The following is a 57,671-nucleotide window of genomic DNA, read 5'->3' as shown; positions in this document are numbered from 1 at the left end:
AGGCGTGAGTTCAGTCAAGTTCCTGATGGACCTGGCCGAGCGCACCGGCTGCCTGGTGGATGTGCACTGCGACGAAACCGACGACCCGCATTCACGCTTCCTCGAAGTACTCGCCGAAGAAGCCCGCAGCCGCGACATGGGCGCCCGCGTCACCGCCAGCCACACGACGGCCATGGGCTCCTACGACAATGCCTACTGCGCCAAACTCTTCCGCCTGCTGGGGCACTCCGGGATCAGCTTCGTCTCTTGCCCCACCGAAAGCATCCACCTGCAGGGCCGCTTCGACAGCTTCCCGAAACGCCGCGGCGTCACCCGGGTCAACGAGCTGCTGGAGGCCGGCATGAACGTATGCTTTGGCCAGGACTCCATCGTCGATCCCTGGTACCCGCTGGGCAACGGCAACATCCTGCGCGTGCTGGAAGCCGGTTTGCACATCTGCCATATGCTCGGCTACCGCAACCTGCAAAGCGCCCTCGACCTGGTGACCGACAACAGCGCCAAGGCCATGGCCCTGGGTGACCGTTACGGTCTTGAGGCCGGGCGCCCGGCCAACCTGTTGATCCTCTCGGCCGACAGCGACTACGAGGTGATTCGCAGCCAAGGGCTACCGCTGTACTCGATTCGCCACGGCAAGGTGCTGATGAAACGCCAGCCGGCGCAGGTGGAGTTTGTATAAGCACGCCGATCACACGATTGAGTCGAGATCCAGCGGTTGTGCCCTCCCCAGCTCACTCTGCGCAGCGGGAGGGATGCTGGCGACCTGAGGCAACTCCTGGTTTTCACGATGGCGAAGCCAGCGCTTGAGACTGGATTGCACGTTGGAGGAGTGGCTATGGCTGCCATACACATCACGCGCTTCAAGACGACGCCAGCGCAGGGTTTGCAGGCGCTCGCGACTGGTGTGCAGGCGGTCGATCTCGGCGTTCAGCGGCTCATGGTATTCATAGGCACGGTCGTTGGCCGGGCGCTGTCGAGTCAGTTCACGCCGCTTGTCTCGCAGTTGTTTGCGCATGGTCGCAAGGGCATGGTCGAGCAGTTCAAACTCCCTTTGGGTAACCAGAGGACCGTTGCTATCCACAGCTTGTTGCCAGCGACGCAACGTCGCCCAGGCGGCCGGGATGTAGCTGGCAGTCATGAAATGCTGTTTGTATTGCACCAACTGCTTGATCAGGCCATCGCGATCGGGCATGTCACCGCGCGTTTGCCATGCTCGGTTGCGGCCGGCTTCTTCAATGGACTCGCAGCCCGGCTTCCACAGCACGGACGAATGCGTACCGTCCGGGAGCACGATCGGCATGAAGTGCTGTTGATCGCCGTGGTGTTGGTAGGGGTTACCGCCAATACGCACCAGGCCGGCGGCGAATAACAGGCCCCCGGCCGTGGGGGCGCTGAACAGCGTGACGGCACCGGGGATCCAGAGTTTGGCGGTGGTGTTCATCCAAGGGGCCGGGACGCTGGGGACCGGGTCGTTGTGGTTGACGATGCGGTGGTGAACCAACGTGGAGGCGCCGGTGTTGAACTCAGAGTCGGCGGCGCGGGGGGCGCCGTAGGTGTAGAGGAGGATGTTGTAGTTACGCCCTGGAATCCGACGTAACGCTTCGGCCAGTAACAACGCAATTGCGCCGCCCAAGCTATGACCACAAATGACTATTCGTTGGCCTATGTGAAATTGACTGAGGTAACGCAGCACGAAGTCACGCATAGCTCGATAAGCCTGATAGAAACCTTCGTGCACCTTGCCGATACCATCGGCGAATACAACTTGATGGGCGTTTGCATCCCGTAGTGCGTCGGCCGTGCTGAACGTGCCGCGCACTGAAATCAGGATCACCTCATCGTGATGGGTGATGAACGCCTGGGTGTCAGTGCCGTCCTTTTCATCATCAAAGAAGTGCAAGCTTGCGGGGTGTTCCTGTTTCGCCCCCAGCTCCGGGCGATTTTGCAGGTACAACTCAGGGTCGAAGGGCAGGACTTCGAAGCGCCTGGAATAAGGGACATCTTCATAAAGAGGGTAAAAGCGCTGAGTTTGCTCGGGATCAACTCGCCAGGCTTCGCGGTATCCAGACAGTTGTTTGGCAAACAGATTTCCAACGCTGGGGTCCAGCGGAAAATGGACTTTATCAACGGGTTTCTCAGACGGCTCCTGCCCAAAATCGCAGTAACTCAACGCTGCAAACAAGGCCAACTGATACAGGTTCAACGCACAGAACTTATCTTCAGTGCAGAGCATCGGGCGCAGGGCCCGCAGCGGTCGAACTTCGAGAACGGTATGGTTACTGGGGAACAGCACGATACCCGACAAGGTTGGCTGGGGCGGGCCAAATCCCAAATCAGCCATCATTTTCAATGCATGCCGTGGGGGGCGCAGGGGCGTTTCTTCCACAGAGGGAAGATGCGCGATATGGCGAACCAAGTCGCTCACTTCAACCTGGTAAAACCGATCTGCGTTCTGTCGTCCAGGATTGCTTTCGGTTCGTCGACCATTGGTATTTGAAAAGCGGGTTTGTTCAGCTCGGACTTGAAGATCGGTGATGGGTAATGGATAGCTGTCTCGCTGCCGCAATGTTGAATAATAGTCCCTCTCCACCTCATATGGAGCATCTAAAACCAGCACGACAGGACCTCGACACTGCCCCTCCAGCCGGGCAAACCCTTCCCCATTCAAATGCCCTTTGTACCGCTGCCCTGAGCTGTCAAAAATCTCATATCTAAGCCCTCCATAGGCTTTTCCATCACCTGATTCGTCCACTAGACAAAAACTCAGCCAACCTCCATGCAATGTGCAAGCGGGCATACTTTCCTTAAAAAAAGGGTGCTTCCATTGTTCCATCGTCATGCCTGGATATCCTTATTCAGTACAAGTTGGATATATGTCGCATATACGCCCATCGGGCATTTTAATGGGCTTGAAGTCGGTAGTATTCCCGTTACAGAACGCATACAGATCATCAAAATCCTTCCCTAGACAGCGCTTCCACCCACTAGGAACCCGAATCCAGTTATCGCCCATGTAAGGTCGCTCTTCGGGATTAAGCCCTACTTTTATCAGTACCTTTTGCCCTCCCAGTTCATCTCGCAGCAAACCACCTCTCGCACTAGCTTTAGGTGGCGCCCCACCGTCGCGCAAATATCTGCATTTAAGGACCTTTATGATTACGTGCTCCGGCCCCGCAGTCCGAAACAACCACTGACATTGCCAAGACAGTTCCTGAACTCCCGACTCAGGCATTCCTGGCCTATCACCTTCCAGACGATCCCGAATGGAAATCCCCCCAATATCCCCCCCAACATCCGAATCCCGCTCGCCCCACTTCGCATAAAGATCAAAGTCCACACTGCGCAATGCCAGCGGACACCCCTGTACCATTTCACTCAGCGGCAATTCATAACTCGCCCGACTTGCCACCGGCTTGTACTCGGTAAAAAAGACCTTCCGCTCCGGCCTCTTGCCTCTGCGCCTTGGCAAGGTGCAGGTCTCGCCCGTTGCGGGCCCGTAGTTAGCGGCAGTTTTAAGCTTAAATTCCGCAGGTAAATCCACCTCCAACGTAAAGCGATCAACCGGCTTCATCGCACACCCCGAAAGTCCCGCCATTGCCAGCGCAAGCAACACGCCCCATACACGCTTACTCATCCTTGTTCTCCAACATGTGCCACTGCTGCTTAACTCGTTCAAAGTGATCCTGCGGTGTTTCTCCAACCATCGGCTGCCACCGAATCACGCTGCTGCGAGTGGCCTCTTCCAACCGTCGCACGACCAGGAACTCCAGCTGTTCCGGGTTACTCCATTGCCAGGCGCGAGCCTGCTCAAGGACCTGGGTCAGCCAGACTCTTGGATCATGAAATTCAACCAATGCCGCCAGGTCTTCACTGTGCTCAGCCAGCAGGTAACGCAGGATATTGGCGTGCAGGATGGCGCAGGCATTCGGGTTGGGCGTGTTCAACCAAGGGGCTGGCTCGGGCACCGGATAGTCACCGGGAGCAGGGTTGTCGCCACAGTGCCAACTGCCTTCATGCCAGTAGCACACACTGATCAGTGGGCCGAGGAATGCTGGCCATTGCTCAAGACCCAGATGGCTGAGTGCACGCGCCAACGTACGATTGTCGTGAAGGCGGTACAGCGTCCGGTTATTCTCCGGTCCGACCAGCAGCCGGTCGCGCCAATGCCGGGACATGTGCGTCAGGTCCGCGTTTGGCAAACTGCCCAACCACCCCCAATTCATCTCAGGTTCCTGCAGAAGATCGAGCAATGCGGGCTCCCCTACCTGATCCAGCAACAGGATCACGGGGCCGGCCGTGGCCATTTCCGCCAGTGGGGTTTGTGCGTAGAGGCGGCAGTACGCTGGAAAACCACGTGCCGCCAACAGTGGCTGGCAAGCTGCGTTACTACCCTCAAGCATCAGGCACAGCCTGTACCCCGCCTGCTGCTGTTGGTTCATCCATCGGTGTGGAAGGTTTTCCATCAGGCTGCCCTCCCGCCGACAGTGCAGAGGCCTTCGCGGCAGCACTCGCATACAGGGCAGAAGTCCGCATCCAGTTGTCTGGCCAAGTGCATGATGGCGCCCTGTGTGGCAGAGATTTTCGGGTTCTCGGCAACCAACAGGGAGTTCGCCGACCCGGTCGCGGACGGGGTGCCACCGAGGGTGATGGGCCGACTGCTGAAAATGCCGCCTGCCTGGATCACCAAGTGCTCCCCGCCGGCCTTGAAGCTCAGTTGTACGCCCGCGTCGATCACCAGGCCGGCACCCGCTTTGAGATGCACCTGTTGCCCGGCTTCAATCACCAGGGTCTGCCCGACATAGGTCTGGCTATCGCCTTGCACGTCCAGATGGTCGCTGGCTTTGAGCACAACCTTGCGGTCACCGGTGACGTGACGATGCTCCTCGCTTTCCAGGCGAACCGCGCTTAACCCTCGGATGATTTCATGCCGCTCACCGGCCACTTCCAGGCGACTGTCATGCCCCACCTGTTGCTCCAGGTCCCGCTGAGCCCGAAGGTAGATGAGTTCCTTGCCACGGTGGTCTTCCAGGTGCAATTCGTTGCCGCCGCCTCCGCCCGGGGTGCTGCGACTGCGCAAGATGCTGCGGGTCTTGTGTTGCGGCAAGGAATAGGTCGGCATGTGCAGCGCATTGGGCAGGCAACCGTTGATCAACGGCTGGTCCGGGTCGCCCTCAAGGAACGTCACCAGCACTTCCATGCCCACCCGCGGGATCATCGTTGCGCCAAACCCGTCTCCGGCCCAACCAGATGCCACCCGCACCCAACAACTGCTTTTGTCATCGCTCTTGTCCAGTCGATCCCAGTGAAACCGTACCTTCACCCGGCCGTATGCATCGCAATGCACCTCCTCACCGGCAGGCCCGGTCACCGTTGCGGTCTGGGTGCCGTGGATGGTCGCCTTGGGGTGCTTGAGAGGGGGTCGATACGGTGCACTCCAGGGTGTCGCAGTGAAACGGTTGCGATACCCCTGGAATCCATCCACCTCACCTGCCGCGTCCTCCAGCACCTGCGGTTGATAACCCTCGTGACGGACCGAAGTGATCAACCATAAATCATTGCAGGCCGGATCCGGATGGTCGTGCAGCTCAAGAAAATACCCACTGCGCAGCACCGCCTGGTCGCTCTTGCCCAACGCTCGATATCGGCCGATCTGAAGGCGCTCCAACCCCCTGCGAGCCAGGCGCGCGCCCCGTGCATGGCCGGTAAACCCAGCCGGGTAGTGGTAGTCCTCAAGAGGTTGCGCTGAGGCAGAACCCGCGGTGTCTTGCAGGCATAAGGACGGATGCTCGAAGTCATGATCACGACGCACCGTTTGCTGGCTGCGGGTAGCCAGGCGTACGTCGAAACGCTGGATAACTCGCGTTTCGGCCAGCGGCCCGCCGGCAGGCGAATAACGCTGCGCAGGCAGGCGGCGAAATACGGTCTGGTCGTCGCCAAACACCAGCACATGCTGGTTCTCGCTGTGACGGAAGTGGTAATGAATGCCCTCCTCTTCACACAGCCGCTGGATGAAATGCAGGTCGGTTTCCGCGTATTGCACGCAGAACGTACGCGGTGGGTAGACCACCGGCCCCAGTTCAAAGGCATAGCGGTCGGCCAGGATGCCGTGGTGTTCGAGGACTGCCGCGATGATCTGCGGAACGCTGCGCTGCTGGAAAATCCGCTGGTCGCGTCGATGGGCAAGGTAGGCGAGATGCGGCGCCAACGTCAGGTGATAACGGGTGAGCCGCCGCCCAGGGTCATCGCGGCCAATTGCGTAAATCTGCCCGTTCAGGCCTTCATTGGCGTCGCCAAAAGCCAGGTAGGCGGGCTGGTGGAGCAGTGACTCCAGATCCAGTGAAGGGTTTTCGCTGACCACCTGCACCTGGATGAAAAACGGCTGATCAAGCACCTCCTGGCCTTTGAACGCCAGTACTTGAAAGTCAGTCTTTATGCCTGGAAGGATTAATTTGAAACGTGACGAAACAAACGCGTTAACCATCCGTTGTTACCCGCCAATATCGATATTTATTACCGGACTGAAATACTTCCCCCGCCAAACATTGAATAAGTTGCCGAGAAAAAGCGCCTGAACACCTTGAAGCTTAGCGATCTCAGAAAAAAATCGGCCCCCAAAAAAATAAAAAAGAAGTTTCGTACAACTGAGATTGAAGTGTCTTTTACAAAACAACAAACCGAGCCAATGTGCCACCTCTTAAAGTATAAGAAATGCCCTACACCAACTTTTATCTAATCAATTAATTAATAGCGAAACAGCTGACTCCCACTCAGGGCGTCAACTGTTCAAAAGACTTCATGTCTGAGGCCGTGCAGTCCCGAACAGACTGACGCTCAGCAGCGTATCAACCTGGGTATGCAAGCGTACTGGCGCAGTGCCGCCCGGCATCACCACCGCGACATCATCGCCCTCAACCCAACCCGCTCGCCACGCCGCACATGCCACGGCACTGGCGCTGGTGCCGGAGGACGCCGTGGGGCCCTCTCCCCGCTCGAACACCCGGGCAACAACACGGTTGCCGGATTGCCTGGCGACCCATTGCAAATTGACTCCGGCCAAACATGGCTCGCCGCTTCCTGCCGGGGGGGCGAAGGCAATCGCCTGCAACGGTTCGAACAGCGCCGGCTGTTGCATCAGCAGATTGTTCGGCAAGGCTGACACGTGTTCGACCAAGGTCACACAATGAGGATTGCCCACACGCACAAACTGACTGTATGCCCACTGTGGGTTGATCACCGCCAACGCCTTCACATGGCTCAGTTCAATGCCGCCCAGGAACACCTGCTCCACCCCTTGCGCACCCACGGCAGATGGCCCGAATCCGGGCAAACCCAATGCCAGCCAGAATCCAGAGCGGTGTTCATAGACAGCAGGCTCGACCCAAGTCACCACCGGCGACACCACGTCAGGCTTGTCATGGTGCACGCGCAAATCACAGGCCTCGGTCATCAAGCCCTGGTCAGTAAGCGCCTGGGCGAAAATCGTCAACCCATTGCCACTGCGCTCGGCCAGGGAGCCGTCGGTGTTCACGATCAACAGGTCAAACGGCGGCTCGGCCTGGAACGGGCCAACCAGCAAGCCATCACAGCGGTGGGCCTTGGCATTGGCCGGGCGCGGCGTCGAACCCCACTCGCATTCGGAGCTTACGGCCGACGCAGTCCAAGCCTCGCGAGTCCTCGCGGCATGCGCCGCGCTGTTGGGCACCTCGATGCCCTGCTGTCGTAAAAACGCCGGGCTGGCGACCCCGTAAATGTTGCCCCGTGCGTCATAGAACTGGGTCATGGCGCCACTTGCCTTGCAATCTTCATCGATGCGTCCGCTCGGTTGTCTACAGGATTGGGCGAGCAGCGTATTACACAACGCAGGGTGTGTGGGAGGCGGTCCGGAAGGTGGTAATCCACCGTGAGAAACCCGGGGTTCACCAGTTCCCACAGGAATTACACACCTTCCGGAACGCCAACCCATGCGTGGTTGCCAACGCCTATAACGTTCCCGAATTGTAAAAAAAATCATCGGCGCTTATCTCGAGGGGAACCCGGCTCGCCCCCCAAGGCCTGATGTGCAAGGATGTCGCGCCGGACATCGTTCGTTGAACGCTAAACCAAGGATTTTTCATGACTGCCATCCCCACCTCTGCGCCCGTGGTTCCCGGGCGTCTGGAGCAAATGTCGACCCGCATCGCTTTCTTCATCGCCGGCTTCGGTATCGCCGCCTGGGCTCCCTTGGTGCCCTATGCCAAGGCGCGCGCAGACCTGAGTGAAGGCACGCTGGGTCTGTTGCTGTTGTGCCTGGGGGTGGGCTCGATCATCGCCATGCCGGCGGCGGGCGCATTAGCGTCGCGCTTTGGCTGCCGACGGGTGCTGACGGCCGGTACGATCATGATCTGCCTGGCCTTGCCGATGCTGGCCACGGTCAGTTCGATTCCGTTGCTGATGGCCGGTTTGTTCCTGTTCGGTGCCGGCCTGGGCACAGTGGATTCCACGGTCAACTTGCAGGCGGTGATTGTCGAACGAGCCAGCGGAAAAACCATGATGTCGGGGTTTCACGGATTGTTCAGCCTGGGGGGGATTGTCGGCGCGGCGGGTGTCGCCGGGCTCCTGGGGCTGGGCCTGTCGCCACTGCAGGCGACCTTGGTGGTGATCGCTGTCATGGTGGTGGCGCTGCTCAAGGCCGGCCCACACCTGTTGCCTTATGGCAGTGAAAGCTCAGGGCCTGCCTTTGCGGTTCCCCATGGCGTGGTGCTGTTTATCGGCTGCCTGTGTTTTATTGTGTTTTTGGCCGAAGGCGCGGTGCTCGATTGGAGCGCGGTGTTCCTCAGCGCCGAGCGCGACCTGGATGAAGCCTACGCCGGGCTGGGCTACGCGGCGTTCGCCTTGACCATGACGGCGGGGCGATTGACCGGTGATGCCATCGTACGGCGCCTGGGCGCTACCTGGGTAATCGTGGCCGGTGGCTCGCTGGCTGCGGCCGGTATCTTCCTCGCCACGCTATCACCCGCCTGGGAAATGGCGCTGTTGGGCTACGCCCTCGTAGGGGCCGGCTGCTCAAATATTGTTCCGGTGCTTTACACTGCCGTCGGCAAGCAAAACGTCATGCCGGAACACATTGCCGTCCCGGCCATTACTACCCTCGGGTATGCCGGCATTCTGACCGGGCCTGCCGTAATCGGGTTCATTGCCCATGGCAGCAGCCTGGCAACCGCCTTCCTGTTGATCGGGGTACTGCTGGTAGCGGTGGCGGTCAGCGGAAAAATACTGCGGGTATGAACGAAGAAAAACATGAGCCTCTTGAGTCTTTCAAGAAGCTCATGCACGCCTGAGCGATTTATCTCCCCTTCTCTTCCTTATCGTTTTTCAACCAGCGATCAATGCTGTAGTTCTTCAACCAGCCATCATCGTTGTGGCTGCCGAAAATGTTGGTTCCGTTAGCCTTGGTGCTGTCCAGCGAAGCCAACAGCCCGGGTCGTTCGACCAGATTCTTGGCCATGTATACCTGCTGCTCGCTGTATTTCTTCTTGGGGAACCCAGTGGCCATATCCCGCACAACCTGACCATTTTTGTCTGTTTCGTCAGGATCCTTGCTCATCTCGATAATCGTCTCTTTCTTCACATACCGGTGCTTTTCGAAAAAAAAGGTGCGGTCTTCCGACGTGTCCCGCAAGTCATCAAACATGCCCCTGAACGCCTGGACGACCTGTGCGTCGGTTTTCGCATGGTAGGGGTCGGCGCTCTGAGTGTTGGGATTGGTATTGCCAATCATCAAACTGGCGGCTTTTTCGAGGCTGTCCGGGGTGATTTCATTGCCCTTGCCAACAATCGACTCGCCCAGTCGTGGGCGATTGAGTATCTCCCGGGCAAGCATGATCGTACGTTCGGGGACCTTGCTCTCGCCAGGTTTCGCGTTGGCTATGTTCGTCAATGATTTCAGGGTCAGGCGGCCACCTTCCTTGAAATCACCCAGCATAGGAAAGACGTTGTTCAGTTGAGTCGCCAGCAGGTGGTCGTCCGAACTGACATAGGGGTTCCCCACATTCGACATGCCCCCGTAGAGGTTTTGACCGTCGAAATGCCGCTGGGCACCGTTCGCGAACTTACTATCGAATGAAGGCTGCTGCGTGGGGAGCGATTTGCCAAGCGCGCGTGCATCTACCCCGTATCGGGCATGGCCGTTCCCCGTCGCTGTATTCAACCCAGGCGGGACACCCCCTGGATTATTGATCATGAAAGACATAGTTCATCTCCAGCATAGTTAGATTCCGTGGACCGGCCCCTGGTTGTTCGATCGTCAAAAACGCCTCGAAATCAACAACCAGCGATTAAGTGGTTCTCGGAAAACAGTGGTTCCGGAGAGAGGCCAAATGGACTCCAGTAAAATTTGAGTGTTTGTAACCGCACGGCAGCATCAACCTAGTTTCTGCTTGCGCCACCAAGCGGTCAGGCCATTGAGCAGGCCGGCGTTTTTCGGCGCAGTAGTATCGTCATGGGCGCTTTTTTCCTCCACCCGCATGCCCCGGAAAAAGTCACCCGCAACAGGTGCCTGGAATTTGTGCTGGCCGACAAAAGCCTTCATCCGCTGGGCTTCGGCCGCATGTACATTCGAAGGGGCAAAGGTATCGCGCGATGCGGCATCCCTCTCCAACAGCGTGGTGTCCTCTGCATGGGGGTTGCGAAAAAGCTCTTGGCAGCTGGGCTGGGATGAACGAAACGAGGTTGAAGTCATTGGTTAGCCCTCACTCAGAATCTGAAAACCGCCGGAGTTGATTGGTGCCGGTGGATAAAGTCTGTGTGGCGAATTGGCGTAAACAGTTCCTGAAAGGATGGATGCAGGCGCCGCATCCGATTCGCGGCGCCTGGGTGTCGCTCAGCGAGCCAGAAAGTAAAGCCCAGCCCAACTGATCTTATGGTCACCCGGCCTGCTGAGCAGGTCATCCATCTGCCTCAGCACATCACTGCGCTTTAGAATTTCCTGGGACAACTGGATCAGGTGATCCCTGGGAGAGTCACCCGTCAGGTTTTCGGCAGCCAGCTTTCTCAGATCGTTGACGTTCAGTTCTCGGTTCCAGGGGCTGCCTTTCAACTCGTTGAAATGCTCGAGCATCTCACCCGCCAGTTCCTTGTCAGTCTTGTATTTGAAGTAGTTTTGTCCGTAGATAACTGCGTTCACATTATTCCGGTCGATCAGACCATCGAGCGCACCGGTAGAGGTGTGCCGGTCAAGCGCACTCATCAGTTCCGGACGTCGCAGCAGTTCTTTGGCCAGGCGAATGTTCTCGTTGACGCTGGGAAACGGAGACCAACCTTTATTCGCCATCGCTCGAATGCTGTCGGCACTGATATACCCAGGGTTCCTGGGGTCCCTGAAGGCATTGAAGTTGTCACGCAGCTGCATTGCCAAGTCTTCATTGTTCTTGAGGGAGTACTGCGGGTCAGGCCTGCCTGGCAAGGTAGGGAATGGGCGTGGCGGTGGGTTGCTGATGACAGGCATGGGGCGGGGTGGAGGATTGCTCCAACCTGGATGGTGCGGTGGTCGCCCCCAACCCAACCATGGGTTCACCCAATGCCTGATCTGATCCAGTAAACCCGACTGCGCAGAAGCGCTTTTTTGATGGGCCGCGGGATCTGCAACACTATTACGCGCTGTCGCCTGCGATTGACCGCCGAACACTGGCCCGGCCGCGCTTTCCCGGGACTGGAAGCTGACGTTTGCAGCGTTTTGACCGCTGAAGGATGGTGCGACCGGTGCCGCACGGCCGTTGTTTGCCGCAGGGCTGGATTTGACCTGCGAAGAATCAGGGTTTGATGAGGTGGGTACGGGTGTATCGAGCATCGATACCGACATAAGTTTCTCCAATACGGTGAGCGCAATCTTCAGCCGGGCGCTCCAACCATGAAGTCGAAGCTTGTCAGCTAGCCCATGTGTGGCTTTTTGTCGGAATCGGTTCCTGATCAAGCAGCAAGATGCATCGAAACAGTGTAGGAAATGAGCAGAAGAATCGCAGCCCGGCCAAGGACTGCGATATTTCCAAACCGGGACGGATCAGAACCCGACGCTGGCCTGAACGAAGAACGTACGCGGTTCGCCCAGGTACAAGCCGGCATTGTTATCACTGGAACGGGTGTAGTGCTGCTGGTCGAAGATGTTTTTCACGCCGACGCCCAACTTCAGGTTCGACAACTGTTCGCCGAAGTCATAACCGCTGCGCACATTGACTGAAACATAACCTGGGATATCGCCGAACCGCCCGTCCGCCGTGCCTTGGGTGATGTAAGTGCTGGTGGTACCCGGTGCGCGTTGGCCGGACTGGGCGTACACATCCAGGTTGTGGGTCCAGTGATTGATGTCGTAACGCAGGCCCAGGGTGGCCACCTCACGGGAGTAAAGCGGCAGGTCACGGCCCTTGAACGGTACGTCGCCTTCGGAGGTGGCTTTGGTGTAGGTGAAGCCGGCATTCGCCGTGAGGCCGTCGAGGCGCGAGTCCAGGTTCGACAGGTCGTAGTGGGCCGAGGCTTCCATACCCGTGTGTTGGGTAGCGCCGAGGTTGGTCCAGCCCACATCGTTGCTGACGTATTGCAGCTCATCCGAGAAGTCGATGTAGAAGAATGTCAGCTCGCCCCCCCACACGCTGTCGTTGTAGCGTGTCCCCACCTCGTAGGTCTTGGCTTTTTCCGGGTTCAGGCCGTTGGCGGTCTGGTCGCCGGTGCCGCCCTGCCCGAGTTGGAAGTATTGCAGGCTGCCAAACGAAGTCTCGTAGTTGGCGAACAGTTTCCAGGCATCGGACACGTGGTACATCACGCTCAGTGCCGGCAGCGGTTCGGTGTTGTGGATTTCGCGGCGTTTTTCCTGAGTGCGAGTGCCGTTCAGCGCAACCACCGGGCGGTCGTGCCATTCGGTACGGATGTCTTCGAAGCGAATACCCGGGGTGATGGTCCACTTGCCGATATCGACTTTGTTATCGATATAAAAGGCGCTGGCCTCGGTGCCACCGGTGCGGTCCTGGTAGACATGACCATCACTCTGCCCGCCCGGTGTCGGTACGTTATTGACCAGGTTGAGGCTGGTGGCCTGCTCGTGCATGCCTTCTTTGAGGTAGCGATAGCCGACGCTGACTTCCTGGGTGCTGGGGCCCACGTCGAACACATGGGACACCCGTGGTTCGATGCCGAAGGTGTAGTAGGTGCGCGGGTAGGAGCCAAGGGTTTTCAGGTCGCGGTTGGCGATGTTGCTGCCACGGAAGCTGTCGGAATAGTAGGTCAGCACTTCAGCCTGGGTGCGGTCGTCGATCTGCCGGATGTACTTGAAGGACACGTCCTTGCGGCGGCCGCTGAAGTTGTCCCAGTCACGCACCGATTGGTAGGGGTTGGCGTCGAACTGCTTCTGGGTCAGGCCACCGGGCATGTCGGCGCTGGCGTCGTAATAATGGAAGTTCAGCGAGAAGTCGTCTTGGTCGGTCGGCGCCCAATGGGTCTTGAAGATCACGTCGTCGATATCGTTGCCGTTGTTGCTGTTGCGATAGCCGTTGCCATTGACCCCGGAGTACAGCAAAGCCGCGCCGATGCCGTTATCGGCCGTGCCGCCGATAAAGGCGTTGTCGATATGCTTCCAGCCGCCGTGGGCCGAGGTTTGCAGGGTGCTGCCGACTTCGCCGGAGAACTTCTCGGGAATCGCACGGGTCACAAAGTTGATCACGCCACCGACGTTCTGTGGCCCATAACGCACGGAACCGGCGCCGCGCACCACGTCGATGCTGTCCAGGTTACCGGCGGAAATCGGTGCCATCGACAATTGTGGCTGGCCATACGGGGCGAACGCCGCCGGTACGCCGTCGATCAGCACGGTGGAGCGTGGCGACAGCCTCGACGTCAGGCCGCGTACGCCAACGTTGAGGGAAATATCACTGCCGCCAGTGCCGTTGGATTCCTGCACCTGCACGCCGGGCACGCGGCGCAGTACGTCGCCGACGTTCATTGCGCCCTGCTCGACCATCGCTTCGCGACGGATCACCGTGCGCGCGCCGGGGTGGTTCTGCACCACGTCGGCGTCGGCATCGCCGAGCCAGTCACCGACCACCTTGATATCGGTGGTACCCAGTTCCAGAGGCGAGCCGGCTTCTCCGGTGCCTTTGCTCAGCGGGCGCAGGGTCACGGAGCCCGCGTCGATCTGGTAATCCAGGCCGCTACCTTGCAAGAGCTGGCGCAGGGCCTGCTCAGGGGAAAGGTTGCCGTCTACCGCCGGCGCCTGCTTGCCGGCGACCAAATCGGGGCTGAAGAACACTTGCAGGGAAGTCTGCTGGCCCAACTGGCTCAGCGCCGCGCCCAAGGGTTGGGCCTGGATATGAATACCCTCGGCAGCGTAGGCCATAGGCAGGGAGGCACTGACAGCGAGCACCAGCGCCAGAGGTACCCAGCGGGAGATTTTATTGTGATAGGCGGCAAGTTTTTTCACGTCGAACCTAGTCCTGTGATCGCAAGAGTACACGGCTGTTAATGCAAACCAGTTGCAGTTGCAGGAGAAGACGAAGAACTCGAAAAAAACCTGAATGTCAGCGTGAAATAATTTCCTGGCTGCCGTCCGGCAAGGTGCGCAGTGCGACCGGAAGGATGTGTGGCAGGGCCTTGAGCAAGGCATCGGTGTCGTCGGATTTGAACACGCTGGTCAGGCGCAGGCGACCCACAGCCGGCGTGCCGACCCGCAGCGGTTGCTCGCGGTAGCGGGACACTTCCCGGACGACTTCACTCAGCGAGGCGTTATTGAAGACCAGCTTGCCGTTACGCCAGGCAGTCAGTTCCTCGGTGTTCACGTCATAGGCCGCTGCTACCCGCCCTTTGCTGTCGACCTGGGTACCCAGGCCTGCCGTCAGCGTCACCACGTTGTCCACAGAGTGCCCCTGCACCTTTACGGTACCTGCCTCGACCATCACGCGGGTCTGGTCATCATCGCGGCGGACATCGAAACGGGTGCCGGTGACCGTCACCTGCCCGGCCCCGGCATCGACCACGAAGGGCCGGCGGGTATCGTGCGCGACGCTGAACATCGCCTCGCCCTGCTTGAGTTCCACGCCGCGCAGGTCCTTTTCATAGTGCACCGCGACCACGCTGCGGCTGTTGAGGTCCAGCACTGAACCGTCGGGCAACGCGACCTGGCGATGCTCACCCACACGCGTACTGAACTCGGCGCTGCAGGGTTCTGGATGATCAAGCCCGCTGAATAATCCCAGGCCCAAGGCAGCAGCGACGACACTTGCGGCCACCGCATAACGCAACACGGCTTGGCGCTTGGGGCGTTCGGCCGGCCCATCACAGAGCGCCTGCAAGCGGGCCTTGGGCAGCAGGTCAGTGGCGCTCCACATTCCCTGCAAGACATCGAATTCGTATGGGTGATCGGGATGCTCATTGCGCCAGGCCTCGAACCGTTGACGCTCAGAGGCACTCAGTTCGCCGTCTTGCAGGCGTACAAACCATTGCGCGGCTTCGTCGCGGGCACGGTTATCCATCATGGAAGGTCCTGTTTCAGAGCGAGCGTGTGTCATGGGGCCATCGCGTCCAGGCGGTCACGCAAATGCCGCAGGGTGCGGATCATATACTTTTCCACCATATTTTTAGACAAGCCCAGGCGCTCGGCGATTTCCTGCTGGGTCAGGCCCTCGATCTTCTGCCAGATGAAAATCCTGCGGCAGTTGAGCGGCAACTCGGCCAAGGCCCGTTCGATAGAGTCCGCCAACTGGATCGCGTGCATGAAATGCTCCGGGTCGCCGCCATGGGGCTGGCGCTGATCAAAGGCTTCCAACGCCATGGCTTCCCGCCGATCTTCGCGTCGGTAGGCGTCCACGGCGATATTTCGCGCAGTTTGATGCAGGTAAGCGCGCGGTTGCTCTACCTGGGAGGCGGTTGTCTCCAGCACTCTCACAAAGGTGTCATGGGCCAGGTCCTCGGCCTGCTGACGATTTCTCAGGCGGCGCGTCCAGGTTCCGATCAACTCTTCGTAGTGCTCGAAAAAGCCTGTTCTGCGGGGCGGCTGAGGGATCATCGCGGGAGCACTGGGGAGGCGGGGCATGAATAGTAATGCTTCCTATTAAGCGGAGCAATTGCTACCCGTCGACCGCGACACTGCCTGGAGACTAAAGCGCCTGTTTAAGGCGACTCAATTTCTCCCGGCTGCCGCACACGCTCATCTGGCACCATTTGCGCAGTTTGTTCTTGGAGATATCCAGGAATAGCCAATCACAGTCGGTGGCCGTGCAGCACTTCAAGGCGCGAAGATCACCGGACACCAGCAATTGCGTGGCCTCGATTGCCAGCCGTCCGATCAACATTGCACTCAGTTCCTGGGCAGAGGTGCAGGTTTTCCACGCCCAGGCCGGCGTTCCGTCAACCGTGCGCAGTACACGCCAGGCGGTGCCTTGCTGGAAATTCAGGTTGATCTGCTGCAAGGCGTCATCAGGCGCAGCCTGACGCAAGGACAACGGATAAAACACGGCATACAGGCATTCGCGGAACGCAATGATGGCGTCCAGATCCGGTTGGTAGGAAATAGGCGACTCAAACACCATGGCCTTGTATTCAGCGAACTCCTGGGCGGAGATCAACGAGGCGTGCAGCGCCCATTCAAAGAAGAACTGAAAACTGGTGAGCCGCTCTTCCATTACCTTGAGCGGCGACCCAGGGCGGCGGCCGTTGGTTGTATTGATGAAGTCCAATACCTGAACCCCGCCAATCAGACGGATGGATTTTGCAGTGCCGGTGAAATGCGTCATGCCTGCTCCTGAAAAAACGCGGTATGGCTGCGATGGCGCAGATTACCTTGTTTTCTGAACGTGCAGGCACCGCCACCTCGGCGCGAAGACCAGCGGCTATGTGCGCTCGTTGTTGCGGGCCATCCAATCGAGAATAGTCGCGACAGACTGTTCGACAGACAGCGCCTGGGTGTCCACGTGCACTTCTGGAAAGATCGGCACGTCGTAGTTCGAATCAATACCGGTGAAGTGTTGGATCAGCCCCAGGCGGGCTTTTTTATACAAGCCTTTAGGGTCACGTTGTTCCGCTGTTTCCAGCGGCGCGTCCACATACACCTCGACAAAATGCTCATTGCCGACAATGGCGCGCGCGTAATGCCGGCTGGCCGCCGACGGAGAGATCAGCGCCACGATCACCACCAGCCCAGCGTCCAGCATCAAGCGCGCCACTTCGGCGACCCGCCGGATATTCTCAGTGCGGTCGCTGTCGGTAAAACCCAGGTCCCGGCACAAGCCGCCGCGCACCGAGTCGCCGTCAATGATGCAGGTCAAGCGCCCCTGTGCCTGCAAGGCCCTGTCCAACGCATCGGCAATCGTCGACTTGCCGGCAGCCGAGATGCCCGTCATCCAGATGACCAAAGGCTTTTGCGGTATACGCGAGCGTTCGGCGCCGAGATGGCTGAACGCAAACGCATGCAGATTCCGGTCTGGACGTTCCGCAAAATGACTCATGGCCGCTCACCCTCCGTCACCGCCACAGGCGGTTTACCCAACAGGAATACCATCACGCATTGCACGAACAGCAACAGCGCAACCACCCAGTAGACGGTGGAGAACGAGCCGGTCAGGTCCTTGGAAAAACCGCCCAGGAAGTTGCCGCACACACCACCCAGGCCGATCAGCACATTGGCAATACCAAATGCCTGGGTCAGTCGGCTGACCGGCACGATTTGCCCGATGTAGCTGGGGACAAGCCCGAAGATGGGGTAGAACGCCAGCGCAAACAAAAATGCCGCCAGGTAAAACAGCGGGAGGCTGTTGAAGCTGAACACCAGGGTGGCGGCCAGCCCCGCACTCAGAAAGCACATGGCCAGCGACGCCCTGACGCCCACCTTGTCGGCAATCCATCCCACCAGAAAGCCCGAGGCCATGCCCACCGCGCCGATGGTGGTCCAGACAAACCCGGCGTCCTGCACCGACACCCCCAACTCATCCCGCAGGAACGGAGCCAGGTAAGTCTGGAACGGCAATAGCGCCATCCCATTCAAAAAGGCAATGGCCCAGGTCAGGTACAGCGAGCGACTCAACCAAGGTGCGTGGCTGTCGAAGGCCGTCGAACGCTGCCCGGAAAAGCCGGCGTCCTTGTCCGCCTCCATGTTGCGCAGCAGAAACCAGGCCACCACGCACAGGGCCACCGAGATCAGGCCCGCAGTGAGCCAGATCGAGCGCCAACCACCCTGCAGGGTGAGGAACGACACCAGCAAGCCATTGATGAACACGCCGTAGCTGGTGCCACTGGAAATCAGCCCCATGACCCGCGAGCGATTACCCGGGCTGAAGCCCTTAGTGACAATCTCCGCCAGCGGGATGTACACCGAGGCCGAGCAGCCGCCGAGCAAAATCAACAGCGCCCCGGATAACCAGACACTGTTGCTGACACTCAGCCCCAACAACGCCAGGGATGTCATCACCGTCGACACCAGGCTGATTTTCCAGCCTTCGAAAAAACGGCTGATATAACTGGTGACCGATGAAAACAGCAGGAAGCCGATCTGCGCGCCGCCGGTGATCAGGCCCACCGTGGTGTAGTCGAAACCGATGTCGCGGCGCATGTCCACCACCAGGTTGGCGAACAGGTAAACGCCAAACCCGTAGGTACTGGCCACGAACCCGGTCAACACCACTGCCAGCACGACGCTGTCCAACGGGCGCGCGCTACTTTGTACCCATGTGCTCATCAGGCTCTCCTTAAACGGCGCGCGCCGTGTGGATGACAAAATCACAATTCATCATGTCGTAGTCACGCTGGAAATCCCCGTAACTCTCATGGGCGGAAAATCCGGACTTGAGCACCTCCCCCTTCAACTCGCCCGGCAACAGCGGATAGACCTGCAACCGGTACTGCTCGGCGTTATCGAACGAGTAGATGAACTCACACACGTGTTCATCGACCTGCCCCAAGCCAACGGATGCGTGTGTACCGCAGTAATAGTAATTACCACTGGATTTGAACTTGCCTGCGCGAATGGCAAAGAAATTACGTTGATCCACAATCAGCAAGCCGCCCGGATTGAGCAATGCCCTGAACTTCTCCAGCACCTCCAACCGTTCATGGGCTGCAAACACATGGCACAGCGAACTGCCCAGGCACACCACGGCATCGAAGCGCCCGAGCTCAGCAGGATCGAGGGACTGCCAGTCCCGGTAGTGCGATTCGATCGCCAACCCGCGTTGCCGAAAATTCTCCCGGGCCTTGGTCAACATCGTGCTGCTGCCATCCGTAGCGACGACATCAAACCCCGCCTGTTTAAGCTGTACCGCATGAAAACCACTGCCCGTGGACACGTCGATCACCGACTTCACACCGTGCTGCCTCAGCAGGTTTTCAAAGAACCCGTTCTCCCCCGCCTTTCTTTTCTCCCAATCGATCAAATCATCCCAGCGTTCGACGAATTTTTTCGAGTATTGCGTTGCGTAACTGGCGACTTCGCTGCGCTTGTGCACCGACATCTGATTCATCACACACCTACCAGGTTGAATGTTTGAAAGACAGGTATTTGCTCGACAATTCGTGGGCAAACTCGGCGGACTGTTCGATGGACATGGTTTTCTTCGAGTACCCCAGCATCGCCTGCATCACCGCCATGCATTGCGGGTTATAGGTGACAGAGCCATCGCAATGAATTTCATCGATGCCATCCTGGCTCTGGCAGATGGTATTGATGCGCACCGCTTCGTCCTGGGGGCATTCGGCGCTGAACTGCACGTTGATCTGCCCCTCCTGCAACCACACCGGATAGCCGCCCGGCAACCCCAGCGGGCCGGGCGCGTGCACACGCACCGGCGTGGGCGAAAACAGCCCTTCGATCACGGTGACGGCCGAGCACGCCGTGAGGAACTGCCCATCGATACCGCCCAGGCGGCGGAACTCGGATTTAACCGTGGAAAAAATCGCTTCGGCCGGCAGGTGGGTCACGGCCGGGCGGTCGCGAACCTCATACAGCAAGCGGTAACTGGCACGCGGGGGCAAGCCGCCGCGCGGCACGTAGTGGCTGAAATAGTGCTGGGCATACAGGCACACCTGCACATCGGCAGGCTCACACTCGAGCAGCCGCGCGATGGAAAATCGCACTGCCGGGATCAGGTTGGCCACGTTGCCCACCCCGATATCCGGCGCCAGACCGACCCTGGCCAGGATCGGGTTGACCGCATCGGGAAAGGCCGCGTTGACTGTCCTGGTCACGATGCCGGAGGCTTTTACCGCCTGCATCAAGTGATGCATCAGCGTCAGGTGCATGGGAAGCCAGGGGCCGAACTGCGCCTGGTCGAGTTGCTCGAACGAGAGCTTGGGCAACCCGGTGATTACCCGCCACGATTGCAACGACGCGCAGTTCACCACCAGGTCCGGCGCCTCTTCACGCAGCACCCGCGTCACCCGGTCGATATCGGTGAGGTCGGCGATCACTGGCTTGATTGCGATGCAGTGCCCCAACTGCGCACACGACAATGCGACCAGGTTGCACAGCCGCAAGGTCGTGTCTTCATTACGCCCCAGCACCACGAATTCAAAGGCATTTTTCGGCCCGAGAATCTTCAGGATCTGCAGGCACAGGTTGCCTGCGCCCACCAGCAGCAGTTTCTTCTTGGGGGTTGACGGGCTCATCGTGGGTAGGCTCCGTTGTCCACCGCAATGACCTTGCCGGTGACATGACGCATGGCATCGCTGATCACCAGCAAAATGACCTCGGCAACGCCGCCGGGCAGGATCGGCTCCTTGAGGATTTCCTGGCGCGCGTACTCGGCGCGGCGGTATTCGGGGATGGTGTCGTAGATGGCGGTGTCGTGGATCAGCGCCGGCGACACCGCGTTAACCCGCACGAACGGCGCGAAATTCCAGGCGTTGGCTTTGGTCAGGCCGATCACTGCCGCCTTGGTGGCGCCGTACAAGGCATCGCAACTGCCCACTTCGCCGGCCACAGAGGCGATATTGACGATGCTGCGCGGCGCTTCGTGTTTCATTTCCCGTTCGGCGAAGTCTTTGGAGAGATAAACCAGTGCCTTGAGGTTCACCGTCAGGATTTCGTCCACTTCAGCATCGGAATAGGCGTAAACGCTTTTGCCGTGGTAAATACCAGCGTTATTAACTAAGGCATGAATCGTTGCGTGGCGCTCGTACAGTGCCGGTATAAAACCCTTGATCAGCGCATTATCAGAAAAGTCCGCGACATGGGTTTCCAATACATCCGCCGTGTAAGTGCGCTGTAACGCACACAGGCCTTCGGCGTCCTTGTCGGCACCGATGACGAAATAACCTGCCTGGATAGCCTTTTCCACAGTTGCCCGGCCAATCCCATTGGCCGCACCGGTGACAATCAACTTTTTCATACAACAATCCTTATTGGCAAAATTCATTCATGCGTGCGTAGAAGGGTCGGTGGTATTCGTAAAGGGCTTTTAATTTTGGCGACTGACCGAAAGCGTCCATATCGAGAGGTGGTGTGTGCGGCAACGCAATGCGCTCACTGTTCTCCGCCGCCACATGCCAACTTCTCCAGGTTTTCCACTGTCGCGGGCATTCGCGTTTCCATGTCATGGCATGGGGCAGAAATTCAATCTGCAAGTAGTCACACAGTTTACGAATGACACGCTCCGGCTCCGCGGCAAGGTCATCGGCATTAATCACATAAGGCACTTTTCCGATGAGTTTGGTCACCACGCAGAAAATCTCGTACAAGGCTTTATGCCCGATGGCCTGCACGGGCATATCGGGGTGTACCCGGTAATGGGAAATAATGCTGCTGGCGGGCTCGCGAATAATAAAAATATTGTGTTGTTGCGCCAGAAAGTCCCGGTCAACTTTCAAGTCATCCAGGCAGTGGTAACACATGTCTTTGTGAAACACATTGGCACTTTCCCGGGCCTTGAGCAGTTGCTCTTTTATGCCTTGATACGTGGTGGGCAAACTGTGATCCCACTCATCCGAAGGAATCACTGAATCTGCGGAAAATGCCATATGCGCAAACGGCTCGTGGAAGACCTCAAAATCCCCCCGCTCGAGAAACACACGCTCCAGCACCGTGGAACGGGAACGCGGGTGCGCCCACAACCCGACCATCTTGTTCATGCCAGCACCCCATATTCAGCAGCCAGGATGGCGTTGAGCGAGCGTGCGAAAGGCTTCGCTACCGGACACAGGCGCACGCAGTAATCGGTCAGGCGCCGATGCGCACTGTTGGCCTCGTTGCAGGCGTTGATAAACGCCTCATGATTGCCAAAGTCGTAGGGTTCGATGCTGTCGATGAAATAGGCTTCGCAGAAGTACGGAATGCGGATGAGCCTGGCGAACGTCTCCGCCGGCACCTGTTGAGGTTCGCGGGCGGGTGCCACCGGCTTGCCGTGGCTTTCACGCTCGATCAGAAACTCCACCACATCCGGCGTCAGCGTGTAGCACGTGGTCGTCAGCCCGGTCTTTTCCAGGTGCCAGCAGTGCTTGTGGCCACGCTCGTCAACGTCGACCTTGATACTGGAAAGCAGGGTTTTGACCGGCACTTTCGAGCCCGCGACCAACGCCTGTATCTGCTGGTAAATCATTAGCTCGGCCCAGCGCATGTCCTCCGGCCCCAGCGCCAGGCCACGCTCGGCGGCCTGCAAGGCGAACTCGGGCTGGCAGGAAAAACGCCCGATCATAAAGGTGATCACATACTTGCAACGGCCGGTGTCGACACCATTGCGGCGGGCACTGGCGATGCCCCGCTCTATTGCCTGGATTCCGGCCTGGAACTGCGAAACAGTGAAGCAGAACGTGATGTTGACCGAAACGCCTTGGGCCACCAGGTGTTCGATCGTCGCGAAACCCTCCTGGCTGCCCGGCACTTTCACCATCACATTCGCGGCCAGGCGATGCAGCTCCAGGCCTCGTGCGGTCATGCGTTCGGTGCACCGCACATCCGAAGGATCGACCTGGGCGCATATCCAGCCGTCGGCCTGAGCCGATTGAACCCACAGTGGCTTGAGCGTCGAGGCACCTTCAGCAATCACTTCGTTGTACAGCTGCTTGCGCAATTCCCCGGGAGACAGGCTGGCCAGGTTAAAACGCGACGACCAATACTCTTTCTTGTCGAGGATCGCCGCCGTCACCAGCCGGGGGTTGGTGGTCACACTGCTGAAGCCCCAAGGCTGGGAGAGATCCTGCGGCATCAACTGTTCGATATGGGCGGCCGCCGCCGGGTACTTGTCCAACAAATGTTTTTTATATGGTGCGTACACCACGGGCGACGAATCCCACCACACTTCCGAACAGGGATCATTACGTTTAAGTCGCTCTATATAACCCAGTGTGCCCACAACACTTGCTCCTTGAGTAACTTGATCAATGAGGGTCGGTAACTCACGCATATCGGCAAACGGTAACGCGCCGGCTTCGGCCAATATTCGATGTCGAGACACCGGACCAAAACCCAGGACTTGTATAGTGGCTGCAACGGCGGCTTGAATCCCTGTGACACTGTCTTCAATCACCAGCGCATCACAGGGCTCAACGTTGTAAGTTTCACACGCCGTTAAAAACACCAGCGGATCAGGCTTCCAACGCCCCAATTCATAACAACTGAATATTCGCCCCTCGAAATAAGGCAATAACCCCACAAGGCGTAAACACTGTTCAATCTTATTGCGCGGCGCACTCGAGGCCACGCAATAGGGAATCTCCAGCACGTTCAATACGTCAAGTATCCCATCGGTCGCTTTTACATTAAGCGTCAATGCTTCCAGCGCTCGAACTCGGAAGTCCTCTTCAAACTGAGGGGTCAAATAAATACCCAATAACTGTTCTGCCTCGCGCAGACAATCGGCAATCTTTCTTCCACGAAAGTGCTCAATGAAATACGCACTATCAAGTGTTTTGCCGTTCTGTACCTGAGCATTAAGCATGGCAATCAATACAGACAGGGTGATCTCTTCGCTTTGGACGAGTACACCGTCGCAATCGAAAATAACTAACTTGGGCAACGTCGTAGCTCCCTGCTCTGGTAGTTCCCCTATAGCTGCCGATAAACACATAGGCATCTCTTATAGGTGACTCCGCATGACTTCCGAACTACCAGCGGAACGGGTTGAGGTGTGCTTATAAGACACGGGGCAAAAAATCCTGTCAAACGCTTTTTAGCGGTTTTTTAGTATCTTATGGTTATTTTTTATTCTTCTGTTATTCCATTTTTCACCATGGTTGTAGTCGCTAATTTCACACGGCTGAACTTCCGTTACGCGCCGTCAGTCAGCTACTTGAACTCACGAATTTAAGGCCGGGTGGGCAATGCGTATCTCGTTGGAACAACAAGTAGCACTGGTCACGGGCGCCAGTTCCGGTATCGGCGCCGGTGCGGCCAAGGCTCTAGCGCAAGCCGGCGCTGCGGTGGTGCTGAATTACAACAGCCAGGCCGCGCCCGCCGAAGCCTTGGCAGAGCAGATCAATGCCGAGGGTGGCCGGGCGATTGCCATCGGCGCCGACGTGTCTAAAGAGGCCGATGTAGAACGCCTGTTCGCAAAGACCCTCGAAGCGTTCGGCCATCTGGACATCCTGGTGGCCAACTCCGGTATGCAGAAGGACGCAGCCGTGGTCGACATGACCCTCGACGACTGGAACGCCGTAATCGGCGTCAACCTCACCGGCCAGTTCCTCTGTGCCCGTGCGGCGGTGCGCCTCTTCAAGCGCCAGGGCATCCGTGAAGGCGTATCCCGTGCCGCCGGCAAAATCATCCACATGAGCTCGGTGCACCAGTTGATCCCCTGGGCCGGCCATGTGAATTACGCGGCGTCCAAGGGCGGCGTGGACATGCTGATGCGCACCCTCGCCCAGGAAGTCAGTGAACAGCGCATTCGCATCAACGGCATTGCGCCGGGGGCGATTCGTACGGCGATCAACCGTGCTGCCACCGAAGGTGCGGCGGAAAAAGAGCTGCTCAAGTTGATCCCGTATGGCCGGGTCGGCGACGTAGAGGACGTGGCCAACGCCGTGGTATGGCTGGCCAGTGACGCCTCCGATTACGTAGTCGGCAGCACCCTGTTCATTGATGGCGGCATGAGCCTTTACCCGGAGTTTCGTGACAATGGTTGATTTGAAAAACGAACCACAAAGCGCCATCGACGCCCATGGCATCATCGGCGATATGCGCAGCGCGGCGCTGGTGAACGACAAAGGCAGCATCGATTTCTTCTGCTGGCCGGAATTCGACAGCCCATCGATCTTCTGCTCACTGCTGGACACCCCCGATGCCGGCACTTTCCAACTCACCCCGGACCTGCCCAACGCCCGTCGCGAACAGATCTACCTGCCCGACACCAATGTGCTGCAAACCCGTTGGCTCAGCGATGAAGCCGTGGTGGAAATCACCGACCTGCTGGTCATCAGCGAAGAGATCGACGACTTGCCCCTGCTGATTCGCCGTGTGCGTGTGGTTAGCGGCACGGCCACCCTCCACCTGCGCTGCGCCGTGCGCCATGACTATGCGCGCGCCCCCACCGAGGCGAGCCTGGATAACGCCAGCATCTGTTTCAACGCCGATGGCCAGCCGGGCATGCGCCTGTGCGGCAGCCATCCGTTGCAGATCGAAGATAACGCCGCCGTGGCCCGCTTCACCCTGGATCAGGAAGAAGGCGCCGAGTTCGTACTCGGCGGCCAGGACGATGAACGTGTGGACAGTGGCTGTACCGACTTGGCGCTGGACCACACCTTGAAGTTCTGGCGCGGCTGGATCGCGCAGTCGAACTACCGCGGGCGCTGGCGCGAAATGGTCAACCGCTCGGCCCTGGCCCTCAAGCTGCTGACCTCGCGCAAACACGGCGCAATCATCGCCGCCGCCACCTTCGGCTTGCCGGAAACCCCCGCTGGCGAACGCAACTGGGACTACCGCTACACCTGGATCCGCGACGCCTCGTTCACCGTCTACGCCTTTATGCGCCTGGGCTTTGTCGACGAGGCCAACGCCTATATGCGCTGGCTCAAGGGCCGGGTCAGCGACTGCTGTGGGCAGCCGACCAAGATCAATATCCTATACGGCATCGACGGCCGCCAGGAGCTGCCCGAAACCGAGCTGAAGCACCTCAGCGGCCACGGCGGCGCCAAGCCGGTGCGCGTCGGCAATGGCGCGGTCGACCAGGTCCAGCTGGATATCTATGGCGAGTTGATGGACGCGGTGTACCTGGTCAACAAGTACGGCGAAGCCATCTCCCACGAGGGCTGGAAACACACGGTGGAAGTCGCTGACCAGGTCTGCGAAATCTGGAACCAGAAAGACGTGGGCATCTGGGAGATGCGCGGCGAGCAGCATCACTTCCTGCATTCGCGGCTGATGTGCTGGGTGGCCCTGGACCGTGCGATCCGCCTGGCCTCCAAGCGCTCGTTGCCGGCGCCGTTTGCACGTTGGGACCAGACGCGCCAGGCCATCTACGCCGATATCTGGAGCAACTTCTGGAACGAAGAGCGCGGGCATTTTGTGCAGCACATCGGCAGCACCGCACTGGACGGTTCGATGCTGCTGATGCCGCTGGTACGCTTTGTCGCCGCCACCGATCCGCGCTGGCTGAGCACGCTGGAGGCGATCCAGAAAAGCCTGGTGCGCGACGGCATGGTCTACCGCTACCGCAACGACGACAACGCGATCGACGGCCTGCAAGGCACCGAAGGCGCGTTTGCCGCCTGCTCGTTCTGGTACGTCGAGTGCCTGGCCCGCGCCGGGCAAGTGGAGAAGGCCCACCTGGAATTCGAACAACTGCTGCGCTACGCCAATCCGCTGGGTCTGTATGCCGAAGAGTTCGACAGCCAGGCCCGCCACCTGGGCAATACGCCCCAGGCGCTGAGCCATCTGGCCTTGATCAGCGCGGCGACGTTCCTGGATCGCAAGCTCAGTGGCGAGAAGACTACCTGGCAGCCCTGAGATCCAGTCAGCGCCCTGTCTTCACAGGCAGGGCATCCCGTCATGTCTTTCGACTAGAGTTTCAACACCTGACAGGAGCCCATCATGACCACCGTCCCCCCAATGCTCTACGTGCGCACCTCCATGCTCGATGTGGCGTATGAAGCCCACGGCCCTACCGACGGCGAGCCTGTAATCCTGCTGCATGGCTTCCCCTACGACCCTCGCGCTTATGACGAGATCGCGCCGGTGCTGGCCGAACGCGGCTACCGGGTGCTGGTGCCGTACCTGCGCGGTTACGGCCCTACGCGATTTATCAACGCGCAGGTGATGCGCTCCGGCCAACAGGCGGCGCTCGGCAAGGACTTGCTGGATTTCATGGATGCGCTGGCGATCCCGCGCGCCACCCTGGCGGGGTACGACTGGGGTGGGCGTGCCGCGTGTATCGTCGCGGCGCTGTGGCCCGAACGAGTGCGCGGGCTGGTGACCGGCGATGGCTATAACATCCAGGACATTGCCAGGTCGCTCACGCCACGGGCGCCGGCGACGGAGCATCGGTTGTGGTACCAGTTCTACTTTCACACCCAGCGCGGTGTGGACGGGCTGACGGCCAATCGCCGCGAACTCTGTGAGTTGCTGTGGTCGTTGTGGTCGCCGTCCTGGGCCAAGGGGCCGGGGCTGTATGGGCAGACGGCGCCGTCATTCGATAACCCGGATTTTGTCGAGGTGGTGATTCACTCCTATCGCCACCGCTTCATGTATGCGCCTGGCGATCCGGCGCTGGAAGCCATCGAGCAGGCCCTGGCGCGGCAACCGGCGATTGCGGTGCCGAGCATTTCGCTGTGCGGCGCCGATGATGGCGTGGGCCCACCGCCGGAAGAGGACGACGATGTGGAACACTTCAGCGCTTTTTACCGACGCCAGGTGTTGCTCGGTGTGGGCCACAATATTCCCCAGGAAGCGCCGCAGGCGACACTCGACGCCCTGCTTGAATTGCTCGCCTAGGCCACCGGCGAGAACCGCTCGCGGTAGGCCTGGGGCGTCACCGACAAGGCCCGCATAAAGCTGCGGCGCAAGGTTTCTTCGCAGCCGAAACCACACTGCACGGCGATGCGTTTGATCGACGCCGTGCTATCGGCCAGTTGCCGGCGCGCGCTTTCGACACGGATCAGTTCCACCGCGCGCGCGGGCGTCTGGCCGGTTTCGGCGCGGTAGTGGCGCACAAAGCTGCGCTCGCTCATCCCAGCCTGGGCGGCCAGGGTCGGGATACTCAGGTCGAGGGTCAGATGTTCGGCTATCCAGGCATGCAGTTCGGTGAAACGGCTACCGCCCTTTTGCAGGGACAGGGTCACGCTGAATTGCGACTGGCCGCCGGGGCGCTTCAGGAACACCACCAGGTGCCGCGCCACTTCCAGGGCCACGGCGCGGCCCAGGTCTTCTTCGACCAGGGCCAGGCACAGGTCGATGCCGGCGGTCACACCGGCGGAGGTCCACACCGCACCCTGCTGGATAAAGATCGGATTGGACTCCACGTTCAACGCCGGAAACTTGCGCGCCAGTTCTTCGCAACGGGTCCAGTGGGTGGCGACGCGGCAACCATCGAGCAAGCCACTGGCCGCGAGCAAAAACGCGCCTGTGCACACCGAGGCCATGCGCCGGGTGTGCCGGGCTTTTTCGCGCACCCAGTCCACCAGCGAAAGGTCTTCTGCGGCGCCGTACACCCCCCAGCCACCCGCGATTACCAGGGTGTCGCAGGGTTGGTCGACCGCGGGCAACGACTCGGCCAACAGCGCCAGGCCAGCGGAGGTCATGACCGGTCCGGCCTGGTCGGCGATCACCGTGACCGCGTAAGGCAACGGCAGGCCACGCTGGCGTGCCAGGTCATTGGCCGAGGCAAACACCTGCAACGGCCCGGTGACGTCGAGCACCTGGGCATTATCGAAAGCGAGTACGTGAACTATTCTGGGCATGATTGGCGTGATTCGTGGGCTCAATGGCGTATTCGCCAAAGCCTAGGCCGCTAGAGTAAAGCCGTCTACCCCTTTCTCGGAGCTTCATTCATGACCTTGCAGATCGGCTTTCTGTTGTTCCCCGGCATTCAGCAACTGGACCTGACCGGCCCCTACGACGTATTGGGTTCGCTGTCGGACGTGAAGCTGCACCTGGTGTGGAAGGACCTGGCGCCGGTCACGTCCAGCACGGGCCTGGTGTTCACCCCGACCATGACCTATGCCGACTGCCCGAAGCTGGATGTGATCTGCGTGCCCGGCGGTTCCGGCGTGGGCGCATTGATGGAAGACCCGCAGACCCTGGACTTCCTCAAGGCTCAGGCGCAGACCGCGCGCTACGTGACCTCGGTGTGCACCGGCTCGCTGGTGCTCGGCGCGGCGGGGTTGCTGCGCGGGCGCAAGGCGACGACGCACTGGGCCTACCACGACATGCTCGCTCCGCTCGGCGCCATCCCGGTACAGGAACGTGTGGTGCGTGACGGCAATCTGTTCACCGGCGGTGGCATTACCGCAGGTATCGACTTTGCGCTGGTGCTGGCGGCGGAGTTGTACAGCGAAGCAGCGGCGCAACTGGTGCAGTTGCAGATTGAATACGCGCCGGCGCCGCCGTTCGATTCAGGCAGCCCCGACACAGCGCCCACGCATGTGCGGGAAGAAGCCAACAAACGCACTGCCGAATCGCGCAGGGTGCGCGGTGAAATCGTCGCGCGGGCGGCGGCACGGTTGGGCTGAACCTGTATAAGTCAGGCGGGACGAGACATCACCGCCAGGCGCACCGCCAGCACGGTCAGCACCGTCGCCAAGCCCCATTTCTGTAGCCAGGCGCCTTTTGGGCGCCTGGCGAAGAAGCGGCTCAGCGCCCCGCCGAAAATACCCAGCAGCACGTGAAACACCCCAGCGATCAAGGTCAGCACGCCGCCCAACAGCATCAATTGCACGGCGATGGAGCCGGCCTGCTGCCGTACGAACTGCGGCAAAAACACCACAAAAAACAGCAACGCCTTGGGGTTGAGCAGGCTGTTCAGCATCGCCTGCAGAAACACCCGGCCAAGGGGCACGCGGTGCAGGGAGGCAGGGTCCAGCCCAGGTTTTTTCTGCAGTGTTTTGAACACCAGCCACAGCAGGTAGACCACCCCCGCATAGCGGATCACGTCAAAGGATGGCGGCCAACTGGCGACCAACGCCGTTACCCCGGTGGCGGTCAATGCGGTCAGCAGCATGTCGGCCACACCGATGCCCAGGGCCGAGGCCACTCCCCCGCGCCAGCCGTGGGTGACGCCATGGCTGATCACAAAGGCCATATTCGGCCCCGGGGATAACAGCAACAGCAGAACAGCACCTGAAAAAACCGCCAGGGTCGCAAGGTCGATCATGCTCAAGCCTTCCACCGGAAAAAGCCTGCAGATTAGTGCGTGCGCCCAGGGCGAACAAAAAATTGTGCTGGATACATTGTTCATCGGTAATTGCGAATGGCCACGGCCAGCGTCTAGAATGCGAAACATTATCAATTAAGACTGCTGCGCCAGGATGCCCATGTCGAGCGATCACCCACTGGACCATGCCGCCATCGGCCAGCTTTACCACAGCCATCACTCCTGGCTGCGCGGCTGGTTGAGCCGACGCACCGGTTGCCGTGAACGTGCCGCCGACCTGGCGCAGGAAACCTTTGTGCGCCTGCTCAACGCACGCAAGCAGCAGGCCGTGCTGCAGCCGCGCGCGTACCTGAGCAGCATCGCCCGCAGCTTGATGATCGACCAATACAGGCGCCGTGAACTGGAGCGCGCCTACCTCGAAAGCCTTGCGCATTTCCCCCAGGCCGACGTGCCGTCGGAAGAAACCCGCCTGCTGATTCTCGACAGCCTGGAACGAATCGACCGCCTGCTCGACCAGCTCAAGCCGCGGGTGCGTGAAGCGTTCCTGCTGGCGCAACTGGACGGCCTGACCTGTGCCCAGATCGCCCTGCGCCTCGGGGTGTCCAAGGCCACGGTGGAGCGTGACCTGTCCAAGGCGCTGCACGCCTGCTATCGGTTGCGCTATGCCGACCTCTGACCCGCGCCTGGTCGACCAGGCCATCCAGTGGATGATCAAGCTGCGCTTCAACGTCGCCGACGACGCCAGCACCGCTGCGTTCGAGCGCTGGCTGCACACCAGCGCCGAACACCAGCAGGTCTGGCAGCGGGTGGCGACGATGAATGATGAGTTCAGTCAACTGCCCGCGCAGGTCGGCCGCCACGCCCTGCGCGGTGCGCGGCAACGTATCAGCCGTCGCGAAGGGTTGAAATTGCTCGGCCTGGTGGCCGGTGCTGCCGGCCTGACCTGGCTCGGCCGCGACTACACCCCGCTACCCGCCTTGATGGCCGACTACCGCACGGCTACCGGCGAACGGTGTTGGGTGGCGTTGAACGACGGCAGCCGCATCCAACTTAACAGCGCCAGCGCATTCGACACGGCGTTCAATCAGGAGCGGCGCCTGGTGCAGTTGCGCCAGGGTGAAATACTGGTCAATACCAGTGCCGACAAGCGGCCCTTCTGGGTACAGACCCGTGACGGTTACTTGCGCGCCCTCGGCACGCGCTTCCTGGTGCGCGAAGACGCCCAAGGCACAATGCTCGCCGTGCAACAGGGCACGGTGGCGGTGTTTGCCGACAACCACGCCGCCAGCGTGCGCCAAGTGATTGAACCCGGCGAACAGGTGCTGTTCGACCGCAGAGGCATTCGTTCTCTTGTCGCCAATGGCCTGGACCCTTGGGCCTGGAGCGATGGCGTGATCAGCGCCCGGAACATGCGCCTGGATGCTTTCCTCGCCGAGCTGGGCCGCTACCGCAACGGCCTGCTGCGCTGCAGCGAAGCGGTGGCCGGGCTGCGGGTGTCGGGCACTTATCAGTTGGACGACACCGATCAAGTGCTGGGCCTGGTAGCGCAATCACTCAAGCTCGATGTCACTTACCGCAGCCGCTACTGGGTGACCGTCACACCGCGCGTCTAACTTTCTCGAAAATAAATGAGGTGAATTCTCATTGCCGCTCGACCTGTAAGGAAAGGCCGATCAACAGGCCGGTTCTGTTCACTTCCTTCAGGAGCATCCCGCGGTCATGCAAGCGTTCCCCTCCCCACGTTCACCCCTCAAGCACGCGGTGCACGCCGCTTTGCTCGGCGCGTGCCTGAGCTGCGCAACCGCGCCGCCGTTCGCATGGGCCGAAACGCCGGCCAGCGACACCCAGGCCCGCGACTGGAACATCGCCGCCGGCTCCCTGGCCACGGCACTGGACCAGTTCGCGCGCCAGGCCGCCATTAGCCTGTCGTACGACGCCACCAGCGTCGCCGGCAAGACCAGCCCGGGCCTGAGTGGTCGCCTGGACCGCGAACAGGCGCTCGGCCAGTTGCTGCGTGGCCAGGGCCTGCAGGCCCAGCGCCAGGGCAGCAGTACCTGGCTGCTGTTGCCGCAAGTGGCCGACAGCGGCGCGCTGAACCTGGGCGCCACTACGGTCACCGGTGAGCGGTTGGGCGCCACCACCGATGGCACCGGAGCCTACACCACGGGCGCGGTGACGATCGGCAAGGGCGAACACAGCCTGCGGGAAACGCCGCAATCGGTGAGTGTGATGACCCGCCAATTGATGGATGACCAGAACCTCACCACCATCGATGACGTGATGGAACGCACGCCCGGGATCACCACCTACGAATCGCCCATGGGCGGCAAGTATTTTTATTCCCGTGGTTTCAAGATGCTCGGCCAGTACCAGTACGATGGCGTGCCCCTGGACATGGGCAAGGACTACGTGCAGGCCGACAGCTTCAGCGCGAACATGGCGATCTATGACCGCGTGGAAGTGCTCAAGGGTGCCGCCGGCATGCTCAAGGGCGCCGGCACCGCCAGCGGCGCGGTGAACTTCGTGCGCAAGCGGCCCCAGGCCAAGCCCACCACCAGCCTGTCGCTGTCCGCCGGCACATGGGACAACTACCGCGCCGACGTCGACACCGGCGGCCCGCTGAATGAAAGCGGTACAGTGCGCGGCCGCGCGGCGATCAGCCAACAGAATCGCGGTTCCTACATGGACATTTCCAAGCGCCAGGACCAGGCGTTCTACGGCGCCCTGGATGTCGATCTCAGCGCCGACACCACCCTGGGCTTCGGCGCCAGCTATGAAGACGTCGACGCCACACCGTGCTGGGGCGGCCTGCCGCGCTATGCCGACGGCAAAAGCGCCAACCTCAGTCGCTCCACCTGCCTGGGCCAATCCTGGAACGACTGGCAAAGCCGGCGCACCACCTTCTTCGCCGACCTCACCCACCACTTCAACGACGACTGGAAACTCAAGGTTGCGGCCGTGCACAGCCGCAACCTGCAAGACACCAAATACGCCGCCAGCGAAGGCACCATTGCCTATGACAACCCAACGCCTACGGCCAACTCCTATGCGGCGCTGATGGACTACGACCACAAGGACTTCGGCCTCGACGCCTATGTGGACGGCAAGTTCGAAGCCTTCGGCCTGGAACACGAACTGATCCTCGGTGCCAATGGCAGCCGTGGTACCCAGGACGATGTGTACGCGATCCAGAACCTGCCCAGGCGCCAGAGCATCTACCAACCCGACCACCACTTCCCGGAACCGGCCAACAGCACCTTCTGGCCGAATATGTATCGCGGCGGCACAGTGAAGGAAACCGCCACCCAGTACGGCGCCTACACCACCTTGCGCCTGCGCCTGGCCGAGCCGTTGATGTTTATCGTAGGCAGCCGCGTGAGCTGGTACGAAAACCGTCGCCAGTCCAACAACCTGGCCTGGGGCGAATGGGCCTTGCAGGATGCACGCACCCGGGAAACCGGTGAAGTGACGCCGTTTGCCGCACTGATCTACGACCTCAACGAACATCTGTCGGTGTACGCCAGCTACGCGGATATCTTCCAGCCGCAAAGTTCCTATGCCACGCTCGATGGCGCCGCGCTCAAGCCGAAGATCGGTGACAACTACGAGCTGGGTATCAAGGGCGAATGGTTCAACGGGCGCCTCAACAGCTCCCTGGCGCTATTCCGCGCCGTCGAGAAAAACGCGGCCGAATCCGACTATATCGCCCAGTGCCCGACCTCTGCCGACGGTTATTGCTACACCGACAGCGGTAAGGTGCGCGCTCAGGGCGTGGAGGCGGAAATCAGCGGTGAAGTCCTCGAGCGCCTGCAGGTATCCGGCGGCTACACCTACACCCAGACCAAGTCCCTGAAGAATATCGATACCGCCTTGGAGGGCGGCACGTCCAACACCTACGTACCTCGACACATGCTGCGCATGTGGGGCGACTACCAGCTCGACGGTGCACTGTCGAAATGGAGCGTGGGCACCGGCGTCAACGCCCAGAGCAGCAATTACCGCGTGCAGACCATCAAGCTCGAGCAGGCGGGTTACGCGATATGGAGTGCACGCCTGGCCTACCGCGTAGATGACACTTGGACGGTGGCACTCAATGGCAACAATCTGTTTGATAAAACCTACTACAACACCGTCGGAACAGCCTCCTGGGGTAACTTTTATGGCGAGCCGCGTAATTTTACGGTGAGCTTGAAAGGCAACTTCTAATCCGGCGAAAGTCCCGCTGGCAGGGCACTTAGTACGCCCTGCCAGCCTCTCCTTGTGCCCTTTTCCTACTGCCTTCCAAAAAGGTTTTTCCATTAAACAGGAAAAATCCCACATTTGTTTCTACACTCAAAAACACACCCCCATCACCGAATGCCCGACAAGGAATGTCAATAAAATGCCGACAAGATGACTTACAAACCCGTCTGCCATGCCACTTCCGCAGCACAGTCAATTAATTGACTGACACATAAAGGGAACACGCCTTTAGTCGCCACCCCCGCAAAACAATTCAAATGGATAGCTCGTTTTGGATTATGCATTTGGATTGATAGTTGCGTATTACCCAGAGTTGCCGTAGTTCGAAGCGCCCTTTAAAGCGGCCGGTGCTTTATTGAATCACTCAACGGACAACTGCCTCTGGTGTGCAATGAGGGATGTTTTATGCAAGAAAAGTCGTCCGTCGACAGCCTGTTTTTAACGCGCGCCGGTTTTGTTGAATTCTTTGTTGTTTTCGTCAAGTTCATACATGGCCTGAGTGCCATTTTGCCCCCGCTGATCCTGGTGATGTTCATCGACCCGATGGCCCCTGAAATGCGCGGGCACTTTCTCGGCCTGCTGGTATTTTTTGCGGTCCTGACGATCATTCTGTTCCAGGCCCTGGGTATCTATTCCGAAGAACTGTTCAGCAACCGCCTGCGCCTGAAAACCAAGGTCAAGGCCTGGTCGGCGGCGTTTTGCATCCTGTTGTTCATGTACCAGATCCTGCAGTTTTTCCCGCAGTTAACCCCGCGTAACCTGGTGGCGTGGTACGTCGCCAGCCTGGGGTTGTTCTGCCTTGAGCGCCTGCTGATGCTGCGCCTGTACCGCAGCCTGATGCGCAAGGGCAAATACCTGCAACGTACGGTGATCCTGGGCTTTACCGACACCGCCGTGCACGTCGCCGAGCACCTGCAACGCAACGGTGATATCCGCTCCGGCCTGGTCGGTTTTATCGACGATCGCACCGAGCGGATCCCCAAGGAATTGAGCAACCTGCCCCTGCTCGGCAACACCCGCGAGCTGGAGAAACTCATCCGCGCCGAGCAGGTTAACCAAGTGATGATCTGCCTGCCCTGGGCCGCCGAGCAGCGCATCCACGGGCTGGTCAATCGCCTGCGGCAAATGTCGGTGAATGTGATGCTGGTGCCTGACATGGCCGCCCTGCGCTACGGCCATAGCCGCATCACCGACGTGGGCGGCATCCTGATGTTCAACACCTCGCAATTGCCGTTGCGTGGCTGGTCGCCGGTGATCAAGCGCCTGGAGGATGTGCTGCTGGCCAGCCTGGCGCTGCTGGCGCTGTCCCCCCTGATGGTGGCGACGGCGCTTGCGATCAAGCTCGACTCCAAAGGGCCGATCCTGTTTCGCCAGAACCGCTTTGGCTACAACGACAACGAGATCCGCGTGTTCAAGTTCCGCTCGATGTACACCGACCAGAGCGACTTCACCGCCGAGCGCCAGACAACCCGCGCCGATCCGCGCATCACCCGGGTGGGGCGCATCATCCGCAAGACCAGCATCGACGAGCTGCCGCAGTTGTTCAACGTGCTGCTGGGCAACATGTCCATGGTCGGCCCGCGCCCCCATGCCACGGCGACCAAAGCCGCCGGCGTGCCCTTCGAAGTGGCGGTGAGCGAATACAGCTCGCGCCACCGCGTGAAACCGGGGATTACCGGCTGGGCGCAGATCAACGGTTACCGGGGTGAGACCGACACCCTGTTCAAGATCCAGAAACGTGTCGAGTACGACCTGGAGTACATCTCCAAGTGGTCGGTGTGGTTTGACCTGTACATCGTTTTCATGACGGTCCCGGCCGTCCTTTCCACCAAGGAAGTCTATTGATGAAGACCCTCAACGGATTAATTCCCTGCATCGTTTCCGGTGGTTCGGGCACCCGACTGTGGCCGGTGTCGCGGCAGAACATGCCCAAGCCCTTCATGCGCATGCGCGATGGCCAGAGCCTGCTGCAAAAAACCTTCCTGCGCGCGGCCAAACTGCCCGGCGTGGAAAGCGTGCTCACGGTGACCAACCGCGACCTGTTGTTTCGTACCCTCGACGACTACCGTGGGGTGAACAACGCCCGCCTGCCCCTGGACCTGCTGCTGGAACCGTTCGGTCGCAATACGGCGGCCGCTATCGCCGTGGCGGCCCTGCATGTGCAGGAGCATTTCGGCGGCGATGCTCAGTTGCTGGTGATGCCCGCCGACCATCTGATCCTCAATGAAGTCGCGTTCGCCGAGGCCGTGACCCAGGCCCGCGACCTGGCCGAAGCCGGCTACCTGGTGACGTTCGGCATCCAGCCCGACCACCCGGAAACCGGCTTTGGCTATATCGAACAAGGCGAGCCACTGAGCCAGGGCTACCGGGTCAAACGCTTCGTCGAGAAACCCGACCTGGCCACCGCCCAGGCTTACCTGGACGGCGGCAAGCACCTGTGGAACGCCGGCATGTTCTGCTTCAAGGCCAGCACCCTGGTGGACGAACTCGCCGCCCACGCACCCGACGTGCTGGAGGCCGCCCGCGCCGCGCTGGAACACAGCCAGAGCCTGCAAAACAAGACTTCGCGCCAGCGTGAACTGGAGGCGGATGCGTTCGGCAGTGCGCCGGACATTTCCATCGACGTGGCGCTGATGGAAAAGTCCAGGCAAGTCGCCGTGGTGCCTTGTGACATTGGCTGGAGCGACATCGGTTCCTGGGAGGCGTTGCGCCAGCTCACCCCCAGCGACGCCCATGGCAACCAGGTCAATGGCGAGGCGATTTTGCATGACGTGCACAACTGCTACATCGACTCGCCCAAGCGCGTGTTGGGCGCCGTGGGGGTGCGCGACCTGATCATCGTCGACACCCCCGACGCGCTGCTCATCGCCGACGCCCACCGCAGCCAGGATGTGCGCTACATCGTCGCCGAACTCAAGCGCCAGAACCATCCGGCGTACAGCCTGCACCGCACCGTCACCCGGCCGTGGGGCACCTACACCGTGCTGGAGGAAAGCAGCCGCTTCAAGATCAAGCGCATCGTGGTCAAGCCCCTGGCCTCGCTGTCGTTGCAGATGCACCACCACCGCAGCGAACACTGGGTGGTGGTGAGCGGCGCGGCACAGATCACCAATGGCGACCGCGAGTTCCTGATCAACGCCAACGAGTCCACCTACATTCCGGCCGGGCACAAACACCGGCTGACCAACCCCGGCATCATCGACCTGGTGATGATCGAGGTGCAAAGCGGCGAGTACCTAGGCGAAGACGACATCGTGCGCTTCGACGACATCTACGGCCGCGCGCCTGCCGAGGTGAAAAAATGACATGCGCACTTCACTGATCATTCCCACCCGTAACGCCTCCAGCCACCTGGCACGCCTGCTGCCGGCGCTGAAGATGCAAACCCTGCAACCTGACGAGATGCTGGTGGTGGACAGCGCCTCCAGCGATGACACCGTGGCACGCTTTCGCGCGTTCGGTGCACGGGTCGAGGTGATCGACGCCCGTGACTTCAACCACGGCGGCACCCGGCGCTGGGCCAGCGAACAGGTAGGTGGCGACGCACTGATCGTAATGACCCAGGACGCCATCCCGGCGACGCCCGAGACCTTTGCCAACCTGCTCGATGAATTGCAGCAGGACCCGCTCAACGGCGTCGCCTACGGACGGCAATTGCCCCACCCCGACGCGGGCGTGCTGGGCGCGCAATCGCGGCACTTCAACTACCCGGAACACAGCCGCAGCAAAAGCCTGGCCGATGCACCGGAGCTTGGGATCAAGACCTGCTTCAGCTCCGACTCTTTTTCCGTGTACCGGCGCAGCGTGTTGCAAGCAGTGGGTGGTTTCCCTGCCGACGTGATCGGCAGCGAAGACGCCTTTGTGGCCGCGCGCATGCTGCTTGAGGGCTACAAGGTGCGCTACGCCGCCACCGCGCTGGTGCATCACTCCCACGATTACAAACTCATGGACGAGTTTCACCGCTACTTCGACATTGGCGTGTTCTACGGCCGCGAGCCGTGGATCAAGCAAGCCTTTGGCGACGCGGGTGGCGAAGGCAAGCGCTATGTGCTGGCCGAACTCGCGGCCCTGCGCACAGCCGGCGCCTTGCACCGCGTGCCCGAAGTGCTGGTGCGCAGTGCATTCAAATGGCTCGGTTACCGCCTGGGCCATCTTGAGCGCCGCCTGCCCCTGGCCATCAAGCGGCGCATCAGCATGTTTCCCGGTTATTGGAGGTGAGCAGCATGACCCACAGGAAGTCCCCCTTGATGAAGCGAAGCGTGCTCGTCCTGGCCATGCTGGCCCTGGCCGCCTGCAATACCCCGGCGCGCATCGAGCCGCCGGACAGCAAGACCGTCGAGGACGGCAAGCGCGCCCTCGACCAATTGGCCCAGTTGCCTCCTGCTGTGGAACGCATCCGTATCGGCGACCAGTTGCGCATCGTCCGCGATGCCGGCGAGATGCCGACACTGTCGGCGTTCAACGTCAGCACTATCTACGAGCTGACGCTGTACACGGTGCAGACCGACGGCAAGATCAACTACCCGTTCCTGGGGCCGATCCAGGTTGCCGGACGCCAGCCATCGGAGCTGGCCACCCAACTGACCCGTGAACTCGCGGCCACCTACCGCGAACCCCGGGTGACGGTGAACATCAACCAGGCGCCGGGCAACTCGGTGATCGTCGGCGGCGCGGTGAATAACCCGACGGCGGTGCAGATTGCCACGGCCAACACTCTGGAACAGGCGATTGTCGGCGCCGGCGGCGTCAGCCCGGCAGGCAACGCGAGCATGGTCGCGCTGCTGCGCGAAGATGCTCAGGGCGCCTATCGCGCCTACTTCCTCGACTTCAGCCAGCTCCTCAAGACCGGCGCCAACGGGCGCAAACCGGTGCACCTGCAACGCGGCGATGTGGTGTTCGTACCCAAATCCAACGTGGGCGAGCGCATCCAGGGCGTGGATACCTACATGAACCAACTGATCCCGTTCACCAAGTCCATCGGGGTTGGCTACAACTACACGCGCACCAGCGGCGGCAGCAACTAAAGGAGCGACATCCCATGATCGAGATCCGTTCTTTTCGTGATCTGCTACGCCTGTTCTTTATCTTCCGACACGAGTTCAAACTGGCCGCCATGGCGGCGCTGGTGATCATCCTGCTGGGGGCCTTCCTGCTGCCGGCCAAGTACGAATCCACGGCACGCCTGCTGGTCAAGCCGGGGCGCGATTCGACGCTGCCCATCGAAATCAGCAACCGCCAGGCGCTGGTCATGCCCAGCACCCAGCGCGACCCAATTGTCGATGAGGAGCGCCTGCTGACCGGGCGCCCGATTGTGCGCGCAGTGGCCGAGCACTACCTGGAAGTGATCAACAACGCGCCACCGCCGGAAGGCTTCTGGAAGCGCACCAAGTTCGCCATCAAGCGTGGCGTGGGCGCGGTGTTCGATGGTATTCGCGTGGTGCTGGAAACCGTCGGCGTGATTGAAAAAACCACCCCGGTGGAACGCCTGGCCGCCGGCCTGGAAAAAAGCTTCGAGGTGAGTCATGCCCCCGGCTCCACGGTGATGGACATCACCTTCACCTGGGGCAACCCGCAGATTGCCCAGGCGGTGGTCAAGGATTGGGTCGAGACCTATATCAACGAACGCACCCAGGCCCTGGGGCGCAAAAGCCTGTATGCCTTCTATGAAGGGCAGGTATCGAACAGCGCCACTGAGATCAAGCGCTACAAGGAGCAGATCCTCACGCACCTGAACCAGATCGGCGCGGCGAGCATCACTGATCGCCTGGAAGACTTGTCCGAGCGCATCAACGTGCTGCGTGGCGAAACGTTCAATACCACACGCCTGATCGCCTCCTCCGACAGCGCCATCCAGAGCACCCGCACCCAGCTCAAGAGCCAGCCCAAGGAAGTCACCACGGTGCGCCAGATCGCACTGAACCCTCAGCAGCAGGACTTGCGTCGCCTGCTGAACCAGAAGCTGCTGGAAAAGGCCGACATGATGCGCACCTACACGGACAACGCGCCGCCGGTCAAAGCCCTGGATGCGTCGATCCGTGCGATGCAGGCCCAGGTCGCCAATGAAAGCAACACCGTGCAAAGCTCGGAAAACCGTGCCCCCAACACCCTGGAAATCCACTTACAGCGAGTGCTGCTGGATGAATCGAGCAACAACCTGGCGCTGCGTACCCAGCTGACTCAACAGCAAAAACAACTGGCCAACCTTGAAGCCCAGCGCAAGCAGGCCCTGGAGATTGAACCGGAGCTGACCCGCCTTGCCCGCGAGCTGAGCGCCACCGAACGCAACTACGCGCTGTACGTGGACAACCTGGAAAAATCGCGCATCGACCGTGAACTGGATAACAGCCAGATCAGCAACATCGCGGTGATCGAAGAAGCCACCCTGAACCCCGGCCGCATCTTCCCGAAAACCCTGGTGATGCTGGTGCTGGCGCTCCCGTTTGCGCTCGTCGTCGGCCTGCTGGTGATCTACCTGTGCTACCTGCTCGACCAGCGCATCCACGATGGCGGCCTGGCAGAACGCAAGTTCGGCTTGCCGCTGTGGACCACCCTGCCGGAGCTGGACACCAGCACCGCCCAAGGCACCAACGCGTTCAATGCGAGCATCTACCGCCTGTACGGTTTGCTGCAGTTGGACCGCATCGCCGAACAGGGCCTGACCCTTGGCCTGACCTCGGCGCGCCATGGTGAGGGCGTGACCTTCGTGGTGGAACAACTGCGCCAGTTGCTGCAGGAAAACGGCATCACGGTGCGCGTCGGCGGGGTTGCACCTGCGGCGCCGGGTGAAGTGGTGCTGCTGGACGCATCGGCGCTGCTGGATAACCGCGATGCGTTTATCAACCTGCGTCGCGCCGACCTGATCGGGCTGGTGGTGGAAGCGCAGAAGAGCACGGTGCCGGTGGTGGAGCACGCGCTGTCGATCCTCAACACGGCGTTCGGCAAGGTGGACGGCATCATCATCAACCGGCGCAAATTCGAGGTGCCGGCCAAGGTGCTTAAAACCATCGCCAAGTACCGGGGGGCGTTCTGATGCGTGTCGCCCTGCTCGCCCCGCTGCCACCGGAGAAAAATGGCATCGCCGACTACGCGAATCATTTCCGCACGGCCCTGGAACAACTGGGGGTGACGGTGCTGACGCCGTTGGCCGGTGTGGCGGGCAATAGCGAGGCGATCAAGCAGGCCGTCGGTGGGTTCGACTGGCACAGCGTGGACCTGGTCCACGCCGAGTTGGGCGGCGGACGGCTGGGGGAGTTCCTGGCACTGCGCGAGTTGCGAAAGGCCTACCCGGCGCTGCCCTTGACCGCCACGGTGCATGATCCCGAACGCATCGTCTGGCGGCGTGAGCGCTTGCCGTTCCCGTTGAACCTGCTGGAGCGCTTGCCCAGCCCGATACCGCAGGCGGCGGTGGTGCTGGCCGATCCGCTGACCTTGCGTGAAGAGCGCCAGGTCGCCGCCGGTTTGACGCGCTTGATCACCCTCACCCGCCTGGGCGCCGAGTGCCTGAGCCAACGCATGCAACTGCCGGCGGGTAAAGTGGAGGTGATCCACCATGCCAACCTGGCGATTCCATCGGCGCCGTTACCGCGCCTGGATACGCTGCACCTGCTGTACTTCGGTTTTATCTACCGGGGCAAAGGCATCGAAGACCTGTTGCAGGCCCTGGCCGGCATGTTCAAGCAAGCCCCCGAATTGCGTGGCCGTGTGCGCCTGACCCTGGCCGGTGGCACCGCTGCCGAAATGGCGTTTGGCGCGGGCGGCAATTACCTGGAACAGTTGAACACGCAGATCGCCGAACTCGGCCTGGCCGATGCCATCGACTGGCGGTTGAACCTGCGGGCTGAAGAGATTGCCCAGACCATCCAGGCCCACCATGTGATGGTGCTGCCCTATCGCGAATCGAAAAAGCTCGGCCTGCTCGGGCGCCAACGCGGGACCAGTGGCGCGCTGTCCTGGGCTGCCGCCTGCGGGCGCGGGGCGATCACGTCTGACGCTCGCGCGTTTGCCGAGGAAGTCGCCAGCGGCAATGGCGCCATCTACCCCGAAGGCGATGTGGCCGCGCTCAGCGCGCAACTGCTGCGCCTGGCACGCACGCCGCTGCTGGCCCGGGACTGGGCCGAACGCGCCGGCGAAATCGGCCGCGAGCGTTTGTGGCCGTTGACCGCGCAGACGTTCAAGACGCTGTTTGAACACGCCATCGAGGGCAGCCGCCATGGCGCGTAAACGCACTTACGTCGCCACCCTGGCCGTGGTCGCCGCCCTGGGCCTCACCGCGTTTTTGTGGGGGCGCCAGGCCGATGCCGAAAGCCATGTGCTCAAGGGCAACAAAACGCTGGTGTGGAAGGATTTCCTCGGGGTGAACGCGCAGTTCCTGTGGTTCGCCCCTGAGCGCTATCAAAAGCAGATCGACCGTCTCAAGGCGCTGGGCCTGGAGTGGGTACGCCTGGATTTGCATTGGGACCGACTGGAGCCGGTCGAAGGGCAGTACCAGGTTGCGACGCTGGATCAGTTGGTGGGCAAACTGCAGGACAACCAGCTCAAGTCCGTGTTCTACCTGGTCGGGTCGGCGCCGTTCGCCACCACGGCGCCGGTGGGCGCGCCCTATCAGGACCAGTACCCGCCGAAAGACCCGAACGTGTTCGCCAACCGCATGGCGCTGTTGGCCCAGCGCTACCCCAGTGTCGACGCCTGGCAGGTGTGGAACGAACCGAACCTGCTGGGCTTCTGGCGCCCGGTGGCCGACCCGGCCGGCTACGCCACGCTGCTGACCACCAGCTCCGCCGCGTTGCGCGCAATACACCCAAGCAAACCGGTGGTGGCCGCCGGCATGGCGTTCTTCAGCGAAATGCCCAACGGCCAGAACATGTTCGATGCCCTCGGCGCCTTGGGCGTAGCCAGCCTGAATACCGTCGTCTCGTACCACCCCTATACCCAATTGCCCGAAGGCAACGACCCGGCCAACCTGGACTTTATCGCCAGGACCACCGCCCTCAACCACGCCCTGCGCAGCGGTGGTGTGCAGGCCCTGTGGAGCACCGAATGGGGCTGGTCGACCTACACCGGTCCCAAAGACGCCCAGGACATCATCACCCCACAGGCCCAGGCCGATTACGTGGTGCGCCGCCTGGCGCTGATGAGTGCGCTGGATTACGACCGGATTTTCCTGTTTACCCTCAGCGACCTGGACCAGCGCGCCAGTGTGCGGGACCAGTCTTACGGCTTGCTCGACATCGACGCCAACCCCAAGCCGGTCTACACCGCGCTGAAAAACTTCCTCGATGTCAGCGGTCCGACGCTCACCCCCGGCGACCCGCCCGGCGCCGACCAGTTGCCCGACGGCCTGTTCAGCATCGGCTGGACCCGCGCCGACGGGCGCAAGCTATGGTTCTTCTGGTCGGCCGAGGGCGGCAATGCACACTTGCCCGGCCTGGCCGGCGCCACGCTGTACGACCCGTTGCGCGGCACACAAACCCCGGTAACCGGTACCGACGGCCTGACCGTGCCGGTCAAAACGAACTTGCAAATCCTGTTATGGGACTGAGGCCTGCCATGCGCATTTTATGGATCCTGCCCTACTCGCCCTGGCCCGCCACCAGCGGCGGCAAGACGCGCCAGTTTCACCTGCTGCGCAGCCTGGCCGCGCGTGGGCATCGGATCACCTTGCTGCTGCATGACAAGCACCCGGTATCCCTCGCCGACCGCCAGGTACTGGAAGCAATTGTCGAACAGTTGATCATCCTGCCGCGCCGCCCGTTGCGCAGCCTCAAGACCCTGGTGGCGGGGCTGTTTGCCCCCTACCCGCTGCTGGCCAGTGTGAACGGCCTGTCGGGCGAGTTGCGGGACACCTTCAATGGCTTGCTGGGTGAACAGTGGGACGTGGTGCAGATCGAACACAGCTACAGTTTCCAGCCTTACGAAGAGGCACTGGCGCGTAAGTCCCAGCCCTTTGTGCTGACCGAACACAATGTGGAGTCGGCCCTGGGCGCGGCCACCTACGACCGTTTGCCGCGTTGGTCGCTGCCGTTCATTCGCTACGATCAATGGCGCTATACCCGCTGGGAACGCCGGGTGATGCACAAGGCCACGCAGGTGGTGGCGGTCACTCAAAGCGATGCGCACATCCTGGAAAAGATCGCCGGCAAACCCGTGCCAGTGGTGGTCAATGGCGTGGACTGCGATCACTTCGCTGCGGCCCATCCCGACCCCTCGACATACCGTGTGCTGTTCCTCGGTAACTATGAATACGCGCCGAACGTGGACGCCATCGAATGGGCACTGGATGAAATCCTGCCCAAGGTCTGGGCGCGCTGTGCGGAGGCGCGCATGAGCGTATGCGGCTTCGGCATGCCCGACAGTTGGCGCGAGCGTTGGAAAGACCCGCGTATCGAATGGCAAGGCTTCGTGCCCAACCTGCTGGACCTGCAATCGAGCTGTTCGGTGTTCCTGGCGCCGTTGCGCCATGGCGGCGGCTCCAAGCTCAAGGTGCTCGAAGCCTTGGCCGCCGGCCTGCCACTGGCCAGCACCGAACAAGGCGTGTCGGGGCTGGACCTGGTGGAAGGCCTGGACTACCTCGGCGGGCAAAGCGTCGACGACTTGGCCGATGCCGTGGTGCGCCTGCTGCAATGTCCTGAGGCCGCTGCGGCCATGGGTGAGGCCGGCCGCGCCTATGTGCGCCGCGCCCATGACTGGAGCGTCGCCGCCAGCCAATTGGAGCAGGTGTACGCCACCCTCGTGCCGCTGAGTCAGAGGGAGCCCGTATGCGTATAGGCCTGGATTACCGCACCGTCGGCACCTCGCCGCAATCGGGCATCAGTCGCCAGGTGTATGCGCTGGAGAGTGCGCTGTACACCTTGCCGGGCATCGAACTTGAGCGGTTTACCGTGGCGCCCCTGGGGGATGAGACCCGCTTGCAGGCCCATTGCCCGGCGTGGGGCTGTGCCAAGACCGCCATGCACCAGCCGCACCATCGCCTGCGTTTCGAGGCCGGCTTCCTGCCAAGCGCCTTGCGTGAGCAGCACATCGACCTGTACATCAGCACCTTCAATATGGGCCTGCCGCTGCCCCCCAAACCGACGGGGTTGCGCACGGTGGTGCTGCTGCATGACCTGTTCCAGATCACCCTGAACAACTACCACGCCAACCGCTTGAAGGCGCTGATCTACAAGACCAGCGATCGCCTGTCGATTGCCTACGCGGTGCACAGCGCCGACCGTGTGTGGACGCCGTCGCAGTACAGCGCCGATGAAACCGCGCGGCTGTTTCCCAAAGCGGCGGGCAAGATTCGCGTGCTGCCCAACCAGGTCGACGGATTTGCCGAGCTGGCGGCGGACCTGACCGCACGCCAACTGCCGCAGCGCTACTGGCTGCTGGTGGGCACCCGAGAGCTGCGCAAGAACGTGCCGTTTCTGGTGGACGCCTGGCAGCAGGCGCGGCGCCAATCCCCCGCCGTGCCGGAGTTGGTGCTGGTGGGCAGCCTGGATCATTTGCCCGAAGCCCAACGCACGCTGCCGGGGATTCGTGCCTTGAGCGGTGTGTCGGATGCCGAGTTGCACGCCCTCTATCGTCAGGCTTCACGCCTGTGGCAACCGTCCTATGCCGAAGGCTTTGGCCTGCCGGTGATCGAGGCCCTGAGCGTCGGCACGCCGGTGGCGGTGGCCAGTGGTACTTCGCTGGATGAAATCACCCCGCCGTCGGCCCCGCGTTTTTCGCCCACCGATGGCCCGGCGCTGGTGCAATTGATGGTCAGCCTGAGCGTGGGGCCGGATGAAGAATCCGCCGAGCAACGGCGCCTGTGGGCGCAACGTTTCAACCACCACGCTTATCGCCTGCGCCTGGCTGAACTGATCGAGGAACTCAAGTGAGAGTGAACCTGGCAAGCCTCGTCGCGATCCTCTTCGGCCTGCTGTTTGGCGCGCTCGCCCTGCTGCTGTCGCCGGCCAAGGCGTTCCTCGCCGTGATCGGCCTGGCGGGGGCGGTGACCATCCTGCGCTTCCCGTTGTGGGGCCTGTTGCTGTTCGCCATGATCGCCACATTCATGCCCTACTCGACCATCAACCTGGGGATCCGCAGTACGGTAAGCGAGGCGATCCTGGCCCTGACCTGGGGCGCGGTGCTGTGGCACCACTTCCTGGCCCGCCTGCCCGATACGCCAAGCCTGACCCGCCGTCCCACCGACCAGATGCTGCTGTGGCTGATGCTGTTCAGCGTGTTCCCGTTCATCGTCGGCCAAGTCACCATCCACGCCGACAGCAGCGGCGTGGCCAACTGGCTGCGCTGGTTGCTGAGCCTGTCGGCGGTGTTCCTCTGCGCCAGATTACTGGTGGACCGCAAGCAGCGCGAATCCTTGGTGATCGCCCTGTTGCTGGGCAGCCTGGCGATGCTGGTGCTGTCGATTGCGGTGTTCGTGCGCACGCGCTCCGGGGCCGGCATTGCGCCGATTCTGGCGTTGTTCAACTACGGCAACTTCGACATGTTGAAATTCGGCCTGGAGGCCATGTCTTCGCGCATGGGTTCGCCGTGGATGCACCCGAATGCCATCGGCGGGATCATGGCATTGCTGCTGCCCCTGGCCTTCTGCTTCGGCATAACCGAGCAAGGCTGGAAGCGCGCACTGGGCCTGGGCGTCGCCTGCCTGGGCGCGGCCGCGTTGCTGTTGGCCAGCAGCCGCGGCGCGATGGTCAGCCTGGCGTTGGTGCTGCTGTGGATGGCCACGCGCCGCGTGCCCTACACCGGGCGCCTGCTGATGATCGGCGCGGCGTTGACGGTGGCGCTGGTGATGGCCTACCCACCGTTGCAGGAACGCCTGGCGACGATTTTCTCGTCGGACAACGCCAGTACCGAAGTACGGTTCGACGAGTACCGCATGTTCCCGCAGGCGGTGGTGTCTTATCCATTTGGCATCGGCTTCAAGGTTGACCCGCCGGTGCCCGGCACCGACCTGCTGGGTATCTCCAACCTGTGGCTGAACTTCATCTACAAGACCGGCATCGTCGGCATGCTGTTCTTTGTGGCGGTGACTGTGCGCTGGTGGCGTGAAGCGCGTCCGGAAAAAGGCCCGATCCGCCTGACCAAGGATAATGCCCTGTGGCTGGGCACCACCGGCGGGATTCTGTCGGCGCTGGTCAGCGGCCTGTTCGACCACTACTTCAGCTTTGCGGTGGTGATGGTGGCGTTGTTCTGGCTGATGGTGGGCATCAATGTGCTGGAGGCGCGGCGGTTGTTTCCGGCGCGGCTGCCGCAGGTGAAGTCCGTGGCCTACCGCAAACCCCTGCTTGATGGGGCACGTCCCTGATGCTCGGCTCTGCCGCCTGGCTGACCCTGGCGACCCTGTTGGGCCTGTGCCTGGGGTTTGCCCGCGAGTGGTTGCTGGTGGCGGCCTGGGGCGCCGGAGAGCGCAGTGACGCCTTCCTGATCGCGCTGTTTTTGCCGGAAGCACTGCGCATGTCATTGGCTGGCGGTGTGCTGAGCGCCGCCGCGCTGCCGCTGTACCTGCAGCGCAAGGACGGCGAGCGCCTGAACTGGCTGGCGGTGGTGTTCCCGGCGTTGCTGCTGATCGCGCTGGTCACCAGCCTGCTGCTGACGCTGTTGGCACCGTGGCTGGTGCAAGTGCTCGGCCCGGGGTTGGCCGACACCGCCACGGCATTGGCCAGCCGTAACCTGCAGATCGTCGCCTGGTGTGTGCCGGGCTTGATGCTGCATGCACTGTTCAGCATTCCCTTGCAGGCCAGCGAACGTTTTGTCCTCGCGGGGCTGGGCTCGTTGCTGTTCAACCTGCCGCCGGTGGCTTACCTCGCCCTCGCGGGCACCTCCAGCCAACCGCACTCGCTGGCCCTGGCCTGCCTGGCCGGGAGCCTGTTGATGCCGCTGGCGCTGTTGCCCTCGGTGTGGCGCCAAGGCTGGCGGCCATGGCGCTGGCAACTGACCTTCGCGCCCTTGCGTGAGCTGGGCCAACGCATCGGCCCGCTGTTGTTGAGCAATGGCGCCAGCCAAGGGTTGGCGCTGATCGAGCGGCTGGTGGCGTCGCTGCTGGGCGAAGGCGCGGTGACCTGGGTCAACCTGGCGCGCAAGCTGATGAACCTGCCGCTGATTGCGCTGATGAGCCTCAACCAGGTGCTGCTGGGCATGATGAGCCGCCGCCAGGGCGATGAGCGCCTGGCCCTGCTCAAGCGCGGCGTGGAAACCGCCAGCGTGCTGACCTTGCCCGCCGGCGTCGGCCTGGTGGCTGCAGCCCCGAGCCTGGTGGCATTGCTGCTGCCCAAGCAATCGATGGATTCGCCGTTGCCGCTGCTGCTGGCCTGGTTTGCCGTGCCGTTGGTATTCGGCGCCTGGAACGCCTTGCTCGCACGCTATGCCTACGCCGCCGGCGATACGCGCCAGCCGCTGCGCTGCGAGTTGCTCGGCAGCCTGGTCAACGTGTTGCTGTTGGCCGCCCTGCCCTTTGTGTTCGGCCTGGCCGGTATCCCCTTGGCCGCACTGGCCGGCGTGATCTGCACCGCACTGCTGCTGATGCAGCGCCAGGCCTTGCTCGGCGCATTGCCCTGGGCCCGGCACTGGCTGCTCAGTGCGCTGCTGATGGGGCTGGCGGCTCTGGTGCTGTTTGGTATTGAGGGCGTGTGGCGGCAACTGGGGCTGAGCACCCTGGCGGGCACCATGGTGTTGCTCGGGATGGGGCTGTGGCTCAAGCCGTGGCGCAAGGCATGACGCTTATTGTAGGCGCTGGCTCGCCAGCGCCTACAAGGGCGGTGGAGTTTATGGATCGGGAGCACTCAGGTGAAAAATCGCTGGATTCAAATGGATATCGCCAAAGGCATCGGCATCCTGGTGATCGTGTATGCCCACAGTTGGTTTGTCGCCACGTCCCTGGACCTGATGTACCCGATCCTGGCATCGTTCGTGCTGCCGTTGTTCTTCTTTTTGTCGGGGGTGTTTTTCAAGCCTGAACAGCCGTTTGTCGAGATGGCGGTGCGCAAGGCGGATGGCCTGCTCAAGCCGTTCTTCTTCACCCTGCTGGTGTATGTGATCGTGCGTGGCGTGCTGCGCGGCCAACCGCTGCTGCCGGATATCGGCGGCGTGCTGTACGCCTCGGTGGACACCATCCCGTGGCAGGCGCTGTGGTTTTTGCCGCACTTCTGGGTGGCGATCCTGTTCAGTTGGGCGGTACTGCGGCTGATCCAACGCCTGCCGCTGGCGGTGAGTTGCGCGGTGATGCTGGTGCCGCTGCTGATCGGCATCTGGATGCTGCCATTCTTCTGGCAATTGCCGGTGACCTTCGGCGGGCAAACCTGGGTGCTGCCCGGCTTGCCGTTCAGCCTGGACATCACCCTGATCAGCAGCGCGTGTTTCGTCTACGGCTACCTGCTGCGGGACTGGTTGCGTACCCATGCGGGGTCACTGCTGACGCTGTTGGTTTCGGTGGTGCTGTTTGCGGCGGTGTTTATCTACAGCCACGACACCATGGACCTGGCACAGCGTCGCTACGACCACTGGCTGTGGACCAGCCTGCTGGCGGTGATTGGGGTGTACCTGTGCTGGGCGTTGGCGCGGGTGCTGATGGCCTCGACGTTGATCACCCGGGCCATGACCTACATCGGCCAGTCGACCCTGATCCTGCTGATCTTCCACGGGGAGATCCAGCACAAGACGTTTGATTTGATGGAGCGTCTTGGGCTGCATGCGTTTGTCGCGGCATGTATTGGGTTTGTGGTGGCTGTGGTGGTGCCGTTGTTGATCGGGGAAGTGATCAAGCGAGTGGCGTTCCTGCGTTTTTTCTACTTTCCGTTTCCGGTGCGCAAGGCTGCCAAATAACGGTAGGAGCGAGGTTGCTCCTACCGTTATTTGGGTTCAGTCATCCAGTTGTTGTGCAGCGGGCTTGCCGGCATGTTTCGCAGGCTTGGCGCCCTTGGCCGGAGCCGGTGCAACGGGTTCTGGTTCCGGGGCGGCGACGGTTTCTTTCTCGGCCATCGGCATCTGGTCGATGGCACTGAAAAACTCCTTCAAATCGAGGGTATCCGGCGGTACGGTTTTCTCGACTTTCTTCTCGCCATCCTTGCCCACCAGGATCACTTTGGTGCCGCTGCCGGCACCCAGTTTGAGGGCGCGAATCAGCGCGTTGGTTTCAGGCGGCGTGAGCTTCTTGTTGTCTTTGGGGTCTTTGGCGAACTTCTCACCTTCGGCACCGATGCTGCCGAACTTCACGGTGTAGAACACCATGCTGCGCTCTTCAAAGGACTGCTTGGTGGCAGGCTCGTCCAGTTGTTTCTTGAGGGTCGCCAGTGTGTCGTTGCCGGAATCAAGCTCCACCACCACCAGTGGCCGGGCTTTGCCCAGGTCCTGCTTAAGCGGGTTGATATCATCAGCAGCCAACAGCGGCCCCGTAAAAGCCATCAAGGTAGCCAGGGTCAGCGACCGGATGAGCATGCGCACCTCCTTTGAATTCCATGCAGGGTTCTTGAGTTTCATGTCTGCGACAGTCAAATTCAAGGATGATTCCTACACCGCGTTCAGAAAGCGTAGGTCAGGACGCCCGCTGCGCAAGGGGTTGGAGTAGACATCCGGCATTGTTTCCTTTGATTGCGGAAACATTACGAGACCTTCCAGTCCGGCCAATGCCGGGCAAACACAGGCGCCACGATAGGGTCGACATCCACTTGCGCGAGAGTCTGGGCAAAGCCAGGCGCCAGGGCGCTCAACGCTTCCCGTGCCTGATCCCAGCGCGACACCGCCGCCGCCATGATGCCCAGCGCATTCGGCTCGCCGTTGGGCGCAAACAACTGGCCGGCAAACTGTTCGGCAAACACCACCCAGGCCTGATGCAAATAGCGGCGCGTGCCCGCGACCAATTGCGCCTGCACCGCTTCATCGGCGTTGCCCAGCCAGCGTTGCGGGTAGTCGATGATGCCGATGGCCGAATAACAATTGGCCGCGATGTACACCAGGCCCCGGATGATCTGGGCACGGTCGCCGCCCAGCAGATGCGCGCCGGGAAACGCCAGGCCGAGGTGGATCAGGATGGCCGCGCTTTCGGTCAGCACCTGGCCATCAGGGGTGACCAGGGTGGGCACCTGTTTGAGCGGGTTGATACGGGCGAGCTCGTCGCTGCCCTCGCCGTCGGCCCAGGAGGCAGCGTCCACCCGTCGCCACGGCACCGCGCACCGCTGCAGGGCGATTTCGATCATGCAGGAGCCGGACTCGTCGATGCCATAGAGCGTGTACATTGCCTTTCCTCCATTGGATGAATCAAAGATTTTAGAACAGACCCATTTGCCCGCCGACCAGGGTGCTGAAATCGTCATTCACGAACGGCAGGATGGCATCCGCGACCGGTTGCAATTGCCGGGCGACGTAGTGGTCGTAATCAATCGGCGCCTGGCGTACTTCCAGCGGTTCGGGGCCGTTGACGCTGATCACGTAGCTGATCCAGCCGCCGCGCTGGTATTGGCGCGGGCGCCCCAGGCGGTCGTTGTATTCATCAGCGAGGCGCGCCGCGCGTACATGGGGCGGCACGTTGCGCTCGTAGTCGTCCAATTGGCGGCGCAGGCGCTTGCGGTAGATCAGCAGTTCATCGAACTCGCCGCTCAAGGTGCGGCGCACGTAGTCGCGTATGTAGTCCTGATGGGGCTGGCGGTGGAAGATGCGCTGATAGAGTTCCTGCTGGAATCGGCGGGCCAGGGGCGACCAGTCGCTGCGTACGGTCTCCAGGCCTTTGTAGATCATCTCTTCGCTGCCGTCGGCACGGGTGACCAGGCCGGCGTAGCGTTTTTTGCTGCCCTCCTCCGCGCCGCGAATGGTCGGCATCAGGAAGCGGCTGAAGTGGGTTTCGTATTGCAGCTCCAGGGCGCTTTGCAGGCCGAACGTGCTGTGCAGGTGCTCACGCCACCACGCGTTGACGTGTTTGACCAGCGCCTGGCCGATACGGCTGGCGTCTTCCTGGGAATGTGCGCTGCCGAGCCAGACGAAGGTGGAGTCGGTGTCGCCGTAGATCACCTCATAACCCTGGGCTTCAACCAGTTCGCGGGTCTGGCGCATGATCTGGTGGCCGCGCATCGTGATCGAGGAAGCCAGCCGTGTATCGAAGAAGCGGCAACCGCTGGAACCGAGCACGCCGTAGAAGGCGTTCATGATGATTTTCAGCGCCTGGGACAGTGGCGCGTTGTGCTCCCGCTTGGCCTCTTCACGGCCTTCGGAGACGCGCGCGACGATGGAGGGCAGGCAGTGCCGGGTGCGAGAAAAACGTGCGCCGCGAAAGCCTTCTACTGAGTCGCTGTCGTCGGGGTGCTTGAGGCCTTCGATCAGGCCCACCGGGTCGATCAGGAAGCTGCGGATGATCGACGGGTAGAGGCTTTTGTAATCGAGTACCAGCACCGACTCGTAGAGGCCGGGGCGCGAGTCCATGACAAACCCGCCGGGGCTGGCCTGGGGCGGTTTGTCGCCCAGGTTTGGCGCAACGAAGCCCTGGCGGTGCATAAGCGGCATGTACAGGTGGGTAAACGCCGCCACCGAGCCGCCGTTGCGGTCGGCCGGCAACCCGGTGACGCTGGCGCGTTCGAGCAGGAACTTGAGCAGTTCGGTCTTCTCGAAAATCCGCGTGACCAGCTCGCAATCCTTGAGGTTGTAGCGCGCCAGGGCAGGCTTGTCCTCGGCGAACATGCGGTTGATTTCGTCCATGCGTTGATACGGGGTGGAGATGTCCTTGCCCTCACCGAGCAGGGTTTGCGCGACGTTTTCCAGGCTGAAGGATTCGAAGCTCCAGGTGGCCGAACGCAAGGCCTCGATACCGTCGATAATCAGGCGCCCCGCGGCCGCGGCGAAGTAATGGTTGCGGCTGCCGTGTTCGCGCCAGGCCATGGGCTCATCGCCGCGGCCGAGCATCAGCGGCACATTGAGGCGCTGGGCATGTTCATGCAGGACGCGCAGGTCGAACTGCACCACATTCCAGCCGATGATTGCATCGGGGTCATGGGTGGCGAGCCATTGGTTAAGGCATTCGAGGAGTTGGGCGCGGGTGTCGCAGTAGTCGAGCTTGAAATCCACCGCGCCAGTCTTGTTCGGCGGGCCGAGCATGTACACCTGGCGTTCGCCGCAGCCTTCGAGGGCGATGGAATAGAGGTCGCCCTGGGCGGTGGTCTCGATATCCAGGGACACCAGCTTGAGCGGCGGGCGGTAGTCGGGCGCGGGCTTCATCTGCGCATCGCACAGGGCACCACTGGCATCGGGTGTACCGCCGAACCAGACCGGAGCGGTGATGAAACGCTCCATCATATAGCGTTCGGGCGGGCGCACATCGGCTTCGTAGACGTCGACACCGGCGGCGCGCAGGCGTTTTTCCACGTCCATCAACTGGCGATGCTGGCGAGTGTAGAGGCCCAGAACCGGACGGTGATGGAAATCGCAGAGTTGCAGCGGGCGCAATTCGATATCGCGCTCGCCCTTGAGCAACCAATCCAGCGGCTTGCGATGGGCCTCGGGAATGAACATCACCGAGGTCTGCACGGGTAGGCGGATAAACCGTGGGCCGTGGTCTGTGGCCAACCAGAAACTGACCTCCGTGCCCGCCAGGGTATCGCGCCAATGCCGGGTCAGGACAAAACCCTGCTGTAAATCCACCGTACCGCACCTCAGGAATAGCTTTCAGGCGTTGATTCTACTCGGCATCCGCGCCATCGGTGTACGTTCCTTCCAGCTCAACGCCAGCGTGGACTGGGATGTACCCGTCCTGCAAGGCGTGACCCTCAACGGGCGCATGCTGCGCACCGGTGGCCAGTACGCGGTGCGGCCAACAACCTGAGCCTGCCGGCCTGGAGCCGCTTCGATAGAGGCGCGCGCGATACGTTCACGCTGGACCAGCGTGATGTGACACTCGGGGCCACTGTGGAAAACGTCGCCAACGAAAAATACTGGGAATCGGCTCAGGGCGGGGTCCTGAGCCAAGGCGATCCTCGCGCAGCCAAGTTGTCGGCGACGGTGGACTTCTAACGGCGGCGAAAGCGGGCAACAGTGGATGATGCCCGCTAACCGGCTCACGCCCTACGTGCTTTGCTCAAATAGTTTTCGATATTGCCCATCTGCTCGTCCCAGCCACGGGAATTCATCTTGAAGGCCTTTTGCCGACGAGCCTCCGGTACCGCGTCGAAACCGGATTCCACCACCCGTAGCAAAATGCCCGGCGCCCGATCCTCAATGGTGAATTCCACCAGTGTCGGTGTTTCCTTGTCGTAGTCGACGCCCTCCTCCACTGCGAAGGGGTGCCACCAGAAAGAGAACAGCGTCTGCGGCAGGATGCGTTCGATTCTGGCTTTCCAGATCACATGTTCGTAACCTGGGTAGGTAATCGGCGCCTCTATGGTTTCCCCTGCCACAAAGGCTTTGCCCTTAAGGGCGATGCCAAACCAATTACCAAATTGCTCGGCATTGGTGAGCGCTTCCCAGACCTGTTTACGTGAAGCGTTCAGCAGAACTTTTCGCTCGATGCGATCTAATACGTGCATAAGTCACCTCCTCCGTTGACAGTAGGCGACATCAAACAATGCGCAACCTCAGGTTGTAAGCAATCATGATGACCCCGTCCTTGAACCGGCAATACGTTTATGACTGACCCATTGAATGGAAGTTGCTTCTGCACAGGTGTTCGCTATCAAGTGGACCAGCTGGACATGCCGATCAGCCACTGCCACTGCTCGAGCTGCCGCAAAATACATGCGGCGCCGTTTGTCGCCACCGCTGGAGTAATGCGCGAACATTTTCGCTGGACGCGGGGGGAGGAACTGTTGGCGTCCTTTGAATCTTCGCCGGGCAAGCTCAGGCATTTCTGCTCGCGCTGTGGCTCACATCTGATAGCGGAACGTGGGCATCAACCCCATGTGATCGTGCGGGTGGCGACGCTCGACGATGATCCGGGCGTCAGGCCCACCTCGCACATCTGGACGGCCCATGATGTGCCCTGGCTTGCCCATGAAGGCATAGAGCAATGGGACGAGTGGAAGGCATGACTTAGACGTGCGGGTCACCTGGCGCTTTTGCCGGCGTCGCATATTGCGGCTTCAGGTGACCTTCCTGGTCAAGTAACCAGGCATCCATGATTTGCCGCACCACCGGACCCGCGACGCGGCCACCGGCCTCACCGTTTTCGATCATCACCGAAATAACGATTTTCGGGTGTTCGGCCGGGGCGAAGCCAACGAACAACGCGTTGTCACGGTGGCGCTCCAGGGTCTTCTCGCGGTTATAACGCTCGCCTTGCTTGATCGCAACCACTTGCGCGGTACCGCTCTTGCCGGCAATGCGATATTGCGCCCCTTGTGCGGCGGCCCGGGCGATACCTCGTGGGTCGTGCATCACCAGTTGCATGCCGTGGTTGACCTGCTCCCAATCACGCGGATCCTTAAGGACGACGTTGGGCATCGGGTTCTCGTCCACCGGCGGCTCGCCATTGATAGTCTTGGCCAGGTGCGGTCGATTCCACACGCCCTTGTTGGCGATCAACGCCGTGGCCTGGGCCAATTGCAGCGGTGTGACTTGCATGTAACCCTGGCCAATGCCGAGGATCACGGTTTCTCCTGGGAACCAGGGTTGGCGCCGTGTGGCGCGCTTCCAAGCCTGGGATGGCATCAAGCCAGCTGACTCTTCGAACATGTCCAGGGAGACTTTCTGGCCCAGGCCGAACTCGGCCAAGTAGTCGTGCAGGCGGTCAATGCCGAGCTTGTGAGCAAGGTCGTAAAAGTAAGTGTCATTGGAACGCATAATGGCAGCGTCCATGTCTACCCAGCCGTCGCCGCTGTGGTTCCAATTGCGGTATTTGTGGTCAAAGTCAGGGAGCTGGTAGTAACCAGGGTCGAACACACGTGTCTGTGCGGTGACGACTCCGCTGTCGAGGCCGGCGATAGCCACTTCCGGCTTGATGGTCGAACCCGGCGCGTAGAGCCCCCGCAATACGCGGTTGAACAGCGGCCGGTCGATGGAGTCGTGCAACGCGGCATATTCCTTGAAACTGATGCCGGTGACGAACAGGTTCGGGTCAAAACTCGGCTTGCTGACCATGGCCAGCACTTCGCCGGTTTGCGGATCAAGGGCAACCACCGAACCACGGCGATCGCCCAAGGCCTCTTCCGCAGCTTCCTGGAGCTTCACGTCGAGGCTCAGGACGATATTTTTGCCGGGGATAGGGTCGGTGTGCTTGAGCACACGCAGTACGCGGCCCTGGGCATTGGTCTCGACCTCTTCATAGCCGACATGACCATGCAGTTCGGATTCGTAGAAACGCTCGATACCGGTTTTGCCGATGGACTGTGTGCCACGGTATTCCACCGAATCAAGGGCTTTGGATTCTTTCTCATTGATCCGTCCCACATAGCCGATGGAGTGGGCAAAGTGCGCACCCAGCGGGTAGTGACGGACGAATTGCGGTTCTACGTCTACCCCTGGCAGGCGGAACTCATTCACCGCCAGCAATGCAATCTGCTCTTCGGTCAACTCGTAAAACAACGTCACAGGAACGAACGGGTGGCGTGCCTGCTTCAGGGCCTTGTCGAACAGCGCACGGTCTTCGACAGGCAGGTGCAGCAAGTTGACGATAGCGTCGAGTTCACCCTTGAGGTCGGTGGTGCGCTCGCGAGTGATGGTCAGATTGTAGCTGGGTCGGTTATCAGCCAGCACCACGCCATTACGGTCATAGATAAGGCCGCGCGTCGGAGTGATGGGCAGCACGTGGACGCGGTTGTTCTCAGAAATCGTGGAATGGTAGTCGAACTGTACGACTTGAAGGAAATACATACGCCCCACTAGGGCACACGTAATGCCTATCACCAACAACGCACAAGCGAGCAGGCGCTTGTTGACTAGGCGGTTCTCTTTTTCGTGATCTTTAATCGGTATCGGTGCGGGCATTTCTACAGCATCTCGTTGAAGAAGGTCGACGCCGCGTCCTGCGATGAAAGATCAGTCCTTGAGAAATGTGCTGCACCATACCAAAAATGCAGAAACACTTTGCATTGAATTCCCCAACGGCACTCTGAAGTGAGTTCCATCTCGACGGGTACGGTGATACGGCAGCCGCCCTTGAGGATATTCAACAGCTCACTCGGCTAGGCGTGCGCACTTTTCGACCGCCCAAAACAAAACCCCACCTGCTTTCGCAAATGGGGTTTCGGAATTTAATCTTGACGATGACCTACTCTCACATGGGGAAACCCCACACTACCATCG

48 protein-coding genes and 2 pseudogenes (1 of these 50 running past the window's edge) are annotated in these 57,671 nt (G+C 60.9%); 23 read left to right on the top strand and 27 right to left on the bottom strand.

Features of this window, described 5'->3' with window-relative positions; genetic code table 11:
* Nucleotides 1-676, top strand: partial view of a cytosine deaminase gene (codA, locus tag M2397_RS27400; protein ID WP_131700023.1) — the 3' portion only. It extends 560 nt beyond the left edge of the window; the window shows 676 of its 1,236 coding nt (coding positions 561-1,236); the start codon falls outside the window, past its left edge; its stop codon occupies nucleotides 674-676.
* Between the two features lie 9 nt (nucleotides 677-685).
* Here codA and M2397_RS27395 read toward each other — a convergent pair whose 3' ends face one another.
* The 5 genes from M2397_RS27395 to M2397_RS27375 all read right to left on the bottom strand — a co-directional run bounded on the left by M2397_RS27395 (nucleotide 686) and on the right by M2397_RS27375 (nucleotide 7,777).
* On the bottom strand, nucleotides 686-2,836 hold the full coding sequence (locus M2397_RS27395) for a lipase family protein (RefSeq protein WP_259244816.1): 2,151 nt from the start codon (nucleotides 2,834-2,836) through the stop codon (nucleotides 686-688).
* 12 nt (nucleotides 2,837-2,848) lie between these two features.
* Nucleotides 2,849-3,631: a hypothetical protein gene (locus tag M2397_RS27390; RefSeq protein WP_259244815.1), complete on the bottom strand. Its 783-nt coding sequence runs from the start codon at nucleotides 3,629-3,631 to the stop codon at nucleotides 2,849-2,851.
* Nucleotides 3,624-4,460, bottom strand: a complete 837-nt coding sequence (locus M2397_RS27385) for a DUF4123 domain-containing protein (RefSeq protein ID WP_259244814.1) — start codon at nucleotides 4,458-4,460, stop codon at nucleotides 3,624-3,626. The genes M2397_RS27390 and M2397_RS27385 overlap by 8 nt, the downstream gene beginning before the upstream one ends.
* Nucleotides 4,460-6,478: a type VI secretion system tip protein VgrG gene (locus tag M2397_RS27380; protein WP_167656639.1), complete on the bottom strand. Its 2,019-nt coding sequence runs from the start codon at nucleotides 6,476-6,478 to the stop codon at nucleotides 4,460-4,462. Before M2397_RS27380 ends, M2397_RS27385 begins: the two co-directional genes overlap by 1 nt.
* Nucleotides 6,479-6,790: 312 nt before the next feature.
* Nucleotides 6,791-7,777: a diaminopimelate epimerase gene (locus M2397_RS27375; RefSeq protein ID WP_259244813.1), complete on the bottom strand. Its 987-nt coding sequence runs from the start codon at nucleotides 7,775-7,777 to the stop codon at nucleotides 6,791-6,793.
* Nucleotides 7,778-8,109: 332 nt separating this feature from the next.
* Here M2397_RS27375 and M2397_RS27370 point away from each other — a divergent pair, with 332 nt between their 5' ends.
* Nucleotides 8,110-9,261: an MFS transporter gene (locus tag M2397_RS27370; protein ID WP_131700028.1), complete on the top strand. Its 1,152-nt coding sequence runs from the start codon at nucleotides 8,110-8,112 to the stop codon at nucleotides 9,259-9,261.
* A gap of 58 nt (nucleotides 9,262-9,319) precedes the next feature.
* On the opposite strand, the gene M2397_RS27365 is transcribed toward M2397_RS27370, so the two are convergent.
* From M2397_RS27365 to M2397_RS30325, 15 genes and pseudogenes are all read right to left on the bottom strand, one after another.
* Nucleotides 9,320-10,225: a hypothetical protein gene (locus M2397_RS27365; protein ID WP_237683179.1), complete on the bottom strand. Its 906-nt coding sequence runs from the start codon at nucleotides 10,223-10,225 to the stop codon at nucleotides 9,320-9,322.
* A gap of 171 nt (nucleotides 10,226-10,396) precedes the next feature.
* Entirely contained in the window at nucleotides 10,397-10,564 is a 168-nt protein-coding gene (locus M2397_RS27360) for a type III secretion effector protein (protein ID WP_131700069.1), read from the bottom strand.
* Nucleotides 10,565-10,855: 291 nt separating this feature from the next.
* Nucleotides 10,856-11,833 carry a type III secretion effector protein gene (locus M2397_RS27355; protein WP_178116761.1) on the bottom strand — a complete coding sequence of 326 codons (978 nt, stop codon included), beginning with the start codon at nucleotides 11,831-11,833 and terminating at the stop codon, nucleotides 10,856-10,858.
* Nucleotides 11,834-12,031: 198 nt separating this feature from the next.
* Entirely contained in the window at nucleotides 12,032-14,437 is a 2,406-nt protein-coding gene (locus tag M2397_RS27350) for a TonB-dependent receptor (RefSeq protein ID WP_259244812.1), read from the bottom strand.
* Between the two features lie 97 nt (nucleotides 14,438-14,534).
* Nucleotides 14,535-15,488 (bottom strand): FecR family protein, encoded by a 954-nt coding sequence (locus M2397_RS27345; RefSeq protein WP_259244811.1) that lies wholly within the window; start codon nucleotides 15,486-15,488, stop codon nucleotides 14,535-14,537.
* A gap of 29 nt (nucleotides 15,489-15,517) precedes the next feature.
* Nucleotides 15,518-16,018, bottom strand: a complete 501-nt coding sequence (locus tag M2397_RS27340) for a sigma-70 family RNA polymerase sigma factor (RefSeq protein ID WP_131700030.1) — start codon at nucleotides 16,016-16,018, stop codon at nucleotides 15,518-15,520.
* Nucleotides 16,019-16,109: 91 nt separating this feature from the next.
* Complete coding sequence (locus tag M2397_RS27335; protein ID WP_184746690.1) at nucleotides 16,110-16,745, bottom strand: CGNR zinc finger domain-containing protein; 636 nt, start codon at nucleotides 16,743-16,745, stop codon at nucleotides 16,110-16,112.
* 96 nt (nucleotides 16,746-16,841) lie between these two features.
* Entirely contained in the window at nucleotides 16,842-17,456 is a 615-nt protein-coding gene (gene cysC / locus M2397_RS27330; RefSeq protein ID WP_145337072.1) for an adenylyl-sulfate kinase, read from the bottom strand.
* Nucleotides 17,453-18,682 carry a nitrate/nitrite transporter gene (locus M2397_RS27325; protein WP_145337071.1) on the bottom strand — a complete coding sequence of 410 codons (1,230 nt, stop codon included), beginning with the start codon at nucleotides 18,680-18,682 and terminating at the stop codon, nucleotides 17,453-17,455. The genes cysC and M2397_RS27325 overlap by 4 nt, the downstream gene beginning before the upstream one ends.
* A gap of 10 nt (nucleotides 18,683-18,692) precedes the next feature.
* Nucleotides 18,693-19,463, bottom strand: a complete 771-nt coding sequence (locus tag M2397_RS27320) for a bifunctional 2-polyprenyl-6-hydroxyphenol methylase/3-demethylubiquinol 3-O-methyltransferase UbiG (protein ID WP_131700034.1) — start codon at nucleotides 19,461-19,463, stop codon at nucleotides 18,693-18,695.
* Nucleotides 19,464-19,470: 7 nt separating this feature from the next.
* Nucleotides 19,471-20,607 (bottom strand): hypothetical protein, encoded by a 1,137-nt coding sequence (locus M2397_RS27315; protein ID WP_131700035.1) that lies wholly within the window; start codon nucleotides 20,605-20,607, stop codon nucleotides 19,471-19,473.
* Nucleotides 20,604-21,329: an SDR family oxidoreductase gene (locus M2397_RS27310; RefSeq protein WP_131700036.1), complete on the bottom strand. Its 726-nt coding sequence runs from the start codon at nucleotides 21,327-21,329 to the stop codon at nucleotides 20,604-20,606. The genes M2397_RS27315 and M2397_RS27310 overlap by 4 nt, the downstream gene beginning before the upstream one ends.
* A 10-nt stretch (nucleotides 21,330-21,339) precedes the next feature.
* A complete protein-coding gene (locus M2397_RS27305; protein WP_259244810.1) occupies nucleotides 21,340-22,068 on the bottom strand; it encodes a sulfotransferase family protein in 729 nt (242 codons plus the stop codon).
* Nucleotides 22,065-23,288 (bottom strand): transaldolase family protein, encoded by a 1,224-nt coding sequence (locus M2397_RS30330; RefSeq protein WP_131700072.1) that lies wholly within the window; start codon nucleotides 23,286-23,288, stop codon nucleotides 22,065-22,067. The genes M2397_RS27305 and M2397_RS30330 overlap by 4 nt, the downstream gene beginning before the upstream one ends.
* A gap of 123 nt (nucleotides 23,289-23,411) precedes the next feature.
* Nucleotides 23,412-24,002, bottom strand: a pseudogene (locus M2397_RS30325) (HAD family hydrolase); the annotation flags it as partial.
* Nucleotides 24,003-24,255: 253 nt separating this feature from the next.
* On the opposite strand from M2397_RS30325, the gene M2397_RS27295 reads away from it, so the two are divergent.
* From M2397_RS27295 to M2397_RS27285, 3 genes are all read left to right on the top strand, one after another.
* On the top strand, nucleotides 24,256-25,056 hold the full coding sequence (locus tag M2397_RS27295) for a glucose 1-dehydrogenase (protein ID WP_131700038.1): 801 nt from the start codon (nucleotides 24,256-24,258) through the stop codon (nucleotides 25,054-25,056).
* The gene (locus M2397_RS27290) at nucleotides 25,049-26,875 is read left to right on the top strand and encodes a glycoside hydrolase family 15 protein (RefSeq protein ID WP_131700039.1); all 1,827 of its coding nucleotides are present in this window, start codon (nucleotides 25,049-25,051) and stop codon (nucleotides 26,873-26,875) included. Before M2397_RS27295 ends, M2397_RS27290 begins: the two co-directional genes overlap by 8 nt.
* A gap of 84 nt (nucleotides 26,876-26,959) precedes the next feature.
* Nucleotides 26,960-27,859 (top strand): alpha/beta fold hydrolase, encoded by a 900-nt coding sequence (locus M2397_RS27285; RefSeq protein ID WP_145337069.1) that lies wholly within the window; start codon nucleotides 26,960-26,962, stop codon nucleotides 27,857-27,859.
* Here M2397_RS27285 and M2397_RS27280 read toward each other — a convergent pair.
* The gene (locus tag M2397_RS27280) at nucleotides 27,856-28,824 is read right to left on the bottom strand and encodes a GlxA family transcriptional regulator (protein WP_259244808.1); all 969 of its coding nucleotides are present in this window, start codon (nucleotides 28,822-28,824) and stop codon (nucleotides 27,856-27,858) included. The genes M2397_RS27285 and M2397_RS27280 overlap by 4 nt on opposite strands.
* Before the next feature lie 90 nt (nucleotides 28,825-28,914).
* On the opposite strand from M2397_RS27280, the gene inhA reads away from it, so the two are divergent.
* Nucleotides 28,915-29,595 (top strand): isonitrile hydratase, encoded by a 681-nt coding sequence (gene inhA / locus M2397_RS27275; RefSeq protein ID WP_259244807.1) that lies wholly within the window; start codon nucleotides 28,915-28,917, stop codon nucleotides 29,593-29,595.
* Nucleotides 29,596-29,606: 11 nt separating this feature from the next.
* Here inhA and M2397_RS27270 read toward each other — a convergent pair whose 3' ends face one another.
* Nucleotides 29,607-30,236, bottom strand: a complete 630-nt coding sequence (locus M2397_RS27270; protein WP_145337066.1) for a LysE family translocator — start codon at nucleotides 30,234-30,236, stop codon at nucleotides 29,607-29,609.
* A 160-nt stretch (nucleotides 30,237-30,396) separates the two neighbouring features.
* Between M2397_RS27270 and M2397_RS27265 the strand changes: the two genes are divergently transcribed.
* The 15 genes from M2397_RS27265 (at nucleotide 30,397) to M2397_RS27195 (ending at nucleotide 50,279) form a co-directional block, all read left to right on the top strand.
* The gene (locus M2397_RS27265; RefSeq protein WP_131700044.1) at nucleotides 30,397-30,912 is read left to right on the top strand and encodes a sigma-70 family RNA polymerase sigma factor; all 516 of its coding nucleotides are present in this window, start codon (nucleotides 30,397-30,399) and stop codon (nucleotides 30,910-30,912) included.
* Entirely contained in the window at nucleotides 30,899-31,849 is a 951-nt protein-coding gene (locus tag M2397_RS27260; protein WP_259244806.1) for a FecR domain-containing protein, read from the top strand. Before M2397_RS27265 ends, M2397_RS27260 begins: the two co-directional genes overlap by 14 nt.
* A 106-nt stretch (nucleotides 31,850-31,955) precedes the next feature.
* A complete protein-coding gene (locus M2397_RS27255) occupies nucleotides 31,956-34,442 on the top strand; it encodes a TonB-dependent receptor (RefSeq protein ID WP_184746675.1) in 2,487 nt (828 codons plus the stop codon).
* Between the two features lie 441 nt (nucleotides 34,443-34,883).
* Nucleotides 34,884-36,323 (top strand): undecaprenyl-phosphate glucose phosphotransferase, encoded by a 1,440-nt coding sequence (locus tag M2397_RS27250; protein WP_259244805.1) that lies wholly within the window; start codon nucleotides 34,884-34,886, stop codon nucleotides 36,321-36,323.
* A complete protein-coding gene (locus M2397_RS27245; RefSeq protein WP_259244804.1) occupies nucleotides 36,323-37,783 on the top strand; it encodes a mannose-1-phosphate guanylyltransferase/mannose-6-phosphate isomerase in 1,461 nt (486 codons plus the stop codon). The genes M2397_RS27250 and M2397_RS27245 overlap by 1 nt, the downstream gene beginning before the upstream one ends.
* Before the next feature lies 1 nt (nucleotide 37,784).
* On the top strand, nucleotides 37,785-38,696 hold the full coding sequence (locus M2397_RS27240) for a glycosyltransferase family 2 protein (RefSeq protein ID WP_259244803.1): 912 nt from the start codon (nucleotides 37,785-37,787) through the stop codon (nucleotides 38,694-38,696).
* 29 nt (nucleotides 38,697-38,725) lie between these two features.
* The gene (locus M2397_RS27235) at nucleotides 38,726-39,502 is read left to right on the top strand and encodes a polysaccharide biosynthesis/export family protein (protein WP_259244802.1); all 777 of its coding nucleotides are present in this window, start codon (nucleotides 38,726-38,728) and stop codon (nucleotides 39,500-39,502) included.
* A 14-nt stretch (nucleotides 39,503-39,516) separates the two neighbouring features.
* Nucleotides 39,517-41,508, top strand: coding sequence for an exopolysaccharide transport family protein (locus M2397_RS27230; RefSeq protein WP_131700051.1), 1,992 nt, complete (start codon nucleotides 39,517-39,519; stop codon nucleotides 41,506-41,508).
* Nucleotides 41,508-42,698, top strand: a complete 1,191-nt coding sequence (locus M2397_RS27225) for a glycosyltransferase (protein ID WP_259244801.1) — start codon at nucleotides 41,508-41,510, stop codon at nucleotides 42,696-42,698. Before M2397_RS27230 ends, M2397_RS27225 begins: the two co-directional genes overlap by 1 nt.
* On the top strand, nucleotides 42,688-44,016 hold the full coding sequence (locus M2397_RS27220; protein ID WP_259244800.1) for a beta-galactosidase: 1,329 nt from the start codon (nucleotides 42,688-42,690) through the stop codon (nucleotides 44,014-44,016). The genes M2397_RS27225 and M2397_RS27220 overlap by 11 nt, the downstream gene beginning before the upstream one ends.
* 8 nt (nucleotides 44,017-44,024) lie before the next feature.
* The gene (locus M2397_RS27215) at nucleotides 44,025-45,242 is read left to right on the top strand and encodes a glycosyltransferase family 4 protein (protein WP_259244799.1); all 1,218 of its coding nucleotides are present in this window, start codon (nucleotides 44,025-44,027) and stop codon (nucleotides 45,240-45,242) included.
* Nucleotides 45,233-46,336 (top strand): glycosyltransferase family 1 protein, encoded by a 1,104-nt coding sequence (locus M2397_RS27210; protein WP_259244798.1) that lies wholly within the window; start codon nucleotides 45,233-45,235, stop codon nucleotides 46,334-46,336. Before M2397_RS27215 ends, M2397_RS27210 begins: the two co-directional genes overlap by 10 nt.
* Before the next feature lie 2 nt (nucleotides 46,337-46,338).
* Nucleotides 46,339-47,766 (top strand): O-antigen ligase, encoded by a 1,428-nt coding sequence (locus M2397_RS27205; protein WP_259244797.1) that lies wholly within the window; start codon nucleotides 46,339-46,341, stop codon nucleotides 47,764-47,766.
* Complete coding sequence (locus M2397_RS27200) at nucleotides 47,766-49,175, top strand: lipid II flippase MurJ (RefSeq protein ID WP_259244796.1); 1,410 nt, start codon at nucleotides 47,766-47,768, stop codon at nucleotides 49,173-49,175. Before M2397_RS27205 ends, M2397_RS27200 begins: the two co-directional genes overlap by 1 nt.
* Before the next feature lie 90 nt (nucleotides 49,176-49,265).
* Nucleotides 49,266-50,279 carry an acyltransferase family protein gene (locus M2397_RS27195; protein WP_259244795.1) on the top strand — a complete coding sequence of 338 codons (1,014 nt, stop codon included), beginning with the start codon at nucleotides 49,266-49,268 and terminating at the stop codon, nucleotides 50,277-50,279.
* Between the two features lie 36 nt (nucleotides 50,280-50,315).
* Here M2397_RS27195 and M2397_RS27190 read toward each other — a convergent pair whose 3' ends face one another.
* The 3 genes from M2397_RS27190 to M2397_RS27180 all read right to left on the bottom strand — a co-directional run bounded on the left by M2397_RS27190 (nucleotide 50,316) and on the right by M2397_RS27180 (nucleotide 54,077).
* The gene (locus tag M2397_RS27190; protein ID WP_131700059.1) at nucleotides 50,316-50,891 is read right to left on the bottom strand and encodes a DUF4174 domain-containing protein; all 576 of its coding nucleotides are present in this window, start codon (nucleotides 50,889-50,891) and stop codon (nucleotides 50,316-50,318) included.
* Between the two features lie 164 nt (nucleotides 50,892-51,055).
* Entirely contained in the window at nucleotides 51,056-51,688 is a 633-nt protein-coding gene (locus M2397_RS27185; RefSeq protein ID WP_259244794.1) for a glutathione S-transferase family protein, read from the bottom strand.
* Nucleotides 51,689-51,719: 31 nt separating this feature from the next.
* Nucleotides 51,720-54,077: a DNA polymerase II gene (locus tag M2397_RS27180; protein ID WP_259244793.1), complete on the bottom strand. Its 2,358-nt coding sequence runs from the start codon at nucleotides 54,075-54,077 to the stop codon at nucleotides 51,720-51,722.
* A gap of 43 nt (nucleotides 54,078-54,120) precedes the next feature.
* Between M2397_RS27180 and M2397_RS27175 the strand changes: the two are divergent.
* A pseudogene (locus M2397_RS27175) lies at nucleotides 54,121-54,446 on the top strand (TonB-dependent siderophore receptor); the annotation flags it as partial.
* A gap of 44 nt (nucleotides 54,447-54,490) precedes the next feature.
* Here M2397_RS27175 and M2397_RS27170 read toward each other — a convergent pair.
* Complete coding sequence (locus tag M2397_RS27170; protein ID WP_131700062.1) at nucleotides 54,491-54,958, bottom strand: SRPBCC family protein; 468 nt, start codon at nucleotides 54,956-54,958, stop codon at nucleotides 54,491-54,493.
* A 99-nt stretch (nucleotides 54,959-55,057) separates the two neighbouring features.
* Between M2397_RS27170 and M2397_RS27165 the strand changes: the two genes are divergently transcribed.
* Nucleotides 55,058-55,459, top strand: coding sequence for a GFA family protein (locus M2397_RS27165; RefSeq protein ID WP_184746657.1), 402 nt, complete (start codon nucleotides 55,058-55,060; stop codon nucleotides 55,457-55,459).
* Nucleotide 55,460: 1 nt separating this feature from the next.
* Here the strand turns inward: M2397_RS27165 and mrdA are convergent, their stop codons facing one another.
* Nucleotides 55,461-57,353: a penicillin-binding protein 2 gene (gene mrdA, locus M2397_RS27160; RefSeq protein ID WP_184746655.1), complete on the bottom strand. Its 1,893-nt coding sequence runs from the start codon at nucleotides 57,351-57,353 to the stop codon at nucleotides 55,461-55,463.
* Nucleotides 57,354-57,671: the final 318 nt, after the last annotated feature.

Source organism: Pseudomonas sp. BIGb0381, assembly GCF_024809815.1.
In the GTDB taxonomy this organism is placed as follows: Bacteria; Pseudomonadota; Gammaproteobacteria; order Pseudomonadales; family Pseudomonadaceae; genus Aquipseudomonas.
The sequence above is the reverse complement of the archived record's forward strand: the minus strand, read 5'-3'. Positions and strand labels throughout refer to the sequence as shown.

Bases quoted from the DNA above. Each gene is read 5' to 3' on its own strand.
- M2397_RS27395 (WP_259244816.1), bottom strand. From the start codon at position 2,836: ATGACGATGGAACAATGGAAGCACCCTTTTTTTAAGGAAAGTATGCCC.
- M2397_RS27390 (WP_259244815.1), bottom strand. From the start codon at position 3,631: ATGAGTAAGCGTGTATGGGGCGTGTTGCTTGCGCTGGCAATGGCGGGA.
- M2397_RS27385 (WP_259244814.1), bottom strand. From the start codon at position 4,460: ATGGAAAACCTTCCACACCGATGGATGAACCAACAGCAGCAGGCGGGG.
- M2397_RS27380 (WP_167656639.1), bottom strand. From the start codon at position 6,478: ATGGTTAACGCGTTTGTTTCGTCACGTTTCAAATTAATCCTTCCAGGC.
- M2397_RS27375 (WP_259244813.1), bottom strand. From the start codon at position 7,777: ATGACCCAGTTCTATGACGCACGGGGCAACATTTACGGGGTCGCCAGC.
- M2397_RS27370 (WP_131700028.1), top strand. From the start codon at position 8,110: ATGACTGCCATCCCCACCTCTGCGCCCGTGGTTCCCGGGCGTCTGGAG.
- M2397_RS27365 (WP_237683179.1), bottom strand. From the start codon at position 10,225: ATGTCTTTCATGATCAATAATCCAGGGGGTGTCCCGCCTGGGTTGAAT.
- M2397_RS27360 (WP_131700069.1), bottom strand. From the start codon at position 10,564: ATGAAGGCTTTTGTCGGCCAGCACAAATTCCAGGCACCTGTTGCGGGT.
- M2397_RS27355 (WP_178116761.1), bottom strand. From the start codon at position 11,833: ATGTCGGTATCGATGCTCGATACACCCGTACCCACCTCATCAAACCCT.
- M2397_RS27345 (WP_259244811.1), bottom strand. From the start codon at position 15,488: ATGATGGATAACCGTGCCCGCGACGAAGCCGCGCAATGGTTTGTACGC.
- M2397_RS27340 (WP_131700030.1), bottom strand. From the start codon at position 16,018: ATGATCCCTCAGCCGCCCCGCAGAACAGGCTTTTTCGAGCACTACGAA.
- M2397_RS27335 (WP_184746690.1), bottom strand. From the start codon at position 16,745: ATGACGCATTTCACCGGCACTGCAAAATCCATCCGTCTGATTGGCGGG.
- cysC (WP_145337072.1), bottom strand. From the start codon at position 17,456: ATGAGTCATTTTGCGGAACGTCCAGACCGGAATCTGCATGCGTTTGCG.
- M2397_RS27325 (WP_145337071.1), bottom strand. From the start codon at position 18,682: ATGAGCACATGGGTACAAAGTAGCGCGCGCCCGTTGGACAGCGTCGTG.
- M2397_RS27320 (WP_131700034.1), bottom strand. From the start codon at position 19,463: ATGAATCAGATGTCGGTGCACAAGCGCAGCGAAGTCGCCAGTTACGCA.
- M2397_RS27315 (WP_131700035.1), bottom strand. From the start codon at position 20,607: ATGAGCCCGTCAACCCCCAAGAAGAAACTGCTGCTGGTGGGCGCAGGC.
- M2397_RS27310 (WP_131700036.1), bottom strand. From the start codon at position 21,329: ATGAAAAAGTTGATTGTCACCGGTGCGGCCAATGGGATTGGCCGGGCA.
- M2397_RS27305 (WP_259244810.1), bottom strand. From the start codon at position 22,068: ATGAACAAGATGGTCGGGTTGTGGGCGCACCCGCGTTCCCGTTCCACG.
- M2397_RS27295 (WP_131700038.1), top strand. From the start codon at position 24,256: ATGCGTATCTCGTTGGAACAACAAGTAGCACTGGTCACGGGCGCCAGT.
- M2397_RS27290 (WP_131700039.1), top strand. From the start codon at position 25,049: ATGGTTGATTTGAAAAACGAACCACAAAGCGCCATCGACGCCCATGGC.
- M2397_RS27285 (WP_145337069.1), top strand. From the start codon at position 26,960: ATGACCACCGTCCCCCCAATGCTCTACGTGCGCACCTCCATGCTCGAT.
- M2397_RS27280 (WP_259244808.1), bottom strand. From the start codon at position 28,824: ATGCCCAGAATAGTTCACGTACTCGCTTTCGATAATGCCCAGGTGCTC.
- inhA (WP_259244807.1), top strand. From the start codon at position 28,915: ATGACCTTGCAGATCGGCTTTCTGTTGTTCCCCGGCATTCAGCAACTG.
- M2397_RS27270 (WP_145337066.1), bottom strand. From the start codon at position 30,236: ATGATCGACCTTGCGACCCTGGCGGTTTTTTCAGGTGCTGTTCTGCTG.
- M2397_RS27265 (WP_131700044.1), top strand. From the start codon at position 30,397: ATGTCGAGCGATCACCCACTGGACCATGCCGCCATCGGCCAGCTTTAC.
- M2397_RS27260 (WP_259244806.1), top strand. From the start codon at position 30,899: ATGCCGACCTCTGACCCGCGCCTGGTCGACCAGGCCATCCAGTGGATG.
- M2397_RS27255 (WP_184746675.1), top strand. From the start codon at position 31,956: ATGCAAGCGTTCCCCTCCCCACGTTCACCCCTCAAGCACGCGGTGCAC.
- M2397_RS27250 (WP_259244805.1), top strand. From the start codon at position 34,884: ATGCAAGAAAAGTCGTCCGTCGACAGCCTGTTTTTAACGCGCGCCGGT.
- M2397_RS27245 (WP_259244804.1), top strand. From the start codon at position 36,323: ATGAAGACCCTCAACGGATTAATTCCCTGCATCGTTTCCGGTGGTTCG.
- M2397_RS27240 (WP_259244803.1), top strand. From the start codon at position 37,785: ATGCGCACTTCACTGATCATTCCCACCCGTAACGCCTCCAGCCACCTG.
- M2397_RS27235 (WP_259244802.1), top strand. From the start codon at position 38,726: ATGAAGCGAAGCGTGCTCGTCCTGGCCATGCTGGCCCTGGCCGCCTGC.
- M2397_RS27230 (WP_131700051.1), top strand. From the start codon at position 39,517: ATGATCGAGATCCGTTCTTTTCGTGATCTGCTACGCCTGTTCTTTATC.
- M2397_RS27225 (WP_259244801.1), top strand. From the start codon at position 41,508: ATGCGTGTCGCCCTGCTCGCCCCGCTGCCACCGGAGAAAAATGGCATC.
- M2397_RS27220 (WP_259244800.1), top strand. From the start codon at position 42,688: ATGGCGCGTAAACGCACTTACGTCGCCACCCTGGCCGTGGTCGCCGCC.
- M2397_RS27215 (WP_259244799.1), top strand. From the start codon at position 44,025: ATGCGCATTTTATGGATCCTGCCCTACTCGCCCTGGCCCGCCACCAGC.
- M2397_RS27210 (WP_259244798.1), top strand. From the start codon at position 45,233: ATGCGTATAGGCCTGGATTACCGCACCGTCGGCACCTCGCCGCAATCG.
- M2397_RS27200 (WP_259244796.1), top strand. From the start codon at position 47,766: ATGCTCGGCTCTGCCGCCTGGCTGACCCTGGCGACCCTGTTGGGCCTG.
- M2397_RS27195 (WP_259244795.1), top strand. From the start codon at position 49,266: ATGGATATCGCCAAAGGCATCGGCATCCTGGTGATCGTGTATGCCCAC.
- M2397_RS27190 (WP_131700059.1), bottom strand. From the start codon at position 50,891: ATGCTCATCCGGTCGCTGACCCTGGCTACCTTGATGGCTTTTACGGGG.
- M2397_RS27185 (WP_259244794.1), bottom strand. From the start codon at position 51,688: ATGTACACGCTCTATGGCATCGACGAGTCCGGCTCCTGCATGATCGAA.
- M2397_RS27170 (WP_131700062.1), bottom strand. From the start codon at position 54,958: ATGCACGTATTAGATCGCATCGAGCGAAAAGTTCTGCTGAACGCTTCA.
- M2397_RS27165 (WP_184746657.1), top strand. From the start codon at position 55,058: ATGACTGACCCATTGAATGGAAGTTGCTTCTGCACAGGTGTTCGCTAT.
- mrdA (WP_184746655.1), bottom strand. From the start codon at position 57,353: ATGCCCGCACCGATACCGATTAAAGATCACGAAAAAGAGAACCGCCTA.